Source organism: Paenibacillus sp. PastF-3 (assembly GCF_029893135.1).
GTDB classification, from domain to species: Bacteria; Bacillota; Bacilli; order Paenibacillales; family Paenibacillaceae; genus Paenibacillus_AQ; species Paenibacillus_AQ nitricinens.
Genome location: NZ_JARXWM010000017.1, coordinates 1 through 57,671, shown reverse-complemented (window position 1 = coordinate 57,671; position 57,671 = coordinate 1). Strand labels below are relative to the sequence as shown.

Annotated in this window: 36 protein-coding genes (1 of these 36 running past the window's edge); 22 read left to right on the top strand and 14 right to left on the bottom strand. The window is 43.2% G+C overall.

Annotation, left to right across the window (positions count from 1 at the left end):
- A protein-coding gene (locus tag M2444_RS26080) for an MDR family MFS transporter (protein WP_094870420.1) crosses the window boundary here: on the top strand, positions 1-238 show its final stretch. 1,253 nt of this gene lie to the left of the window's left edge; 238 of the gene's 1,491 nt are visible here — the last part of the coding sequence; its start codon lies off the left edge, out of view; it ends in the stop codon at positions 236-238.
- A gap of 73 nt (positions 239-311) precedes the next feature.
- Here the strand turns inward: M2444_RS26080 and M2444_RS26075 are convergent, their stop codons facing one another.
- The 6 genes from M2444_RS26075 to M2444_RS26050 form a co-directional block, all read right to left on the bottom strand.
- On the bottom strand, positions 312-1,805 hold the full coding sequence (locus M2444_RS26075) for an ABC transporter substrate-binding protein (RefSeq protein ID WP_094870419.1): 1,494 nt from the start codon (positions 1,803-1,805) through the stop codon (positions 312-314).
- A 40-nt stretch (positions 1,806-1,845) separates the two neighbouring features.
- Positions 1,846-2,607, bottom strand: coding sequence for a response regulator transcription factor (locus M2444_RS26070; RefSeq protein WP_280788388.1), 762 nt, complete (start codon positions 2,605-2,607; stop codon positions 1,846-1,848).
- Between the two features lie 2 nt (positions 2,608-2,609).
- Positions 2,610-4,352 carry a sensor histidine kinase gene (locus M2444_RS26065; protein WP_280788387.1) on the bottom strand — a complete coding sequence of 581 codons (1,743 nt, stop codon included), beginning with the start codon at positions 4,350-4,352 and terminating at the stop codon, positions 2,610-2,612.
- A 186-nt stretch (positions 4,353-4,538) separates the two neighbouring features.
- Positions 4,539-6,035 (bottom strand): ABC transporter substrate-binding protein, encoded by a 1,497-nt coding sequence (locus tag M2444_RS26060; protein ID WP_280788386.1) that lies wholly within the window; start codon positions 6,033-6,035, stop codon positions 4,539-4,541.
- Between the two features lie 92 nt (positions 6,036-6,127).
- Entirely contained in the window at positions 6,128-7,057 is a 930-nt protein-coding gene (locus M2444_RS26055; protein WP_094870416.1) for a carbohydrate ABC transporter permease, read from the bottom strand.
- 11 nt (positions 7,058-7,068) lie between these two features.
- Positions 7,069-8,019 carry an ABC transporter permease gene (locus M2444_RS26050; RefSeq protein WP_094870502.1) on the bottom strand — a complete coding sequence of 317 codons (951 nt, stop codon included), beginning with the start codon at positions 8,017-8,019 and terminating at the stop codon, positions 7,069-7,071.
- 497 nt (positions 8,020-8,516) lie between these two features.
- Between M2444_RS26050 and M2444_RS26045 the strand changes: the two genes are divergently transcribed.
- The 3 genes from M2444_RS26045 to M2444_RS26035 are packed head-to-tail and all read left to right on the top strand — an operon-like array spanning position 8,517 to position 12,038.
- Positions 8,517-9,464, top strand: a complete 948-nt coding sequence (locus M2444_RS26045) for an ABC transporter permease (protein WP_280788471.1) — start codon at positions 8,517-8,519, stop codon at positions 9,462-9,464.
- A 16-nt stretch (positions 9,465-9,480) separates the two neighbouring features.
- Positions 9,481-10,389, top strand: a complete 909-nt coding sequence (locus M2444_RS26040) for a carbohydrate ABC transporter permease (protein WP_094874569.1) — start codon at positions 9,481-9,483, stop codon at positions 10,387-10,389.
- A gap of 35 nt (positions 10,390-10,424) precedes the next feature.
- On the top strand, positions 10,425-12,038 hold the full coding sequence (locus tag M2444_RS26035) for an extracellular solute-binding protein (RefSeq protein WP_094878103.1): 1,614 nt from the start codon (positions 10,425-10,427) through the stop codon (positions 12,036-12,038).
- A 93-nt stretch (positions 12,039-12,131) separates the two neighbouring features.
- Here M2444_RS26035 and M2444_RS26030 read toward each other — a convergent pair whose 3' ends face one another.
- The gene (locus M2444_RS26030) at positions 12,132-14,393 is read right to left on the bottom strand and encodes a helix-turn-helix domain-containing protein (protein ID WP_094874571.1); all 2,262 of its coding nucleotides are present in this window, start codon (positions 14,391-14,393) and stop codon (positions 12,132-12,134) included.
- A gap of 214 nt (positions 14,394-14,607) precedes the next feature.
- On the opposite strand from M2444_RS26030, the gene M2444_RS26025 reads away from it, so the two are divergent.
- The 17 genes from M2444_RS26025 to M2444_RS25945 all read left to right on the top strand — a co-directional run bounded on the left by M2444_RS26025 (position 14,608) and on the right by M2444_RS25945 (position 38,631).
- Positions 14,608-15,996, top strand: coding sequence for an alpha-L-fucosidase (locus M2444_RS26025; RefSeq protein WP_280788385.1), 1,389 nt, complete (start codon positions 14,608-14,610; stop codon positions 15,994-15,996).
- Between the two features lie 26 nt (positions 15,997-16,022).
- Entirely contained in the window at positions 16,023-17,309 is a 1,287-nt protein-coding gene (locus tag M2444_RS26020) for an alpha-L-fucosidase (protein WP_280788384.1), read from the top strand.
- A gap of 29 nt (positions 17,310-17,338) precedes the next feature.
- Positions 17,339-18,367, top strand: coding sequence for a carbohydrate-binding family 9-like protein (locus M2444_RS26015; protein WP_280788383.1), 1,029 nt, complete (start codon positions 17,339-17,341; stop codon positions 18,365-18,367).
- A gap of 6 nt (positions 18,368-18,373) precedes the next feature.
- On the top strand, positions 18,374-20,941 hold the full coding sequence (locus M2444_RS26010) for a transglutaminase domain-containing protein (RefSeq protein ID WP_280788382.1): 2,568 nt from the start codon (positions 18,374-18,376) through the stop codon (positions 20,939-20,941).
- Positions 20,942-20,945: 4 nt separating this feature from the next.
- Positions 20,946-21,989, top strand: a complete 1,044-nt coding sequence (locus M2444_RS26005) for a glycoside hydrolase family 18 protein (protein ID WP_280788381.1) — start codon at positions 20,946-20,948, stop codon at positions 21,987-21,989.
- 175 nt (positions 21,990-22,164) lie between these two features.
- The gene (locus M2444_RS26000) at positions 22,165-23,157 is read left to right on the top strand and encodes a glycoside hydrolase family 130 protein (RefSeq protein WP_280788380.1); all 993 of its coding nucleotides are present in this window, start codon (positions 22,165-22,167) and stop codon (positions 23,155-23,157) included.
- A 53-nt stretch (positions 23,158-23,210) separates the two neighbouring features.
- The gene (locus M2444_RS25995) at positions 23,211-25,655 is read left to right on the top strand and encodes a glycoside hydrolase family 38 N-terminal domain-containing protein (protein ID WP_280788379.1); all 2,445 of its coding nucleotides are present in this window, start codon (positions 23,211-23,213) and stop codon (positions 25,653-25,655) included.
- Between the two features lie 28 nt (positions 25,656-25,683).
- A complete protein-coding gene (locus M2444_RS25990; protein WP_280788378.1) occupies positions 25,684-27,990 on the top strand; it encodes a glycoside hydrolase family 3 N-terminal domain-containing protein in 2,307 nt (768 codons plus the stop codon).
- A 24-nt stretch (positions 27,991-28,014) separates the two neighbouring features.
- Entirely contained in the window at positions 28,015-29,337 is a 1,323-nt protein-coding gene (locus tag M2444_RS25985; protein ID WP_280788377.1) for a glycoside hydrolase family 125 protein, read from the top strand.
- A 53-nt stretch (positions 29,338-29,390) separates the two neighbouring features.
- Positions 29,391-31,208 carry a class I mannose-6-phosphate isomerase gene (locus tag M2444_RS25980; RefSeq protein ID WP_094878094.1) on the top strand — a complete coding sequence of 606 codons (1,818 nt, stop codon included), beginning with the start codon at positions 29,391-29,393 and terminating at the stop codon, positions 31,206-31,208.
- Positions 31,205-32,128 (top strand): ROK family protein, encoded by a 924-nt coding sequence (locus tag M2444_RS25975; RefSeq protein ID WP_179283754.1) that lies wholly within the window; start codon positions 31,205-31,207, stop codon positions 32,126-32,128. Before M2444_RS25980 ends, M2444_RS25975 begins: the two co-directional genes overlap by 4 nt.
- A gap of 197 nt (positions 32,129-32,325) precedes the next feature.
- A complete protein-coding gene (locus M2444_RS25970) occupies positions 32,326-33,159 on the top strand; it encodes a DUF4362 domain-containing protein (protein ID WP_280788376.1) in 834 nt (277 codons plus the stop codon).
- 280 nt (positions 33,160-33,439) lie between these two features.
- The gene (locus tag M2444_RS25965; protein WP_094873897.1) at positions 33,440-34,153 is read left to right on the top strand and encodes a response regulator transcription factor; all 714 of its coding nucleotides are present in this window, start codon (positions 33,440-33,442) and stop codon (positions 34,151-34,153) included.
- A complete protein-coding gene (locus M2444_RS25960; protein WP_280788375.1) occupies positions 34,153-35,088 on the top strand; it encodes a sensor histidine kinase in 936 nt (311 codons plus the stop codon). The genes M2444_RS25965 and M2444_RS25960 overlap by 1 nt, the downstream gene beginning before the upstream one ends.
- 117 nt (positions 35,089-35,205) lie before the next feature.
- Positions 35,206-36,126: an ABC transporter ATP-binding protein gene (locus M2444_RS25955; RefSeq protein WP_094873900.1), complete on the top strand. Its 921-nt coding sequence runs from the start codon at positions 35,206-35,208 to the stop codon at positions 36,124-36,126.
- Positions 36,119-36,811, top strand: a complete 693-nt coding sequence (locus tag M2444_RS25950; RefSeq protein ID WP_094878399.1) for an ABC transporter permease — start codon at positions 36,119-36,121, stop codon at positions 36,809-36,811. The genes M2444_RS25955 and M2444_RS25950 overlap by 8 nt, the downstream gene beginning before the upstream one ends.
- Positions 36,812-37,017: 206 nt before the next feature.
- Positions 37,018-38,631 (top strand): PAS domain-containing sensor histidine kinase, encoded by a 1,614-nt coding sequence (locus M2444_RS25945; RefSeq protein WP_094878400.1) that lies wholly within the window; start codon positions 37,018-37,020, stop codon positions 38,629-38,631.
- Between the two features lie 87 nt (positions 38,632-38,718).
- Here M2444_RS25945 and M2444_RS25940 read toward each other — a convergent pair whose 3' ends face one another.
- The 6 genes from M2444_RS25940 to M2444_RS25915 form a co-directional block, all read right to left on the bottom strand.
- A complete protein-coding gene (locus M2444_RS25940) occupies positions 38,719-39,570 on the bottom strand; it encodes a DegV family protein (protein WP_094878401.1) in 852 nt (283 codons plus the stop codon).
- A gap of 155 nt (positions 39,571-39,725) precedes the next feature.
- A complete protein-coding gene (locus M2444_RS25935; protein ID WP_256990648.1) occupies positions 39,726-40,613 on the bottom strand; it encodes an AraC family transcriptional regulator in 888 nt (295 codons plus the stop codon).
- Between the two features lie 119 nt (positions 40,614-40,732).
- On the bottom strand, positions 40,733-42,415 hold the full coding sequence (locus tag M2444_RS25930) for a glycoside hydrolase family 13 protein (protein WP_094878402.1): 1,683 nt from the start codon (positions 42,413-42,415) through the stop codon (positions 40,733-40,735).
- Positions 42,416-42,508: 93 nt separating this feature from the next.
- Positions 42,509-44,827 (bottom strand): glycoside hydrolase family 65 protein, encoded by a 2,319-nt coding sequence (locus M2444_RS25925; RefSeq protein WP_094878403.1) that lies wholly within the window; start codon positions 44,825-44,827, stop codon positions 42,509-42,511.
- Between the two features lie 322 nt (positions 44,828-45,149).
- Positions 45,150-45,806, bottom strand: coding sequence for a beta-phosphoglucomutase (gene pgmB / locus M2444_RS25920; RefSeq protein WP_094878404.1), 657 nt, complete (start codon positions 45,804-45,806; stop codon positions 45,150-45,152).
- Between the two features lie 215 nt (positions 45,807-46,021).
- Positions 46,022-47,068: a LacI family DNA-binding transcriptional regulator gene (locus tag M2444_RS25915; protein WP_094873917.1), complete on the bottom strand. Its 1,047-nt coding sequence runs from the start codon at positions 47,066-47,068 to the stop codon at positions 46,022-46,024.
- Between the two features lie 741 nt (positions 47,069-47,809).
- On the opposite strand from M2444_RS25915, the gene M2444_RS25910 reads away from it, so the two are divergent.
- Entirely contained in the window at positions 47,810-55,585 is a 7,776-nt protein-coding gene (locus tag M2444_RS25910) for a pullulanase (RefSeq protein WP_280788374.1), read from the top strand.
- Between the two features lie 168 nt (positions 55,586-55,753).
- On the opposite strand, the gene M2444_RS25905 is transcribed toward M2444_RS25910, so the two are convergent.
- On the bottom strand, positions 55,754-57,499 hold the full coding sequence (locus M2444_RS25905) for an alpha-glycosidase (protein ID WP_280788373.1): 1,746 nt from the start codon (positions 57,497-57,499) through the stop codon (positions 55,754-55,756).
- Positions 57,500-57,671: the final 172 nt, after the last annotated feature.

Sequence of the window (57,671 nt, the reverse complement as noted above, 5' to 3'; positions counted from 1 at the left end):
TGCAGTAACAGGTCTTACAGCTTATCTGACATCTCATATTAATACTCACATGGCGACAATCGGAAAAACAGGCGATCCACAAACGGCCTTAGTAGCTGGATTTGGAGATACATTTTTCCTGACCGCTTGTATCGTAAGTGTTGGTATCGTTATGTCGCTAATTCTTCGCAAGCCGAAGATGCAGCAAATTGAAAAAATCAGTGAAGAGGTAGATCCAGCGATGATGATGGGTCACTAATCTTATAAAGACCCTCAAGAAGGTCACTTTGTCTAAAGTGTCTTTCTTGGGGGTCTTTCTTTACAGTGACTTTCTATTTCCTCCAAATATCTAATTGCTTTTGGATTTCCTTACGTACTTTATCAATACCTGCTTCATACAGCTCATGGTTGAATTTCGGGAGAATGGTATCGACATCGACACTGCCTGTCATAAGACTTGGATAATATTTGCGCCAGACAATCTCAATGTTGTCAATTTGTTCATCGACCTCTGACAGATCGGGAGTAAAGCCCAGTACTTCGGACTCCACAACCTGGGAGTTGTAGATGCGGAATTGTTCCCACTTGTTTAATGGGTCAGGGTAGCTTCCACCTAATGTATTTAAGATAAACCAGTTTCCCTGAGTGTATTGTATGCCAGTGTAGCCGCCGTTCGCCTTAGGAAGCGGATTTCCTTGACTGTCTTTTGTCGAAATTAGGATAACCTGATCATTCTGATCCAGCGTATAATGAACGCCTTCAATGCCGTATTGAAATAAGTTACGCAGTTCAGGATCGGTATTCAATAGGTTTAGAAATTTGATGCTCTCCACAGGATGCTTCGTATTTGCATTCACAACCATCATCCCTCCGCGCACGGCTTCCGTAGTTGCCACCTCGGGTGTTACTGGATTGGTTACAATTTTATACCCCAGATCGTCACTCCAGACGCTCTCAGAGAGTGGACCGCCACTACCAGATTCCCAAAATACCTTAAGACCACGTTTCAAACTTCCTGGTTCTCTTAAGGCGGCATCTTGATTAATGAACCCTAATTGGTAATAACGTCTTAGCGTATCTAATATATGCTTGGCTTCACGGGTTTCGAAGATATTGACAACGGGAGCTGTAGGATCCAGAGATTGGATCATTAATGGGAGTCTGTTGTCCCCTATATATTCGTAGCCGTACATAGCAAAAAAATTGTGTGAGTCTCGATCAAGCTCCATGGGTAAATAATCGGGTTCATTTTTTTGTATCATGCGAAGCAAAGGTTCCAGCGATTCCAGTGTGTTATATTGGTTAACTTCGACGTGATATTTTTTGACCAAAGAATCAGGATACATCCAATGCTCACGCACAGCCAATTCTTTGTTAGTGGGGACACCATAGATAAACCCGTCATCCATCTTGGCCCCTTTCCAAAAGATGGGGTCAATCGCAAGGTACATTTCTTTGGCTAGATTCGTGAAATAGTCATCTAATTTAAGCCATACTCCACGATTTGCGTATTTGGCATAATCAGGAGCAAACGCAATATCAAAAGGGCTGTCAGAGGAGATCATTGTATTCATGCGATCATCATATTCCTGCCAACCAATTTTATTGTAAGTTATGGTAATTCCAATTTTCTTCATTAATATCTCGTTAATTTTGTTGTTGACAAGGGCAAGATCCTTATCAGGATCACCGATTGTATAATAAATCAGATTTACAGTGGGTTCTGCATTAAAGTTCGCAGCGTTCAAATTCTGCTTGGTGCAGCCAGTTAACAATGTAATGAACAGCAGAATAATGCCACAGATGAAGCAGCTATATCTATTCATGACACGGCCCCCTAAATCACTTTGCAATATAGATCCAGCCTTAACTTTTCATCCGTAAACTTGAGGGAGAGGTACCAAAATGATTTTGAAATTGTGTATAAAAATAGTTCAGGTTGTTATAACCAACAGAAAGGGCAATCCAGTGTATTTTCTCATTAGTCGTTTGGATGAGCTCCTGTGCACGATGCATGCGATAGCTCATTAAATACTCTGAGAACTTCATACTTGTTTCTTTAATGAAGATTTGTCCCAGATAGGTGCTGTTCATTTGAAACCGGTCTGCGACGGATTTTAATGAAATATTATGAGCAAATTCTGTTTTAATCATAATTAATATACGATTGACCAGCTTTGAGAAGGCATCGTAATGCATTCCCAGTACTGGATCAATACTCATAGAGTCAGCATTCACATCTTTAATCGTGCCATGTAAATCTTCGATTATTATTTTTTCAATGACCTCCTGCAGCTTGATTCGATCCACAGGCTTTAATAGGTAATCCTTTACTCCGCAACGAATGGCCTGTTGGGCATATTGAAAGTCACTATAGCCGCTTATAATAATATATTTGGTTGGAAGGTTCACTTCATTTAGCTTGTGGATAGCATCATATCCTAGATTTTTGCCAATACACACATCGATAATAGCGATATCAGGCACTAAATCTACAGCTTTAAATACGGCATCTTCAGTGGAATCACTGGTTTCTATTTGTTTAAATCCGTAATGCTCCCAATCCAGAATACGTTTCATACCTTCCAAAATCTGAGGTTCATCATCCACAATCAAAAGTTTGTACAAATCTAATCACCTCTCTTAGAAATCTGTACAGAGATTTTGACACCAGCTTCATCGTTGTTTTCAATACTAATCGAGAAATCGTCTTGATAGAAAAAATTAAGCCGGGCATAGACATTATATAATCCAATGCTTTTGGTGGCATGGTCATGATTACTCGAGAGGATTTGTCTGATGGCAGTTAACCGTTCTTCATCAATTCGTACGCCATTGTCAATGAAATCCAGTCTATAGAAGTCTTCATCTTCCCAACCAGACACGATAAATAAATTAAATTCCTTATTTATATCAAACCCATGGACAAAGAAGTTTTCTGCCAAGGGCTGCATCCAGAACTTCACAGTAGAAAGAGCAAGAATAGTATCTTCAACATCAATTTGGTAAAAAAAGTGCTCAGGATATTTAAACTCCATAATTTGCAGGTATTTTCGTAACAGCTCTAGTTCACTGCCTATTGAAATAATATTTTCTTTCTTAACAATTTCTCGATACAACGCTCCCAAGGTTGCAATCGCATCTGCGGTAGGCTCATTCTGATGAACCAATGCAGTAGATCGAATAACCTCCAAGGTATTATAAAGAAAATGTGGGTTGATTTGATGTTGAAGCGCTTTCATTTCTGCTTCCTGCTGTTTTAACTTAAGTAAGTATTCATTTCGAATATATTTGTCTAATTGGTGTATCATATCGTCGACTTCTCGGGCAATCATACCATATTCATTCATACGATAACGTGCAGGCTTATTTGGGGTGAAGTCAGCAGTTTTCGCACGTTTGATTGACTGTATAATACGGTGCAGAAATCGCGAATCATCACGAAGGTTGTAGACTACGAGCAGGAGTACACAGATCATAGCGGTAAAGACGATCATAAATATATTGAGCAACACCGTGCTATGCTGACTTATTAGTGCAGCCAAGTCTACTGTACTAATAAATCGATAATTGTATTTGGTAGATGTAAAGGTAACATAGAAAATGGGAATATATCCTTTATATACGATAAAGCCATGATTATTATTATTCGCAACCGCTTGTTGGGTGATTTCTTCCGTCATGGATTTATTATTACCAATATTGAATATCTCCCCGGTAGAGGGGTTGATTATAGCCGCATTACCGAGTTGATAATTATTTACGATACTGAATATTCGCTTGCTACTGATCTGGAAGTGGATTTCCCCTGGTTCTGTAGCACTTTGATTTAGTTTTTTGCGAGAGACGAAGCCCTTTTGTATACTTTCATCAAAGATTTCGTCAGAATTTGGAACGCCAAACTGGAAGCTAGGAATACCAAAACTATTAAAATAGATAACATTTCCGTAGTCCTTGGTATGAACGCTGATTTGAGTAATATCTCCCTGGGCCCAGCTGTAAAGATATGTTTTAGTATCCTCAGGAAAAGAGAGCAGTGATTGTGATGAATAAGGACTATTCTTCAATCTTTTAGTCAGATACCCTTCTACGGAAGGGCTCATAAAATAACGGACGTCTTTCATCAGATCCTGATTGGAATACAATCTTTGCATGTAAGCTTCAATCCGGTCGGCATCATTCTGAAAGTTGTTCTCAATACGGGAAAAGGCATTCGCAGCTTCAATCCGTGCGTTTCCGATCCATTGATTAATAAGAATAGCGCTGGTCATAGTGCCCAGTGTTAACCCGATGGTTACAATGAAGATCAGGTATGCCCAAAATTTATTACGATATATTTTAATGTGAAAAAAAGAACTCCTCCAAAACCTCATTTGTAATGCCCCCTAAGGTCAGACACATAATATAGAGGAATAAAGTCTCTCGTTGCTGTGGTTGAGAGAGCATATAATTCACTGTAAATATATATGAAGCGTAACTTTAGTTCAAATAAATTTTAAAGTATGAAAGGAAAATACATGGTATATCAGCGCTGATATACCATGTGAGTTCGATAAGCTTTACTTAAAGTAATTGTTGATTTGTTCTTGAGCAACCTGCATGATTTTGTCCATTCCTGCATTTTTCAGCTCAGACAGCAATTTAGGAATTACCTTCTCAGGATCAGAAGCGCCTGTAAGCAGTTCATATCTATATTTATCATATACAGCTTGGCAGTTAGCAACCTCAGTCTGCAACTCACCAATATCAAGTGCGAAGCCCAATACGCTAGAGGATGCCGCTTGTTCGTTCAGTTTTTTTACTTGTTCCCACTGATCTAGAGGAGCTCCCTTCGTAACCGCAAGATTGAAGAAGGTACCTTGGGAGTACGCTGCCAAAGGCCATGTATCACTGATCCGCTCAATGGATTTCTCTCCGTCAATGTTCATATAATCGACGCCTAATTCACCAAATGCAAGCATGTTTCTTAATTTAGGATCTGTATTCACTAATTGCAAATATTTCATAGCTTCCACTTTGTATTTGGAATTTGCCGAGATTACATTCATGGAGCCTTGAATTGTACTAGTTGTATACAAAGGCCCAAAAATTTGAGTCATGACGTATTTGTCTATCCCTGCGGTGATTTGCCAGCCAGCTTCTGCGCCAGGGAAGGCTTGTGCGGAGAAGAATGCTCTGTATTTGTCGCCTTCAGTTTTAGTTGGTGCATCCGGGTTAACAATACCATCTTTATACCACTGATGTAGCAGCTTTAAGTTAGTCATAACTTCCGGTTGTTCAAACACGGACACGACTTTCCTGGAAGCATCCTCAACGTTTACTCCAATAGGATTGAAACCTAAAGTCATATCATCATAATTGTTTAAAATGCCCGGGAAGCCTTCGCCTTGGATCAACTGCAACGGGTAGAAGCTTTTGCCTTCACCAGCTTTCATATCATGGAATGGTTTGTCTAAATCTTGCATCGTTTTAATGTTTTGGTAATCGATATTATATTTTTGTACAAGCTTGTCATCGAATACCCAATATTGAGTTAATGAAGAATCCTTATACGTCGGTACAGCGAAATATTTTCCGCCAATTTTCACACCATCCCATACTTTGGTAGGGATAGACTTGTAAAGTTCAGGGGCCTCACTTTGTACCAGATCCGTAATGTCCGCGAACGCTCCCATAGCGACCTGCTTACTGTACTTTGTGTTGTTGGTAAACATCATATCAAAGGGTTCACCCGTATTCACAATGGTGTTGATTTTTGTATCCCATTCTCCCCAGCTGGCCACTTTGATGTCCACTTTGACACCGATTTTCTCAGCGGTGTATTCGTTCATTTGCTCAACGGCTTTACTAAAATTCTCAGGAACCTGTCCGCCGATCAGCCACCATACCAATGTAGGAATTTCCTTGGTGGTTGGTGCATCAGTAGCAGTTGTGCCACTCTCGTTTTCATTGGTTGCTGTGGACGCCGCTGGCTTTGAGCTGCCACATGCAGCAAGCAGGGACAGCATTAATGCGAGAATACACAATGTTGAGGCGAACTTTAGGGTGTTCTTCACTTTAACTCCTCCTAGTGTTGAATGATGAATAGTACCGCAGTAAAAGTACGGTTATATATCATAAACCAAGCTTGGCTTGGCTTATTTCGGGACTAGCCTTTGACTGCGCCAATGGTAAGGCCGGTAATGAAGTATCTCTGGAAGAAGGGATACGCGCAGGCAACAGGCAACACGATGAGAATAGCAACAGCCATACGGGCAGATTCTTTAGGCATTGTTGCGACCAGCTCAGCAAAGCTGATACCCATGCTTATTGAGTTTCGGGCGAGCGCATCGGCATTGGACATTAAGCTGTTAAGTAACGCTTGTAGCGAATAGAGATTCTGATTATCGATATACAGCATCGATTGAAACCAGTCGTTCCAGTAACCGAAGCAGAGGAACAGTCCAATCGTAGCTAGTACAGGCAAGGAGATCGGGAGAATGATTGAGAAGAAGGTGCGAAACTGACTAGCCCCGTCAATTTCAGCAGATTCGATTAAGCCATCAGGGATCGTGCTCCTGAAAAAGGTTTTACAAATAATAACGTTAAAGGAGGATACTGCGAGCGGCAGGATGAGTGCCCAAACGCTGTTTTTGAGTCCCAAGAAATTTGTGTTGATAAAGTAACTGGAGACAAGCCCCCCGTTAAATACCATCGGGATGAATACAACCCAGGTGAGAAAGTTCTTGAGCTTGTAAGCCGGGCGTGAAATGACATATCCCATTGTTGTGGTGAGCAGCACGCCAAGTGCAGTACCTACGACAGTTACAAGTAGGGATACACCTAGCGCCCGCAGAATCATCGTTCCTTGCTTGGCGATATAAGAGTAAGCATCTCCGGATAGAGCGGTTGGAAAAATGCTGTATCCTGTTTCACGAATATAGGATTCATCGGTAAGCGAAATGGATAACACGACGATCACAGGCACGACACAGGCAATGGCCAGCAGAATAAAAATTAGGGTGAACAAAGCATTGATGCCGTTACTTGTGCGGTTGAATTTCTCCAAACCAGATTGATAGGTGGGTGTCTTTGCCATAATCTCTCCTCCTAGATCATTGCACTGTCGGAATCGATTTTTTTAACGATCCAGTTAGCACTTAGAATGGTAATACAGCCCAGCATCGATTGGACGAAAGCGGCAGCGGATGCCATTCCTACGGTGGCGGTCTTTAGCTGTTTATAAACTAGGACATCAACTGTTGTGGCCACATTGAAGAGGGAATTGGAGTCTCGTGTGACCTGATAGAATAGTCCGAAATCCGTGTAAAAAATACGACCTACTGACAGGATGAACATCATGACAATGACCAGCTTTAGCATGGGTAAGGTAATGAAGCGTGTCTGCTGCCAGATTGAAGCTCCATCAATAACTGCAGCCTCATAATAGGTGCTGTCGATTCCCGTGATGGTTGCCAGATAAATAATCATGCCATAACCAATGCTCTTCCAGATGTTTAAAAAGATAAGAATGTAGGGCCAATATTGCGGTTCCATATACCAATTCACTGCATCATGCCCAATACCCACAAGAAATTGATTGAGGATGCCTTTATCAAAGCTGAAGAAGGCCCAGCCTACAGCAGAGACAACTACCCATGACAGAAAGTAGGGCAGAAACATCATGGTCTGATAAACCTTGCTTGCTTTGCGGCTATGCAGCAGGCTGATCATAATGGCGAACATTACCGGTAACACGATGCCAAGAATAATGAAAATGATGTTATACCCTATCGTGTTACGAAGAATGATCCAGGCATCATTTGATTTGAATAAGAATTCAAAGTTTTTGAAGCCGACCCATGAACTATTTATTACGTTGCTAATAAAGTTGCCGCTGATTTTGAAATTTTTAAAAGCAATAATCATACCGAACATCGGTAAGAAAGAAAATAAGATATACCAGATGAATGTCGGCAAGGCGAGCAGGGTTAACTCGGAATCTTGCTTTCGCCAGTGTATGCGCTTTCTAATTTTGCTGCGTTCAAGTTTAGTGCTCATATCATCCGCTCCTTCATGTGTTTCATACATGCTGCCATTTGTAACCGCTTTCCCTGAATTAATTTTATAAAGTACAGTGAGATGCTTCCAGTTAAGAAACATGATACTTCAGTCAACAAACGTTAGATTTAGGATGAATTCCCTTTAAATGCGCAAAAAAAACATGTTCTATGGAGATTTATACACATTGCCTCTGTGAGCAGCTTTGGCATTGTAATACAACGGAATGATGAGCGAAAAGCGCAAGAATGACACATTTCTAGAACATCAACATAGCGGTGAAACGTATATCATCCCGCAGTACAACACGAAATTCTTGATAAGCGAGAATGACATATTTACGATTCGCTCGATTCTATATAGTGTAAATGTAAGCGCTAGCATTAATGCGATTGATAACAATTCGATAGATAATGATGCTCACTCGATGATCAGAATGTTCTCATCATTACCTATAAGGAGGGGATGTCGCGATGCATGAAACAGGAAGCGTACATATGCGAACTGTGAATTCAGCACCGAAAGAAAAGCGTAAGGGCAGAAACGAGACATGGAAGAAGATTTGTCAGAATTGGGAGCTTTACATTTTTATCGCACCCGCATTCTTTTACTTCCTCATTTTCAGCTATGGACCGATGTATGGGATTCAGATTGCTTTTAAGAACTACATTCCGTCAAAGGGCTATTTTGGCAGTGAATGGGTAGGCTTTGATCATTTCATTCGATTTTTTAACTCGTACTATTTCTGGGATTTGCTGTGGAACACGCTCAGTATTAGCTTGTATGAATTAGCCATTGGATTCCCAATCCCAATTATTCTGGCGCTTGCGTTTAACGAAGTGAAGGATGGCTTCTTCAAGCGACTTGTTCAGACCGTTACGTATGCACCTCATTTCATTTCTGTCGTTGTTATGGCGGGGATGATTATTACCTTCTTGTCTCCATCGAACGGTATGATTATTCATGCCATTGAAGGTTTAGGCTTTAGTGCACCGCAGTTTCTGACAAGCCCTGGTTGGTTTAAGACGATGTATGTATTCTCAGGCGTGTGGCAGAGTGCGGGTTGGGGGACGATTATTTATTTGGCGGCACTCTCGGGTGTAGACCCAGGCTTACATGAAGCGGCAATCATTGACGGGGCCTCTCGCTTCCAACGTGTTCGCTACATCAATATACCAGCGCTTATACCGACCATGACCATTCTATTAATTCTGAATATGGGTGGCTTGTTAAGTGTAGGTTTTGAGAAAATATTACTTCTGCAAAATTCGTTAAATATGTCAAGCTCTGATGTGATTTCAACCTTTGTCTATCGATCTGGTCTTGTCGATGCGCAATATAGCTTCTCAACAGCTGTTGGTTTATTTAACTCCATTGTCAATTGCATCCTGCTCATTACGGTGAATCAGATTGTCCGCCGTACGAGCGAGAACAGTCTATGGTAGAAGGAGGTTGGAATTTATGGTATCAGGTATAAAGCTATCTAAGCGAGACCGAATATTCCTAATTTGCATCTATACGTATGTGGCAATAGCATTGCTGTTAGTCGCATATCCCATCTTATATATTATTAGCGCATCCATCAGTGATCCGAAGATGGTTGCTTCCGGTGAAATGTGGCTCTTTCCAAAAGGAATTACCTTTAAGGGGTATGAGATTGTATTTCAGAACTCGAAGATTTGGACGGGGTATGGAAATACGATTTTGTATACATTGCTAGGCACAACGATTAACTTGGTCGTTACGATGCCAGCGGCATATGCACTCAGTCGTAAGGACTTTGTAGGCCGTGGGTTTTTCATGGGGATGTTCATGGTAACGATGTTCATTGGAGGCGGTCTCGTCCCTACATACATGTTGGTAAAAGGGCTAGGCATGGTCAACACGATGTGGGCACTGGTAATTCCTGGCGCAGCGTCAATCTGGAATATTATCGTCTCTCGTACCTTCTTCGCGAACTCCATTCCAGCTGAGCTTCAAGATGCGGCTCAAATCGATGGCGCGACGAATATTCGATTATTCCTGCGGATTGTTCTCCCGTTATCGATGCCAATTATCGCAGTTATGGCCTTATTCTACGGGGTAGGGCATTGGAACAGCTATTTCGGCGCCATGATCTACCTGAATGATGATGCGAAATATCCATTACAGCTTGTGCTTCGTCAGATTCTCGTTCTTCAGGAAATGCAATCTCAAGTAGGTGGCATTATCGATGCGACAGCTGCAGCAGCCCAGAACAACAAGGCAGAAATTGCTTCACTTGTGAAGTATGGGGTCATTATCGTATCTACGCTTCCGATTATTGCTGTCTATCCATTCTTGCAACGTTATTTCGTGCAAGGTGTCATGATTGGCTCTGTTAAGGGTTGATCTTAAGATACAAGTAAAAAAGGGGAGGTTTTTGTATGATGAATTATCGTAAAACTGGACTCATGTTGTTATGTCTTTCCATGTCAATTTCTATTTTTACTGCATGTGGATCGAGTGGCGATAAGGGGACGGCAAGCACAGAAAGCTCAGACACAGCCGCAGAGGTTCATAAGACGGGCTTTCCTATCGTGGATGATCCGATTGAGCTTTCTATTATGGCACCGGATGTAGGGCGTCAGGATTGGAACAAGATGCCTGTTATTCAGGAATACGAGAAGATGACGAATATTAAGTTAAAGATTCAAAACGCCCCACAAGACAGCTTTGAGACGAAAAAGAATTTGGTATTTGCAAGCGGTACGCTTCCCGATATTTTTTATGCGGCGGATCTAAAAGGATCGGATCAAGTTACCTACGGAAGTCAAGGATTGTTGCTGCCTTTAGAAAAATACATTGATGAGGGCTACGCACCTAATTTAAAAAAAATTCTCGATGCAAATCCGGATATTCGCAAATCAATGACAACACCAGATGGACATATCTATGCACTACGCAATATTCAGCCATCTGCGGTATGGTATCGTGGACCGATGTGGTATAACGGGAAGTTCTTGAAGAAGTTCGGCATGGAGAACAAATTACCGCAGACAACAGAAGAGCTATACAACTATTTGAAGAAGGTTAAAGAGGAAGATGCGAACGGAAACGGTAAAGACGATGAGGTTCCTCTATCCTCTGTGAAATTAGATGATTTACGGATGTTCTTCCTCGGATTCTGGGGGATGTATAACGAGGATATCTACGTAGATAAGGAGAACAAAGTACACTTTCCACAAGCTGAACCAGCCTACAAAGAATATTTAACCTTCTTGAATCGCTTATGGAACGAGAATTTGCTGGATCATGAAACATTCTCTCAAACCGATGAGCAGAAGAAAGCAAAAGGGAAAAACAATCAAGTGGCCTTATTCTCCGATTATTTTCCATACTTCACGCTTGGTGGTGAACCGAGTGAAGATAACCCGATGATGCAGCCTGTATCTAGTGATATTGCTGGAACACCTGTATACGGCAAGCATCCTGGTATTAACACCATTGGCGGTTTCGCGATTTCTAACACGAACCCGAACCCGGAAGCAAGTATGCGCTGGATTGATTACCAATTTAGCGAAGAAGGGTATTCCTTCTGGGCATATGGACCTGAAGGTACGTTATTTAAATACAAAGATAAAGCAACAGGCGAGAAAGAATGGCTGCCAGTTCCAGATGGTACGGATCGTGAAGAATACCGCGGTACAATCACGCCAAACTACGGGATTAATACACCAGGTTCCTATGAGAACAGCTATGTTTTAGGTCTTCGTACTAGCTTTGATGACTGGATTGACAAAGAAACAGCTACAAAGCTTACACCTATTGCAAAGGCTCCCTTCCCATCGGTATTCCTGACGGTAGACCAACAGACGGAAATCAAAACACTCCGTTCCGATTTGGATAAATACGTGAAGGAAATGGAAGCAAAATTCGTTACAGGCGCAGAGCCATTAACCAATTGGGATAAATATATCGCTCAAATGAAAAAAATGGGGTATGAGAAGCTCGAATCAACGTATCAACAAGCATACGATACATGGGCTGCTAGCAAATAATTTGTGAAGCTTATACATTCTCATATTTTGAAAAACTTTCCGGTCATGCTAGGCATGACCGGAAAGTTATGATGAACCCTAACCGAGAAAGGATTATACGGTATCGTTAGGCTCAGTATTGGGATGATTACTATTCATCTGTCGATACTGGCCCGGGGTATAACCGGTTTCCTTTTTGAATTTTCGAATAAAGTTTGGTGTGTCGAGGTAGCCGACGCGCTGGATAATATCTTTTAACGGATCACTTGTTATTACGAGCTGTTCCTTGACCTTATCTAATCGTTTTTGCCAAATATATTGGACGAAGTTGATGCCGACCTTATCCTTGAATGAACGACTGAGATGGGAAGGTGAAATCGTAAACGCAGCAGAAACAGATTCAAGGCTAAGTGAATGATCAACATAGTGCTGGTCGATAAAAGCAACGATATGATCCATAAGTGAATGTTCTTCTTTTTTATGCGTCTGCTCTACCTGTGTACAAATCTGAGTGGCTAAACGGTAGAAATTCTGCTCTATAAGATGGACGGGACCATTCATGAAATGGGGAGAAGCAGACTGCATCATGTTATCCATCTTTAGCTCAACTGCAGTTTTGAGCATGGTATTCAGCAGGTCGAACAATACGCATCGCATCAGCAGGGTAGATCGTTGTTTATTATCAAGCCCATGGATGGCTGTGTGAATAATTTGATTGGCGACTTCGTAGTTGCCCTGCTTCAAGCTTTGTGCAAGCTTTAATAGCTCGTTACTAGGGAGTAACACCGTTTGATCATGGGCACTGGATAGCTTTTCAAAATACACGGTGGTTCCATGCTCGGTCGATTTACGTAATTCGAAGGCGGAGCAAGCCTCAACAAAGGATTGATTAAGCTGCTGAGGGCTCTCATAACATTTGCCTACACCGATCATCGGGTGGATATCCATTATGCCTAATGTATATTCACGGATCGCATCCACGATATGAACGATTTGTGCAGCGAGTGCCTCATCATCTTCGAGCTGTAAGCTCACAATGAGTGCGAGCTGATCCAATTGCGGGAGCTCTACACCGTATACTTGTGCAGCAAGCGCTGGAAATTCAATATACGCAAGCTTGCGATGTACTTCTTGTCGCGCCTGAAGATGCTGCTGTTCTAAGTCATCCCAGCCCATCATCATGACAAAATGATGACTTTGCTCGAAGTGCAGATGAAAGGTATCGAATATTCCATGCGTCATCATTTGTGCATGTCCATGCTTTAATAGCATGGAGAGAACATGGTTGCGTGCATAGGGCTCTTGGAGATCAACCTTGGAGCTATACTGCTGTAATGTTGATCGTATATACTCGAGCTCATTTCCGGAGGCCGGTGTATCTGTTTTTTTGTTCGTGAAGCGAACGAGCTCAGCAATCGGAAGATATTGCATCCGAGCGAATAATAGAGCGATGGCCGTTCCTACAATGGCGATCACAATGAATAAAATAATGATGAAGCTCCGAACATTAAGCACGCTACTGAAAAATTGATTACTCGCCATTAAAGTCACATATGACCAGCCATTGACATCCGATGTGACGGAAATAACCGAATGATCTTCGTTGTTTATCGATAGATTATGTATGCCGGGTGGAAGCTCTGATAACCGTTGGATATCCTGTTGGCTAACTGTATCTCCATGGCCACTATAGGATAAAACACGTCCATGATTATCAAAAATATACGTTAATCCTCGATAGTTACCGAGAACGGAATCGATCAGATATGCCAACTCTTTCTCTTTAATGAGGTACATGACAGAAGCATATGGATCTGAGGTGTTGGGAATGATCGGCAGGATATAGGTTAATACAGATTGCTCGAGTGGTGAATTTTGATTCAGCATGTTCGTAAGTCGAATGGATGGAAATTTGGACGAGTTTAAAGCAGTCACAAGTTCATCATTCTTCCAGCTTCCAAACTGATAGGAGCTACGAAATACATCCAGGCTATACATGCCATGATTGGAATAAATATTAGGGTCATGATGATAGTACAGAAATATATCCTCCACAATGGAATTGGAAGATTTGTAGCTATCTAGTGCCGCTATCGCGTCACGACTTTCATAAGGATCCAGTATGCGATAATGAGCGAGACGAGCGTCGTATGACATCCGTGACGCCATATCTCTTAAATCATTCATGCGTCCATCCACTACCGTTTTAATTTGGGTGAGCTGATTAAAGTGAGCATTTTCAATCTCCTTTTGTAAATTATCGGTAGCATTTCGGTAAATGAAAACGATTACAAATATAAGCGGAATAAGAAGGATAAGTAGATACGAACCGGTGAATTTCAGAAACAATTTCGATTTGAAATAGTTATAGTTCAAAGTGGTTTCCCCCTTTTTATGGAGTATACATGGAGATGTTTCTATCAAGCTTTGAATACAGCAAGATATAGATCGGCGCTTGAATACTTATTTATATTCCATAATAGGATGTTTATAGCGGATATTTATTTTTATGTCAAATGTTTTTTTGAAAATATATCATACTAAATCAATAGAATCGCAGCCTCAGAAGAGCTGCATGGAGGTCGTGCAAATGAGTGACGCTAATGTTGTCGAGGAGCAAATTGTTGTTGAAGGAGTTCACAATTACAGCACAGAGGAGGAGTACGTTAAGCCGGAGGATTCGCAGCTATTAGATCAGCTGGAATGGTTCAAGGATCAGAAGCTGGGCTTGATGATGCACTGGGGACCTTATTCGCAGCTTGGACTTGTTGAATCGTGGGCGCTTAGTGATAAAGATGGAGATTGGTCACGGGACGATATTGATTGGGGGGTTGATTCGACGGAGCTGAAGCGGCAATACTTCGGGCTGAATAAAACCTTTAATCCGCTCCGTTTTGAGCCTGAGAAGTGGGCAGAGGTTGCTGCAGAAGGTGGCTTCAAATATTTAAATTTCACAACGAAGCATCACGATGGCTTCTGTATGTGGGATACGCAAACAACAGATTATCGCATCACGGGTAAGGATTGTCCTTTCCATGCACATAAGTACGCGGATATTTGTAAGAACGTATTTGATGCTTTTCGGGCCAAGGGACTTGGGATCTCTGCCTACTTCTCCAAAGCGGATTGGCACACACCAACATACTGGGCCCCAGGTATGGAGACGGGGACGTTCATGAATCGAGGTCCTTCGTATCCAACACAAGATTATCCATGGCTATGGGAGCAATTCGTACAGTACACACATGATCAGATCATGGAATTGATGACGAAATATGGTCGGATTGAAATGCTCTGGTTGGATGCGGGATGGGTGTGTCCACAGAATAAGAATAATCCACAGGATATTCGGTTGGGTGAAGTGGTGGAGAAGGCACGTCAGCATCAGCCATGGCTACTAAGTGCAGACCGTACCGTTGGCGGACCTTATGAGAATGTCGTTACACCAGAGCAAACGTTGCCCGCGCGTCCCCTGCATATCCCATGGGAAAGCTGTATTACGATGGGGACTGCGTTCTCTTATCGGTATGAGGATCATTACAAGACGACACGTCAATTAATTCATTTGCTCGTTGAAGTTGTAGCCAAAGGTGGTAACCTGGCACTTAATGTCGCACCACAACCAGATGGCCGCTTGTCAAGAGTAGCGATGGATCGGATGAAAGGAATGGGCAGTTGGCTCAAAGTCCATGGTGAGGCGATTTATGGAACACGCATATGTGCGCCATACTCCGTTGGAAATACACATTTCACGAAAAAAGGCGATGTCATCTATGCTATCCATCTGTACTCAAAGGAGCAGGAACTCGTGATCAGTGAGATTTGTATTTCACTCGAGCAGGCTGTGACGCAAATAGATCTTGTTGGCGGACAAGAGAATCTAACATTTGAACGAACAACAACTGGATTGATCGTTCATTTACCAGAGAGCGAGCTTACGGGAATTGCCCCAATTGCACATGTATTTCGCATAAAATAACGAGTTAACTATGGGAGGAAGAGCAGATGCAGAAGTGGTTCACCGATGCAAAGCTAGGAATTTTCATTCACTATGGGATTTATGCGGTACAAGGAGTTGCAGAATCATGGTCTTTCTATAACGGGAGAATGTCTTATGAGGACTATATGAAGCAATTGAATGGCTTTACGGCCTCTAAATTTGATGCGAAGTATTGGGCAGAGCTGATTGCGAAGTCAGGAGCCAAGTATTCTGTTCTAACGACGAAGCATCATGACGGAGTAGCCTTATTTGATACGAAGTTCAGTGATTTGAGCGTTATGAAGGCGACACCTGCCAAGAGAGATATTATTAAGGAGTGGTCTGAGGCGATTCGAGATCAGGGTCTTCGCGTAGGGATGTATTACTCCCTCATTGACTGGTCTCATCCTGATTATCCATCAGTGTATGAGAAAGGCGTCGTACCAGATGACTTGAGTCAGGTAAATCGTTATTCAAGTCCGATGGATGGTGTCCAAGATCCAGAGCGATGGGAGAGATTTCTGGCATTTAACTGTAACCAACTGGGAGAAGTGTTAACGGAATATGGTCAGGTTGATCTGTTATGGTTCGATGGGGATTGGGAACGAAGCGCAGAGCAGTGGGGATTGCCAGCATTCAAAGATTATCTGAAATCATTTAATCCTGATCTTATTATAAACTCACGCTTGCAAGGGTATGGGGATTATAAGACGCCCGAGCAAGGTCTTCCCATTACGCGTCCGGAAGGTCCGTGGGAATTCTGCACGACGATAAATACGTCATGGGGTTATGTGCATACAGACCACAATTATAAATCATTGAATCAAATGATCCGAATGTTCTGTGATTGTATCAGCATGGGCGGGAATATGCTGTTAGATATTGGGCCCATGGAGGATGGAACGATTGATCCTAGGCAGGAAGCGATCTTGCTCGGACTAGGTGATTGGATACGTACACATGAAGAAGCCATCTATGGAACACAAGAGGGTATTATGACACGCTATTATTTAGGTGGCAGTACATTGTCTCCGGATAAGAAGAACTTGTACCTCTTCGTTTACGATACACCTAGGGAGAACATTTGCCTCAAAGGGCTGTGTAATCCCATTACAAAGATTACGGTGCTTCACTCAGGCAAGGAGCTCACCCATGAAATTCACGGTGGTGTGCCGTGGTTTCACATACCAGGTACAACTTGGATTCATATAACACCTGAAGAAATGCATGATCAAGTGACAGTGCTTAAATTGGAATTCGATGAAGAAATTGAGATGTACGGCGGCTCAGGCGCAGTTGTAACGCACAACTAAAGTACATTAACGGATAGAGGAGCATTCACATGGTAAATCGAAGTGGAGTACCAGCGCCTCACATGGTTTCATACGCCCCCAAGCATTATCTGTGCAGACGAGCGACGGAGTCGCTTGTCTTGGATGGGAAGCTAGATAAGCCCTTTTGGCAGCATGCAGCATGGACAGAAAAGTTTGTGGATATTGAAGGAGATCTGCGTCCGATGCCAGGAAAGGATACGAGAGTAAAGATGCTGTGGGATGATGAGTATTTTTACTTTGGTGCAGAGCTGATGGAAGATCAGATCTGGGGAACGCTGACAGAACGTGATTCCGTTATTTTTTACGACAATGATTTTGAGATTTTTATAGATCCGACAGGAGATTCCCATCAGTATTACGAGTTTGAGATTAACGCCTTGAACACGGTATGGGACTTACTCCTTGTGAAACCTTATCGTGACGGAGGTCCTCCAATCAACGGTTGGGATATCCAAGGCTTGAAGACGGCTGTTCATATCGAAGGTGAGTTAAATAACCCGCACGCTGACAATCGGAAATGGACGGTTGAAGTTGCAATACCATGGAATAGTTTAAAAGAATGTGCCACGGATCGACGATTACCATACGCTGGGGAGTTTTGGCGTGTTAATTTTTCACGTGTTGAATGGCAGACCGAGGTTGTCGATGATAAGTATCTTAAGCTTCACAACCCCGACACAGGAAAGCCTTATCCTGAGGATAATTGGGTGTGGTCACCACAAGGAATCATTAATATGCATTATCCAGAACTGTGGGGCTATGTTGTATTCGTGAATGAAGCGGGTCCATATCACTTCGACATCCCTCGGGATGAACATATCAAATGGGAATTACGGAAGCTCTATTATCGTGAGCGGAACTATTACGAAACACACGGCATGTTCACAACCGATTTTATTACATTATGTGAAGAGGATACATGGACCATTGAACCAAGCATTGAAACGACGACTAAAACTTTTATAATATCTGCATCAACATCAGATAAGACGTCCCGTCTTTACATTCGCGAGGACGGGTTTCTGTGGAAGGAGTGATTGGATATGGAAATGATTGAACGTAAGTTTCAGGAGAAGAAGATTTTGGCCAAGAGACGTGCAACGCAGTTATTTCAAATCTTTGAACAGGACTTGACGGAAGAAGAAATAATTGCACTTAAGTATCTCTATGCGTATATGCCAGTGAATGATTTGGCGGATTACAGTGGAGAGCTTTTCTTGAATCATGTGAGAACGACACTTAAGATTCGCCGAGATATGCCATGGCAAGTACCGGATCATATATTTTTACATTTCGTGCTGCCCTATCGTGTTAATACCGAAAACATTGAAGATCACCGCCATATTCTTCATAAGCAATTAGAGAAGCGAACTAGTAAGTTGACTATGACGGAAGCTATTCTTGAGACGAATTACTGGTGTCATGAAATGGCAACGTACATTGGGAGTGATTTGCGGACGATTTCGCCATTAACGATGATTCGAAATGCACGTGGGCGTTGCGGTGAAGAATCCACACTAGCTGTGGCAGCCCTTCGCAGTATAGGTATACCTGCACGTCAAGTGTATACGCCACGTTGGGCTCATTGTGATGATAACCACGCATGGGTGGAGGCATGGGCAGACGGTGAATGGTATTTTATTGGGGCTTGCGAACCGGAAGCCCGTCCTAATCAAGGGTGGTTTGGACCTCCAGCGCGTAGAGCGATGTTAATTAACACACGTATTCTCGCTAACTATCAAGGTCCAGAAGAGATTACGCTTGCAGATGAGTGGTTCACTGAAATTAATGTATTGGAAAATTACGCATCCACACGGATAATTACGGTTCATGTGAAGGATGAATTCGAGCAGCCTGTGCAGGATGCAGAAGTACAGTTCCAAGTGTATAACATGGCCGAATTTTACCCGATAGCCGTCCTATCTACCAATGCTCAAGGGGAAGCCACCTTCAAAACAGGTCTCGGTGACCTCATGATTCGTGCGGCAAAGAGTGGGAAGTGGGGGGAAGTGAAAATTTCAGTCGCGGCCTGTGATTGTGTTGAGCTTGTGTTGGATCAAGAAAATCAGCCCGATGCAGGCACGGTGGTCGATTATGATATGGTACCGCCTCCAGCGTGTGAAGGTGAGGTCATAGAGGAACTGTCTGAAACTCGTATCCAGCGACATCATGAACGTTTGGAGGAAGGGATCTCGATTCGAGCGAAATATGAAGTGACTTTTGTGACAGAAGAAGCAGCGAGGAGGCTCGGGATAACACTGGGTCTCCCGGAAGATCGTGTATGGACAGTGCTTCAGAAGGCACGTGGTAACAGTGTAGAGATAGCCGCCTTTTTGGAAGCAGCCACATCCGTGTATGGAGAATGGGTATTACGGTTATTAGAGTGTTGTAATGACAAGGATTTAATCGACACATTCATTCCAACCCTTACAGATCATGTGGCTGGTGCACTTGCTGTACGTGGTGAACTCACGGATGAAGTGTTCGTTCCCTACATTCTGCGTCCTCGTGTACATTCCGAGATGATTACACCGTATCGTACATTTTTCCAACAAGCTTTCACTTCAGATGAGGTGGCATTGTTCCTTCAGGACCCAACGAAGCTAGTCCAATTCATAGATGAAACGTGGGATATATGGACAGACCTTCCGAATCTGAAAGGGAAGGGAACGGCAGTGGGTACCTTTGAATTGCGCGTAGGTGATCGCAGTTCCCTGGATATCATGTTCGTATCCATTTGTCGTAGTTTAGGAATCCCAGCGCGATTGCATCCCATTGAATCCAAGCCGCAATTTATGGTGGATAATATTTTCGTGGATGCTCAATTTACTAAAGGCGTTGTTGGAGGCGGGATAGAATTAGCGAACGGCACTCTCATCCTTCATCGTGATCAAGGTGCAGGGACAGTCCAACCAACGGCTTCCTACTATGAGAATTTCACCTTAGCTCGGCTGGAGAACGGTTTTTATAAAACCTTATGTTACCCGCATGGCGCAAATGACCTATATGATACACCCCTTGAGGTTGAGCAGGGAGCATACCGTCTGACGACAGGCGTACGATTAAAGGATGGCACCGTGCTTATAAAGTTCACTTATTTCCATATTGCAGAAGGGGAAGAGACGAAGCTGGTCATGAAATATCGTCAATCTACATTAGAAATTCCAGTGTACGGCAAGGTGGAACGACTTAAGCAGCTGACCTCATGGGCAGGAGTAGAACAGTCTTTCGCAGATCTTATTGGTGGAAAGGGCGCCTATGTCGCTTGGCTGGAGCCGGAACGAGAGCCTTCAAAGCATTTGCTTCGTGAACTCTCTGAGTTGAAGCAAGAGTTTAATGCGCTAGGTGCTCCCATCATTCTTATTGTTGGTGACAAGCAATGGGCAGCTTCGTTTCGTCCCGAGGACTATCCCGATCTTCCGACAAATACAGTGTTTGTTCGTGATTCAACATATAATCTATTACCTGAATTCTTTGCATCTTCCCAAGCGAGTGAAGCGGGCTTTCCCCATCTTATCATTGTGGACCGTGAAGATCAGATTCGGTACATGTCATCAGGATATAAGATTGCAGCGAGCAAGGAAGCGATTCAAATCTTAACTAGGGTGTGAAGGGATGGATCAACAAATGATTGTAGCAGGCTACGTGAGTGACTCCAAACTATCTGAGTTAACGCATGACCATTTGATGAAGTTAACGCATCTCAACGTTGCATTTGGTTATGTGAAGGATGAGCAGATTACAACAGCGCATTTGCAATGCACGAACCAGCTACAAGAGATGAAAGCGATATATCCGAATCTGACGCTGCTGCTCTCCGTTGGCGGATGGGGGAATGGGGGCTTCTCTGAGGCTGCCTATACCGAAGAAGGACGTCAGAAATTCGCAGCGTCGGCTGTGCAAGTGATAACAGATTTCCCGTTCGATGGAATCGATTTGGATTGGGAATACCCTTGTTACAGTGAAGCAGATATTGAATCTTCGCCGGATGATAAATGCAATTTCACACTGCTATTAAAGGCGATTCGAGATGCACTAGATGTGAAAGGTACAGCGGATGGCAGGCATTACTTGCTTACAATTGCGGCAGGTGCTGATCAGTATTACATTGATGGCACCGAGATGGATCAAGTACAGCGATATTTGGATTTTATACAGTTGATGACCTACGATATGCGTGGCGGATTCCAGATTCTAACGGGACATCATACGAATTTATTTCATACGACAGGAGATTTGTATCGTATCAGTACAGAGGCATCGGTGAATATGTTCATTCAGGCAGGCGTCCCCCGAGAGAAAATCGTCATTGGCGTGGCGTTCTATTCCCGAATGTGGAAGCAGGTGCCGAATAAGAATCATGGATTTCTACAAATGGCCGGCACAACAGGTGGCTATGGCCCAGAATATACAGAACTGTTTGCTAATTACATCAATCAGAATGGCTACACACGGCATTGGGACGATGAGGCGAAAGCACCGTTTTTATTTAATGGAGACACGTTTATTTCCTATGATGACGTGGATTCGATCACACATAAATGTGAGTATGTCAAACGTGAAAGACTTGCGGGCGCCATGTTCTGGGAATATAGCTGTGATAAGACACACACGCTGCTTGATGCACTGTATAGAGGCTTAAATGAGAGCGTGAAGTGATGCTACCTGTTCAATTAGTTAAGAAACATGATACTTCAGTCAACAAACGTTAGATTCAGGATGAATTCCCTTTTAATGCGCTTTATTATGATTTAAAGTAGGGGTGCAAGCAGGGTTAGACATCCTGATAACGTTGTTGCAGATCACAATTGTACACATGAAAGGAGTTTATGAAATGAGCAAAATTATTGGTGAAGCACTATCAAATATTCCTTGGCAGGATAAGCCGAGTGGCTATAACGCTCCAGTGTGGCGATATACCCATAATCCGATTATTCAGCGAGATGCACAATTAAACTCGAACAGTATTTTTAATTCCGCAGTTATTCCTTTTGAAGAGGGATATGCAGGGGTATTCCGTTGTGACTCCAGATCTGTAAGTATGGACATATTCGCTGGCTTCAGTCAGGACGGGCTTCAATGGGAGATTAATGAGAATCCGATTCAATTCGAAGGCGACGAATATGTAACAAAGCGGGAGTATCGTTACGATCCACGCGTCTGCAAAATCGAGGATAAATATTATCTTTCTTGGTGTAATGGATACCATGGTCCTACCATTGGTCTCGCATATACGTATGATTTCAAAACCTTTCACCAATTAGAAAACGCTTTCCTGCCATACAACCGGAATGGTGTATTATTTCCGCGCAAAATAAATGGAAAATATGCGATGTTAAGCCGTCCAAGTGATACAGGGCATACACCATTTGGAGATATCTTTTTTAGTGAGAGCCCTGACCTGACGTACTGGGGAAAGCATCGTTACGTGATGGGTACGATCAACTCGGACGCTTCTGCATGGCAATCGAAGAAAATTGGTCCAGGGCCGGTTCCAATCGAAACAGATCGCGGATGGTTGTTAATCTATCATGGTGTAATAAATACATGTAACGGGTTCGTTTATCGGATGGGTGTTGCTTTATTAGATTTGCATGAGCCATGGAAGGTGTTAGGACGCTCACGGAACTATATTCTTGGACCAGAGACATTGTATGAATGTGTAGGAGATGTGCCGAATGTCACCTTCCCTTGCGCAGCACTTTCCGATGGTGATACAGGCCGAATTGCAATTTACTATGGCTGTGCTGATACGGTAACAGGGGTTGCGTTCACAACTGTAGATGAGTTGTTCGACTATATGGATAAGTACCCGCTAGAGAATTAGTAGAGAAAGCGCAGCATCATGGCTAGTTAGAATAACTATAGGGAGAGATCGAGATGTCCGTTAAACGACCTTGGAAAATATACGCAATCCATCATTCTCATACAGATATCGGGTATACAGAGCGTCAGGAGAAAATTCAGCAGTATCATGTTAATTTCATTCGCCAGGTCCTGCATATTTTACGTGAAAGCAAATCGGGACGCCGTCCGGAATGGCAAGGATTTAAGTGGGTTTGTGAGACATTTTGGCCGATTGAAACCTTTCTGATGCAGGCGACAGAGCAAGAGAAGATAGAGTTCGCTGAAGGCGTGAGTCAGGGAGCTATCGGGTTGTCGGGGACTTATCTAAATATGACAGAATTAATTGGTAAAGAGCTGTTCCAATCGATGATTGCGCGGGTGTGTGATTACGGACAGTCCATAAAAATTCCTGTAACCTCGGCAATGACAGCAGATATCAACGGTTTCAGCTGGGGGTATGGTCAGGTCCTGCTGGATGCTGGGATCCAGAATCTGTCCACCTGTATTCATACGCATCACGGAATGTTCCCTTGCTGGAAGAAGCAGCAGCCGTTCTGGTGGGAGATGCCTTCAGGGGATCGCCTGTTGACGTGGAGCGGAGAGCATTATGTGTTCGGAAATGATCTGGGGCTTGTACCTGGCATGGGCGGTAAATATACGATTAAAGATGAGTTTGATATGAGCAAGGGCGCGGATTTTGAAATAGCTGAACAACGGATCGGGCGTTATATCGATCGTCTGACAGAGGATGGCTATGCATTTGATTTCTTTCCGGCAATGTTCTCAGGCTTGCCTACGGATAATAACCCGCCAAATGCGGCGGCCATAGAGTTTATCCAGCAATGGAACGAGAAGCATGGGGAGCGTATTGTAATTCAAATGGCTACGCTAGATGACTTCTTTGCAGAGGTCCGTGCCCATGCAGTACAGCACCCGGAAGATATTCCTGTCTATCGCGGAGATTGGCCCGATTGGTGGACGGATGGGGTTGGCTCGACACCAAAGCATGTACAAGTATTCCGTGAGGCACAGCGGGTGTATCAAAAGGTAAGAAGACTGGATCCTAATTATGACATCATATCCCCGGAAGCTATTAAAGAAATGGAATATCAATTAACGATGTTCGCTGAGCACACATGGGGCTATCATTCTTCGATTTCAGAGCCTTGGAACCCGTTTGTTCAAGAGTTAGGGCTGCGCAAGGAAGCGTTCGCTGCAAATGCGAGCACCGCTGCACATCGTGCGTTGTATGAAATCCTTGAAGCCAAGGGAGATGCCCTGCTTGCACCGGGTCGGCCGATGAAGTTCAAAATTTGCAATCCCTACAGCTATGTTCAGGAGGATCATGCTCATCTTATTCTTGAGGGTTGGTATTACGAGCAGATTAAAGAAGGGTTTGAGGTGCGTGATTTCAATACAGGTGAGGTGCTCCCATCTCAACTGCGTCTTGCGCATCGCGGGGTGATTGTAACCATTCCGGTCATGCTGGAGCCCCGGGAAGAAAAAGTGCTTCATATCGTAGCGGTTAAGCCAACAATCAAAACCGCATATATGAACGATTATGTGGCGTCGGATCGTGTATTGGATTTGGATGTTTCCCATGAAGTAAAGGACTTCCATGTGACATCCACCTATGCTGAAACACCATTTGTACGCATTGAATGGAAGAAGGGTGAAGGAATCACCTCTTGGAAGGATAAGCAGACTGGGCAGGAGCTGCTGCGTGCTGACCGGAATCATCATGCATTCACGCCGGTATATGATGTTACGCCAGCCACAAAGGTGGTCGAGATGACGGAGGTTCGCCGTCTTATGGGCCGTAATCGGAAAGGTCCGGATGCGATTGTATCTACAGGTATGTTGACAAGTGCAGTGATTGTTGGACAGGGAGAGCTTTATAGCATGATTCAATTAACCTATGAAGTTTCTGGTTGCGAGCATTATTCCTTGTTCTTAACCGTGTATGCGGATCGTCCGCGTGTGGACGTGGCGGTACGTATGCATAAGGAGAGTGTGTGGAAGCCTGAGAATTTGTATATTTCACTTCCGTTTGGCGGCGCATTGACAACTCCAGCGCAGGATCTGTGGGTGGATAAGATGGATGCATTAACTCGACTGCGTAAGGATCAATTGCCAGGTAGCTTGGCTGATTATACGGCTGTTGGTGAAGGTGCTGCGTATATTTCGAAGGAGCAAGGTATTGTGATTGCGATGCCAGACACTCCATTGATTCAACTAGGCTCCTTGGAGCATAAATATCGTCTCCTGAATGGCGATGCCAGACTGGAACAGGACCCTGCACACTTGTACGCCTGGGTGATGAATAACTATTGGGAAACCAACTTTGCAGCTACGCTTGGCGGCTTCTATGAATTCCGCTATTACATTACATGGGGTGAGAAGTTTAACAACCCTGAAGTATCGTTCGACATGTGTCGGGGGATGAATGCAGGAATCCTGGCGTGGAGACAATTCTAGTTCATGTGAACGGGAGGAATTGTAAGCTATGAGATATAAAGATTCATCCTTGCCGATTCATGAGCGTGCTATAGATTTATTGGTTCAAATGACGCTGGAGGAGAAGATCGGGCAGCTCCTCCAGCCCTTTGGCTGGAAGGCGTATGAGAAATCAGAAGGCAAGATTCAATTGACAGAAGTATTTAAGGAAGCAATTGCAAACGGTGGCGTGGGTTCTTTGTATGGTGTGCTGCGTGCAGATCCTTGGACAGAGGTAACATTGGAAACGGGGTTGTCACCTTTGGAAGGCGCAGAAGTAACGAATCTGATCCAGCAATATGCGATTGAGCATACACGTCTGGGTATTCCGATTCTGCTGGGCGAGGAATGCTCTCATGGTCATATGGCGATTGGCAACACCGTCTTTCCCGTACCGCTTGCCATGGGAAGTACATGGAATAGGGAATTATTCCGGCAGATCTGCCAAGCAGTGGCTGCAGAGACTCGGGCTGGGGGAGGGGCAGCCACCTACTCCCCAGTACTAGATATTGTACGTGATCCGCGCTGGGGGCGAACAGAAGAATGCTTTGGGGAAGATCCATATTTGAATAGTGAAATGGCAGTTGCTGCAGTGAGGGGCTTACAAGGCGATTCATTAAATACAGACCATTCGATCCTGGCAACACTAAAGCATTTCGTCGCGTATGGCAGCTCGGATGGTGGTCGTAATGCTGACACCGTGCGGATGGGAAAACGCGAGTTAATGGAGAAGGATTTGCTGCCTTTCCAGAGGGCAATTGAAGCTGGGGCCAAATCTGTTATGACAGCTTACAATGAGATCGATGGTGTTCCTTGTACCTCGAACAAGGCATTGTTAACAGATGTACTTCGTGAGCAATGGGGCTTTGACGGCTTCGTCATTACGGATTGTGGTGCGATCAGCCAGCTTAAACACGGTCACCAGATTTGTGAGACCGAAGAAGAGGCAGCATCACTTGCACTTAAAGCTGGTGTGGATATGGAGATGTCTGGTGAAACATTTGGCAGATGTCTAATGAATGCATTGCGGTTAAAGCTGATTGACATTTCCGATGTTGATCTCGCAGTCGAACGAATTCTGCATGTGAAGTTTGAATTGGGATTGTTTGAACGTCCCTTTGTTGATCCGGCTACAGCACAGCGTGTCGTTGGACAACAGTTGCATTTAGAGATGGCGCGACAAGCTGCACGTGAAAGCATTATTCTTTTGAAGAATCATGATAAGGCTCTGCCGCTTTCTCCGTCCCTTGGTAAGATTGCTGTTATTGGGCCGAATGCCAACAATATTTATAATCAATTGGGTGACTATACTTCACCACAGGAGCGTCATCACATTATTACCGTTTTGGACGGGGTTCGTGCTAAATGTGCAGGACTCAGCGAAGTGCTGTATGCTCCGGGCTGCCGCGTGAAAGATCCATCGAAAGCAGGCTTTGAGCTGGCAATGGAGGCGGCGTCAGCAGCGGATACCATTATTGCGGTTGTCGGGGGATCAAGTGCCCGTGATTTCGGTGAAGGTACGATTAATTTGAAGACAGGGGCTGCCGTCATTACGGATCAATTTAGTCTTAGTGATATGGATTGTGGGGAAGGTTTCGATCGTGCAGAGCTGAACTTATGCGGTGTGCAACTTGATCTGCTGCAGGAGCTGCACAGCTTGAACAAAAAACTGATTGTTGTCTATATCAATGGTCGTCCCATTGTCGAGCCATGGGTAGATGAGCATGCGGATGCCATTCTGGAGGCTTGGTACCCGGGACAGCAGGGCGGGCATGCGATTGCTGATATTTTGTACGGGGACTATAATCCATCCGGCCGGCTTACACTATCCATTCCAAAGCATCCAGGGCAATTACCGATTTACTACAATAAGAAACGCTCCAGAGGTCATCGCTATCTCGAGGTGGACTTTCATCCGCAATATGTGTTTGGTTATGGACTAAGCTATACAAGCTATCAATACGAGCATATTCGCTTGGATCAGACACAAATAGAGTTGGATGATTCTTGTACTGTATCCGTGGAGGTTACGAATATTGGCGAAGTAGCTGGACATGAGGTTGTTCAACTATATATAAAAGATTGCACTAGCACAATCACACGCCCGGAACGAGAATTAAAAGGATTTCAGAAGATTTATATTGAGCCTGGTGAGATGCGTACCGTTCAATTTCATATTACTCCGCGGGAGCTGCAGTTTGTCGGTTCTGATTTGCAGTGGACGGTTGAGCCCGGCAAATTTGAGATCATGATTGGATCGAACGTAGGAAATACCATTTCAACAAGCTTAGAGGTTGTTCCTCGTAACTTGAGATAGTAATCACAGGAGGGTTACCAAATTATGAAAGAGCATCGTTTACCTACTATTGAAATTAATAAGTTCCCTCTGCCTCAGGCGGTTCAGCAAGTCATGAAGGACGCTAGTGAACGTCTGGCTCATCGTCCGAAGCTGCGTCAATTATTTCAGAATTGTTTTCCAAATACACTAGAAACAACTACTAAGCTGTTGGATGACGGAACAACATTTGTGTTAACTGGCGATATTCCGGCGATGTGGCTGCGTGACTCTGTTGAGCAGGTTATTCATTATGTTCCTTTTGCCAAGGAAGATGCTGAGCTTGGGCGGATTCTAGAAGGCTTAATACGCCGTCATATGTTTTATATTCAAATTGATCCTTATGCGAATGCCTTTAACGAGTCAGCAAATGATTGGCACTGGAATGCAACGGATGAGACAGACAGCTCACCTTGGGTATGGGAGCGTAAATTTGAGCTGGATTCCATGTGCTTCTCATTCCGCTTGGCATATCTATATTGGAAAGAAACTGGACGCACCGGGATCTTTGATGAAGTTTTCCGAACCTCACTACTGAAGATGTTGAACGTATGGCAGATTGAGCAGGAGCACAAGGAGCAGTCAACCTACCGCTTTCAACGTCACAACGGCATCATGATAGATACATTACGTAAGAACGGTTTGGGGATGCCGGTAAATAATGTTGGACTGATCTGGTCAGGCTTCCGCCCCAGTGACGATGCGTGTGACTTTCACTTCAATATTCCATCGAATATGTTCGCCGCTGTAACGCTTCGACAATTGCAGGAAATTGCTCAATATGTATATAGAGATTCAAAGCTTGTAGCCCGAATGTCGGCAATGGAAGAAGAAATCCGGCATGCCATTGAGCTTTATGGAATCATTGACCATTCCAAATACGGCAAGATGTATGCGTTCGAAACGGATGGTTTCGGTAACCATTTATTGATGGACGATGCAGGTACTCCGAGCTTAATGTCAGCGCCCTATCTAGGTTACTGTGCGCCAGACGATCCGATATATTTGAATACCCGCAAATTTGCTCTGAGTGAGGATAATCCCTATTTCTTCAAAGGCGAGAAGCTCAGCGGCATTGGCAGTCCGCATACTAGCACGGGATTCGTATGGCATCTTGCTTATACGATGCAGGGCTTAACCGCAGTTGATCCGCAAGAGATGCTCGAGATGATTGAAATCTGTGAGTCGACAGATGCTGGTACTGGATTTATGCATGAGGGATTTGATGTCAATGATTCAACCCAATTTACACGTGAGTGGTTCGCTTGGTCGAACAGCCAGTTCGCACAGCTTGTGTGGAAGGCATTGGAATCAGGCATATTGCCCTAAAATAAATCACTATGAGCGGGATAGAGCTCACTAACTGTATAGGAGTGACAACTATGTTCGAGAAAAGACCTATTAACCCTATTCGGTATACTCAACAAATCAAGCCAGATACAGTTACGCCATATGCAAAAGCCGGAGTCCAGCGAGGTTTTGAGGCAATACTATCCCCGCTCCTACAACAAGCTGCGATGAATTCCACTAGTATTATTAATGTAGCTATTGACGGAACGCATGGTGCCCGATATCAGCACGTCCTGGCAAGGATCATAGATGTATTGGAACAAGAGGGGTATAAGACAGTTCTCATCGGAACCAATAGCTTTATGAAGACTAGTGAAGAGCTGCGCAAGTTCTTTGAAGCGAATATTACAGATAATCGTGCATTTGGTTATTTTTCGGATGCTAAGATTACAGATTATTTCATTCCAGAAGCACAAGATAAGATAGACAACTTCAAAAAACAGATTCAATTACCTGTCGACCAAACAACCTTCATCATCACGTTCGGACCAGGGGCTTATTGGCTCGGGAACGGCAACTACGATATTACCTACTTCTTGGATGTATCTCGTGAGTATCAGCAATTGGAACATAAAGCACATTTATTGAATTTCGGCTTTAGTTGGAACCGAGATGTGGTGGAGAAGTATAAAATCTGTCTATTTGTGGAATGGCCAGTGCTGGAAACTTACCGAAAAGAAGTATTGGATTCGATCCACTATTACGTGGATATGAATGAGCCAGAGTGTCCCAAGCTAACGACGGTCTTCACCCTACGCCAGATAATTGCAGATATCGCCAAGTCCCCTATGCGTGTGAAACCATTCTTCGCGCCAGGGATATGGGGCGGTCAATATTTGAAGAAATTCGCGGAGCTTCCGAAGGAGTGGGCCAACTGCGCATGGAGCTTTGAGCCGATTGCACCGGAGAACTCTATTTTGCTGAAATACAACGACGAAATAATCGAGGTACCCTTCCTCATAGTCATGCATTATGAGCATCCGGCCATTCTCGGGAATCGTATTGTCGGGCTGTTTGGTGATTATTTTCCGATTCGCTTCGACTACCTTGATACCATCGACGGAGATAGCTTGTCATGCCAGGTACATCCGAAGCAGGAGTATATTCGTGAGACATTTAATGAATTTATGGCACAACAAGAATCGTATTATATCATGGAGAATTTAGAGAATACATCAGTGTTCTTGGGACTGACCGAACAATGTACGAAGGAGGAATTCTTTAACGCGGTACACGATGCACAAGAAACTGGTGAACCGATTCAGATCACTGACTTCGTTAATCAATATGAAGCGAATAAGGGGGATTTATTCTTAATTCCTACAGGGACCGTTCATGCCTCTGGAAAGAATAACTTAGTGCTCGAAATATCCTCTACGACATGGTGGTTTACGTTCAAAATCTACGATTTTCTTCGTAAAGGAATGGATGGCAAGCCACGTCCTATTAATATTGAACATGCTTTTGACAATATTGATTTCGATAAAAAAACGGCATGGGTTGAGGACAATTTGATTCCTAAGCCAAGCTTGCTGAAAAAGCAGGGCATGAACGAAGAGTATGTTCTTGGACAGCGTGAAGATCTACTGTTTTATGTTCATCGTGTGCACTTACATGATACATGGGAGGACCATACAAATAACGAAATGGTAATGTATAACTTGGTTGAGGGAGAAAAGGTCCGTATAGTATCCTGTGCAGATGAATCTATATATATCGAGTTACAATATGCTGAATCATATATCCTCCCAGCCGTGTTTGGTGCCTACAAAATAATAAATATCGGAAACAAACCATGTAAGCTTGTGAAGGCTGGCGTATCCAAGGCATGGGATGTGAGTCTCCTTTGAAGCCTAAAGTCGTGATCGCTTTAGACGTGGGAGGAACCTTCATTAAGTCTGGTGTGGTCGTGGATGGAGAATTGCTACAGGCTAGCTGCAAGCAACATCCTTCCTTCGCTGACCAAGATGCCGATGTGATTATAGACCAATTTATTTCTATATTCGAAGATCAATATCAGTTCTATAGCGTTACACTAGGAAAATCCGTAGATTGTATTTGGAATATCGGTCTTGCCTTTCCCGGGCCCTTTGATTATCAGCATGGTATCTGTTATATTCAGGGGCTTAGTAAATATGAGGCGTTGTATGGTAAGAATGTACGAGAAGTATTATATACCCGGTTCAATACCTTACAACATAAGGAATGGGCGAAGCACCTGCTGCAGGCAGATATTCGATTTGAGAATGATGCGAAGCTGTTTGCTTTAGGCGTAAGCAGGTTATTTCCAAATGAACGATATATTTCGTTAACTTTAGGGACAGGGTTAGGCTCTGCATTTATTGATCATGCATCGCTCCTGAACGAAGGACCAGGTGTTCCCAAGGACGGTTGGCTCTATGATAAGCCTTTCCTAGAGAGCTCCATAGACGATGCCTTCTCACGTCGCGGAATTCTTCGCTTGGCTGAGCAGATGGGAGCTCTAGAAAAAGGAATGGACGTGAAGGAACTCGCAGAGCAAGCAAAAGATGGTAATAGCTTGTGCTGTAAGGTGTTTGAAGAATTCGGTACACGATTGGCTGAGATGCTAAAGTCCTATGTTATAGACTATCAGCCAACTCGCATCGTTATCGGCGGACAGATTGCCAAGAGCATCGATTTATTTGGTCCCGCCCTCCAGAAGGGATTGGCTGATTCATCTATGGGTATATTTACTTCAGTAAATGTGTTCGAACACACGCTTATCGGAATATCAAGATTATTTGACTGATCTCTTGGATTCAATTGCAACTTAACAATAATTAGGGCTGATTGGATATCCAATCGGCTTTTTTTGCTATCTGGTTTAAATTTCTATCAATCTCTCTATCATCAGATATCCCTCTGGAGGGATACCCAGCCCCCGTTATTATTGGTATACTTTAACAAATGATTCTACTTATGGAGTGTTTAAGGAGGTTATGATCGATGAGATCGAGCGGTATTCTTCTGATTTTTATAGCGCTTATAGTAACCGGTTGCTTTAACCAGCCATCCAATGGAGAAGACAAATTCACAACTACCATTAATGAACAAGAAGATGTGATAAACAGCCATGGAATGATTGTTAAGAATCTTAAGAAGCTGGATGCTTTTATCCAAAATAAAGCGGGTACGCAGCGTGTGGTTCATTACACAATTGAAGGTGATCCGATCTTTAATGACTTGAAATATACTGACCAAGGGATTGAAATGCGGCATGATAATTCCGAAGATACGTTTGGTAGTCCCCAAGTAATCACATACACTTGTCAGAACCTTGTTAGAAACGAAACGGATAAACTTCTGTCGTATACCTTAACGGGCTGCGAGGGCGAACAAGCAAAGATCGAGCTGCTACAGATTCCTTTTGACGTAACGAAACAAGATAAGTTTGAGTTTGTTTTAAAGTATGGTGTGAACCAAAAGAACGAAATTAATACGATAGAGAAGAAGTTGGTCAAAGATCTCCAGAATGGGGAAGTAGTCGAGGTTAGCGATTTTGAGCTTTCTGAACAGGAACGAGGACAAATCTATAAAGAAATGGTACTAGCGAATTACCTAGATGAAAAAGAATTATCTACCGAGTGTAATCGAAAACCTGCTGTAAGTTACGATTTATCGGTTCAGATTAATAGTGGAGAGCGTCATTATCAGTGGACGGAATGCCAGAATACTGAGGATGACGGTCAGATGACTGAACTAGCCCAAACGATCATTAAAATCGTGCAGGCTGGGAGCATTTATAAGCAACTTCCTGAGGTTAAGGGGCATTACGAATAATTTAAATAAATTGAACTAAAACATTCTAAAAAGGAAGAGTGGCGGAGGGGAAGTTTGGAACTGTAGGAGCGATAGCGTTCGCCTGAAAGCTTTCCGTAGGAAAGCTCGCTTCGGAAGCATAGGCTCACCGGACTTCAACCGTGAAACACGGTATATAATCAAGAAATCTGGGGACAACAACGGCCGGAAGTCCAAACATTCCCCGCAGTCACGTGTACCTTAAAGAAATACCTTAAGTTTTTAACTAATTTTCATTCTCAAATCATTGGAGGCAGTATTCATGCACCGTATATTATTAATTGAAGATGACGAAGCAATTAGTGAAATGGTTAGGTCCTATTTAGTAAAAGAGGGCTATGAAGTGGAAACGGCGTTTGATGGTGAAGTAGCGGAAAGAACATTCCGTACTAGTAATCCTTTTGATCTTGTATTATTAGACCTCATGCTGCCCAAGCGCAGTGGGACGGATATTCTCCAGACGATCCGTGCGAAAAGTCTAGTTCCTGTGTTGATCATGTCGGCCAAGGACAGTGATGTGGATAAAGCACTTGGACTTGGCTTTGGGGCAGACGATTATATTACCAAGCCATTTTCAATGATCGAATTAGCTGCAAGAGTGAAGGCTGCGATTCGAAGAGCGGGTTATGTTACTCCCACCATCCAACCGGAAGCTCCAATTCCTGCGAAGCAAAAGATTTCCATTGGTGGCCTGACTGTGGATTTGGATAATTTCTCTGCGCTAAAAAACGGGGAAGAAGTGAAGTTAACGTCTAAGGAATTTCATATTCTTAAGCTGTTCGTTACGCATCCGGGCAGAGTCTTCACCAAAGCGCAGATTTATGCTAGCGTATGGGCAGATGATTATTTCGGAGATGAGAACGTTATTAATGTACATATGAGAAGATTACGTGAAAAAATAGAAGATGATCCCTCCCATCCAGAGTTCATCAAGACATTATGGGGGATCGGGTATAAGCTGGGAGAACAGCTATAATGAGTATGGCGCTTAGTGTGATCATTGTACTCCTGCTCGTCGTCATTGGATGGCAATATCAGCATTCGCGTAAAGCTTCAAAAGACCTGAAATATATTCATGACAAACTAAGTAGCATCATGGCCGAAGGTTCACACGAGAGACTGCTGTTATTTAGTAGTAATTTAGAGCTGCAAAGTGTGCTAATTGATCTAAACCGGCTGCTCGACGTTAACCATAAAGGAAGCATTGAGCGCGTGATGCTGGAGAAATCCATGCGTAATATGCTGTCGAATATTTCCCACGATCTAAAGACTCCGCTAACGGTAGTACTCGGTTATATTGAAACAATTCTGCAGGATGAGCATATGCCAGCCGAGGAACGGGAACGTATGATGAACACAATTCACCAAAAAGCGAATGAAGTGATCCATCTGATGAACAAGTTTTTTGATTTGGCCAAGCTGGAATCGGGGGATCGGGAAATCAATCTTTCACGTGTGGAGGCAGGCGAGGTGTGCAGACGTAATATTCTCTCTTTCTATGATATCCTTAGCGCCAAGGGCAGTGAGGTAGAAATAGAGATCCCTGATGACTCGCTTTATTTCATGGGAAACGAAGAGGCGCTTGACCGGATACTGACCAATTTGTTATCGAATGCGATTACTTACGGGGATGCCGGAGGCGTATTAGGTTTGAAACTCTATAGTGATAAGAACAAAGTATACATAGATGTTTGGGACAAGGGAAAAGGCATTAGTGAAGTTCACCAGGATAAAGTATTCGAACGGCTCTATACACTGGAGGACTCGAGAAATCGATCATATCAAGGGAGTGGTCTGGGTCTGACGATTACCAAAAGATTAACAGAGCAGATGAATGGAACCATTACACTGGTTAGTCAACCGTTTGTGAGAACGGTATTTACCCTTTCTTTTCGCAGACTAAGCTTCTAAGGAGTGAAATTGTGTACAGCTTAAGATTTTCGTAAGAATCGAGTAATAAAAAAGAAAATTCTGCTGTGTACAATAAGAACTAAGGAAGACGAGACGAAAACAAAGGGGAGCACGGAAATGACTACGATACTTCGAACAAGAAATTTAACAAAAACCTACCAAGGCAAAGAAGCTGTCAGCAATGTAAATATGAATATTAAACAAGGTGAAATTTATGGTTTTCTTGGACCGAACGGTGCCGGCAAAACAACGGTCATGAAAATGATCACGAATCTCGTTAAACCGACGAGTGGCGAGATTGAGTTTTTTAATGAAAAAATGACAAATCATTCGTATGAAATGCTCAAACGGATGGGCTGCATCATTGAATATCCAGTGTTCTATGATAAGCTGACAGCCAAAGAAAACTTGATCCTGCATGGAGAATACATGGGCTATTATGATCCGCAAGCGATTGGCGAAGCACTGGAGCTGGTAAAGCTTACAGGTATCGATAAAAAGCCGGTGAAGCAATTTTCGCTTGGGATGAAGCAGCGCCTTGGTATTGCCAGAGCCTTTATGACGAAACCGGAGCTACTCATTCTGGATGAGCCGATTAATGGACTAGACCCTGTGGGAATCAAAGAGATGCGTGAAGTGTTCAGGATGCTCAGCCGTGAATATGGAATGACGTTACTTGTATCTAGTCATATTCTGGGGGAAATCGAGCAGATTGCTGATACGATCGGTGTGATCCGGCAGGGTGCTCTGGTAGAAGAGGTGGCGATGGATTCCATTCGCGGTCAAAATACAGAGTATATCGAAGTGGTTACGAATGAGATTAATAAAGCAGTGTACGTGCTCAAGCAAAAGCTTGGCCTCAATAATTTCAAAGTGCTGGACCATATTACAATAAGAATATATGACGGCGGAATCTCACAACGTGATCTGAATAAGGCGTTAGTGCTAGCAGACGTGGAGATTGAAAGCATCAGCAAGAAACAACATACACTGGAAGATTATTTTTTACAATTGATTGGGGGTGAGGGCGTTGCTTAAATTAATATCTTTGGAGATTCGGAAGAATAAGCTAAAGACGCTTCTTACAGGAGCAGCAATTGTCAATCTCGCTATCCTTGCATTTATGATTATGGTTTTATTCGTGGATCGAAATGAGAATGAACCGTCATTCGCTTCTTATGCAGATATGTTTGAGGGTGTGTTCGTTTTTGTTAAGGCTGCTTACATTATTTTCGCTTCCGTTATTATTAGCAGGCTGGTGATTGATGAGTATAAGAACAACACGATTACTCTTCTCTTCATGTATCCTATCTCACGTAAAAAGCTAATGACGGCGAAAATATTGATAGTGTTCGCCTTCACATTTGTTGCTATCATTGTGTCAGACATTGTAGTTGGCGCTATGCTAATAGGATTTAATTCGTTTGTAGGACTTATTCCTGGTGAGTTAAACCTTCCTATGATTACTTCAGAACTGTTTAAGTTGGGTGCAAACGCATTTTATGCAGCGGGTATCGCTCTGATCCCATTGTACTTTGGAATGAAGAAAAAATCAGTTCCAGCCACCATCGTCTCGGCTGTGTTAGTTACGTCCCTAATTTCTGGTGGATTTGATCAAGCGCGCTTAGGTAATTTAGCGGCGGTGTCGATCTCGCTTGGATTGCTAGGAGCAGGTATTGCCTATATGGCCATTCGCAATATTGACCATAAAGATATAGCCTAAAATATTTACAGAAATCCCTCTTAAGAATCTCAGTACGATGTGTAAGTCATCGTGGTTGGGTTCTAAAGGGGGATTTAGTGTTTATTTGCGACCGATTAAAGTATATTTGCTATAATGATCAAAATAGAAGAATTTAAAATTTAAGATGATTTCCGTTCATTTTAGGGTAATGATAATGGATGAGAGAGCCTGAGGTGAAATGAATTGTGGATAAAGACTGGACGTCCATTCTAACACGATTGCTTTCGGAAGAGAGCGCTTATAAATCGTTATATGACCATCATCCTAATTTGATATTTGTGTTGGATCGGCAAGGTCGCTGCGTAGGAACGAATCGTACGTTCTATCTAGAATCCAGTGCAGAAGCATCGTTCCGAGATATAGGTCTGACAGCACATAAAAGATTATACCTTGTTGATGTAGCTAGCTTTGAGGCTGCCCTGCAAGGAAATCCCTCTAGCTTTGAATTGCAAGATTTGAACAATCCCAAAGCAGACGCCGTGAGGGGGGATTTTATTCCTATAACGATAGATGAGGGAATTGTCGGGGTATTCGCGATCATACAAGTGGATAATAGCAACTATCATCATTATTCGGAAGGGCTGCATGACTGGCTAAATGCATTGGCAGATTCTTTTCATGCTAAATTATCGGATAAGGTAGAACTTGAGTCTAACTTCAAACCTACTTTTGCTGCTGAAGTCGAGAATAAGAGAGCGAATCTTATTCTGAACTCCGTCTCAGCTGGAATATTTGTACTAGATCATTTGGGACGAACGCTCTTTATTAACCGTGAGGGAGCGGATATGTTAGGTTACCAGCCTACAGAATTGGTTGGCCTGAAGCTGATGGAATATATTCATCAAATCCAAGGCGATGGCTCACGTTATTCAACCCCTGATTGTCAGATCAGTCTTACGATTGCAGATGGAATTATCCGCAGGAAAGACGATGAGATCTTCTGGCGTAAGGATGGAACGAGCCTCTTCGTTAATTATCGGGTGGCGCCGCTTATGGATGGAGGGATGATCTCAGGAGCAGTTATTGCTTTTAGTGATATCACGAATGCAAAAGAAATCATTCGCGCTAAAGAATCTGCAGAGCAGGCGGCGCAAGCCAAATCGGATTTCTTAGCAATGATGAGTCATGAAATTCGGACACCGATGAATGGAATGATAGGGATGTCAGACCTTTTACTTGAAACCGATCTTGGAGAAGAACAGCGGGGGTATGTCGAGATTTTACGAAGCAGTAGTTACACGCTTTTACAGATCTTGAATGACATTCTTGATTTCAGCAAGATGGAAGCGGGTAAAATGCCGCTGCAAACCGAATCGTTTGAACTTCGAGAGATGATATCGGACATCATTGATTTATTTACGCCTAAAGCCGAAGAGAAGAAGCTGGCCTTGCGGTGGTGGGCGGATACGAGTGTTCCAACAACGTTACTGGCTGATCCGATCCGTTTGCGGCAGATTATTGTTAATCTGGTAGGGAATGCTCTGAAATTCACAGAGCATGGGAGCGTTACACTATCGGTTAAGAACATTCCACTTTCGGATTCAAAAGAATATTTGCTAGAATTCTCTGTACGTGATACAGGTGTTGGGATTGCCGATAATAAACTCAATTTATTATTTCAATCCTTCTCACAGCTGCACCCGACCATCAACCGTAAATATGGCGGTACAGGGCTGGGACTCGCGATTTGTAAGCAGCTGGTTGAGCTGATGGGTGGGACAATTTTTGTAGAAAGCGAAGAGAATAAAGGTTCAACGTTCCGGTTTATGTTACCCTTCATAAAAAAAGAGGTTGAGTAAAATTCAGCTTCAAATCAGAAGGGGTAAACGCACAAATCCCCGGTCCATTGACTTACGAAGCAATGGCCGGAGATTTGCATGAGATGATTAATCTTGAAGCATATACATGAGACCTACAGTATGTGGACCACAATGGCTACCAATAACACAACCTGCGTTGAGGATAGCGATTTCATTCACTTGAGTTTTCTCTCGTATCGCTGTCTCTAGATAGCGAGCATCTTCTTCCGCTAAGGTATGAACAACGATGAGCAGCTCTCTATCCATCCGATCGACGTTAACCAAGGCGTTCTGGAGCATTTGTTCCACGGCTTTTTCTTTTTTGCCACGAATTTTACTAGTAGGTACGATGCTGCCGTCTACAAGTCTAAGAACAGGACGAATTTTTAGCAGACTACCGATGAAATTCTGCATACCTGAACAGCGTCCACCCATATATAAGTAATCTAGCGTATCTACCACGAATTCTGTTTCTACAAGATTGCGACTCTGCTTCAGCATAGCTGCAATCTCAATGACACTGTGACCTTTTTCAGCGGCTCTGACAGCTTTCATAACGAGAAGAGCAATGCCTCCACATAAGGTCTGTGAATCAATAACCTGTACACGACCCTCAGGGAATTCCCCAGCAGCCAAAAGTGCATTCTGATATGTAGAGGATAGTGACGAGGAGAGACTGATATATACAATATCATCTCCACGGTTAATTACCGGATGAAAAGCGGCGATAAAGTCAGCTGGCGAAGGCGCGGCAGTCTTTGGCAATACTCCGCTTGCGGCTACACGGCGATACACTTCCTCTGGTGTGATATCTTCACCATCTTTGTAGGTTCCTTCTTCAAACACTACGTAAAGGGGAACGATGCCGATATTAAAAGTATCCTTCCAGCCTTGAGGCAAATCGGAAGTGCTGTCTGAAAATATTTTTACAGTAGACATGAATTTCTCCTTCACCGATAATCGGACGACAATAGTCATTATTGAATCACATAATCTATTTATTATACCAAGATTAAGCCGATTCTCAAAATGAAATCGTAGAAATTCTGAAAGAAAGAAAGACTATCCGGAATTCCGAATAGTCTTAGTAAGCTTTAATTTTTTTTCATAACCGGTATCCAGATCTCGCAGCGATAATCCTCTGCATCAGGTCTTCCCGGAAGGTATAACTCAAACTCGGGTCCTCCTGTATGCTCATAGCCTGTTGCAGGGAACCATTCCTGAAAGATCCGTGACCATGCTTGCTGAATAGCATTCGGCATTGGCCCAACTGAGGTGAACACAGCCCAGCTCGCAGCTGGTATCGTCGTAGAAGCAAAGCCCTGAGCATCTGTCTCTGGAGACGCTTCGACAGCAATCCAATAGGAGAAGGTTTCTTTTTCGTGATTGAAATCTTTACAAATCCCAAGGATGTCCTTATCAACACCGATCTCAATTAGCTTATCCGACGTACCATTTTCGTTAGCTTCAATCCACAGCTGGGGGATACGGCGTAAATTCTCCCCATCTTTCGTTGTCATTTCCTCAACTAGTCCGATAACATTAAAAGCTTCTCTTGTCTCAATTCTGTAGTCCATTTCTTTATCTCCCTTCAGTGATAGATGGAAGGAGAGTCTAGGGAAGGCTTTGAGCTGTACCCCTGACTCCCGCGCAGCAGAAGGAGTAATTCCATGTGCTTTGCGGAATGCTTTGGCAAACGACTCGGGAGAGTCATATCCGTATTTTAATGAGACATCTAGCACCTTAACTTTAGAAATAGCGAGTTCCTGTGCCGCCAGAGTTAGTTTCCGTTTACGGATATAGTCTTTGACTGATACTCCGGTAAGCATGTAGAACATACGCTGGAAGTGAAAAGGGGAGGAATAAGCCACCTTTGCTATATCTTCTATATTAAAGGTTTCCTCCATTTTACTCTCCATATAATCTAAAGCTTCTTTCATGCGGATAAGCCATTCCAAGCCTGCCATCTCCCTTGAGTTCATACTATCATGCCACCATTTGCAAATCCTGTTATTCCTTGCTCTCTAATGACAGGTTGCTGATGGAAGAATGATCTTAACAAAATCATCCTATATAGTATAACTCAGGAAGACGGAGAGAGTCAGCTTTGTAATCTGTACACTCTTGCTTCGTAAGGACGCAGAATTTCTCGTGTGGGTGAATCATCCGGATAATTTCCAATGATTAAATCAGTCACGGTGCTCAGCTCTGCGGAGAGATCAACGGTTTGAGGAGCTTCGCTGAAGTTCAGCAGGATCAGCCATTGTTCATCATCTAAAGTTCTGGTATAGGCATAGATGTTCTCATGTTCAGGCAGTAGCAGCTTATATTCTCCATATACCATAATCGGATTTTTTTTGCGCAAAGCAATTAATTCCTGGTAGTAGTAGAAGATTGAATCAGAATCCGCCAATGCTTGCTCTACATTAATTTCCTTATAAATCGGATTTACTTTAAGCCATGGTTCTCCCTCTGAAAATCCAGCATTAGCTGATGCATCCCATTGCATTGGGGTACGGGCGTTGTCTCGGCCTTTGACATGGATAGCGTTCAGAATCGTCTCATGATCTGCGCCACCCTCAGTTACTTTTTCACGGTACATATTCAAAATTTCGATGTCTTTATAATCTTCCAGCGTTGTGAATTTTACATTCGTCATCCCAATTTCTTCACCTTGGTAAATATAGGGGGTACCTTTAAGTGTATGTAGTAAGGTAGCGAGCATTTTGGCAGATATTATGCGATACTTCCCATCATCACCAAATCGTGAAACCATACGCGGCTGGTCATGATTGTTCAAGTACAGACTGTTCCAACCCTTGTCAGCCAGACCGACCTGCCATTTATGAAGTATGTCGCGCAGTTTAGTTAATGTCCATGGGGCTACATCCCATTTGCCTCCTGGACCGGAATCTACGTCCATATGCTCGAATTGGAATACCATCTGAAGCTCTTCACGATCTTCGTCTGTGTAAAGAACGGCATCCTCTACCGAAGCCCCTGGCGTTTCCCCGACGGTCATAATGTCATAGCCCGAAAGAACCTTTTGGTTCATTTCATGTAAAAACTCATGGACCCGGGGGCCATTCATAAAGTAATCGCCACCCCAAGCAAGTTCCTCTGGCACCTCGCCCTCGATTTGAAAGGAAGGCAGTCCTTCCGCTTTAGAAATCAAATTAATGACGTCCATCCGTAATCCATCCACACCCTTGTCAAGCCAGAAGGTAATCATCTTGTACAATTCCTCGCGCAGCTTTGGATTGTCCCAGTTGAGATCCGGTTGCTTGCGTGAGAACAGGTGTAGATAGTATTCGCCAGTAGTCTCATCTAGCTCCCAAGCCGGACCGCTGAATATGGAGCTCCAATTGTTAGGGCGTTCGCCATTCGGTCCACCTGGACGCCATATGTAGTAATCACGGTAGGGATTATCTTTTGACGAACGGGACTCTACGAACCAATGATGTTCATCAGAAGAGTGGTTGATTACAAGATCCATCATTAGTTTTATACCACGATCATGCAGTCCGGTCAGTAGTTCCTCCCAGTCTTTTAGCGTGCCGAACTCATCCATAATATCTTCGTAATCGCTGATGTCATAACCATTATCATCATTTGGCGATTTATATACTGGTGACAACCAAACTACATCGACACCGAGCTTCTGCAAATAATCCAGACGTGAAATGATACCTTGCAGATCTCCAATACCGTCACCATTACTATCTTGAAAGCTGCGTGGATAGATTTGATAAACGACAGCTTCCTTCCAAAAGGTTCTTTTCATTAATAATCACTCCTTATATAAGTTATCCATTTAGGAAAAAATTAAAGAGACCCTAAAAAGCTATTGGCTTCAAGGGTCTCTTGTGGTGTCGGTTTATACAGTGACGGATTTGCTGTCAGCAGTGATGCTGCTTAGGCCGTTCACGGTATATTCTTTGTCATAGATAGTAATAGAAGCTGGGATATCCGTTTCATTCGTAACCGTAACTTGTGCATCCGACACGCTTACTTTTAGTCGGGAGCCACGGAACATGATTTTGAATGAGTATGCACTCCAGTGACCTGGGTTCGATGGGTTCAGAGTCAGTCGGCCATCATGCACACGTAATCCGCCGAAGCCATGTACGATTGACATCCAAGTACCGGCCATACTAGTGCTGTGTAAGCCGTCTTCGGTATCATTGTTATAGTTATCAAGATCCAGTCTTGAAGTACGCAAGTACATTTCATAAGCCTTATCCTTATATCCTAGTTCGCTGGCTAGAATAGAGTGGATACAAGGGGATAGGGAGGACTCATGAACAGTAATCGGCTCGTAAAAGTCGAAATTCCGTTTTTTGGTATCCAGATCGTAACGGTCCCCTAGGAAATACAATCCCTGCAGAACGTCCGCTTGTTTAATGAAGCAAGAACGAAGGATACGATCCCAAGACCATTTTTGGTTTAGTGGCAGGTTCTCAGCTGCCAGATCCTTAACTTGAATAATCTCTTTGTCTAGGAAGCCATCTTGCTGCAAGAAGATACCCAGTTCTTCATCCGCAGGATAATACATCTTAGCGATGATATCATTCCATTTAGCGGTTTCGCTCTCTTGGAGCCCTAATTTATCAACTAGTTCTGCATAGCGCGTGGATTCATTCTTTTTCAGATAATCCAGTGCTTCTAAGGTATATTCCATAGTCCAGGAAGCCATCCGGTTGGTGTACCAGTTATTATTTACGTTATTTTCATATTCATTAGGGCCTGTTACGCCAAGCATCACGTATTTGTCTTTACGATTTGCATAGTGAACTCGTTCTTCCCAGAAGCGGGAGATTTCCACAAGGACTTCAAGACCATATTGACCCAGATAAGCTTTGTCTCCAGTGTAGTTCACATAGTTGTAAATCGCATAAGCAATGGCTCCATTACGGTGAATTTCTTCAAAAGTAATTTCCCACTCGTTGTGGCACTCTTCACCGTTCATTGTAACCATTGGGTACAACGCACCTTTTGCAAAACCAAGCTTACGAGCATTTTCTTTAGCCTTCTCCAAGTGCTTGTAACGGTAGATTAACAGGTTGCGGGCAATAGAGGAGTCCGCTGTACTGAGATAGAAGGGAACGCAATACGCCTCTGTATCCCAGTAAGTGCTGCCGCCGTATTTTTCACCTGTAAAGCCTTTAGGTCCAATGTTCAGACGGTCATCTTCACCATTGTAGGTTTGGTTTAGCTGGAAAATATTGAAACGAATCGCTTGCTGAGCCGAAACGTCACCTTCAATAATGATGTCGCTTTCTTTCCATTTCTCTCTCCAAGCTTCTATTTGTTCGTTCAGAAGGGTTATAAAACCAGCTTCCTTAGCAGCTTGTAAAGCCGTTTGAGCGGCATCGACCAGTTGTCCAAGACCATGATTACGCGAGGTTACGTTAGCAACATATTTATAAATGACGATGTGATCGCCAGTTTGTACGGAGACATTGATTTTGCTAGCTACATATTTCTCTTGTTCAATCGCTTCAGCCTCAGTGTTGACCTTCTCACCATTGACTTGGATATCAAAAGCCATTGCAGAGGTTACATGAAAATCGAGCTTTTTAGTCTTAAGAGTAAGATGCCCGCCTTCAGTGCCTGCTTGTTTCTCAACTTCATTCCAGAATTTCTCGTCATAGTTGGAATCTTTGTTCTTTACATCGCCGTCGAGATAAGGAGTAATTGTAATCTTGCCTGAGAAATTAACAGGAGTGATGGAGTAACGAATAGCCCCAATTTCTTGACGAGTCATGCTGACAAAACGGATACTCTCAACTTTTACTTCCTTACCATCTTCAAGCGTGGCAGTAAAGCAGCGGGAAAGCGTACCTTCCTTCATGTTAAGAACACGACGGAAATCGGAAACCGTACATTTTGCCAAGTCTAAAGGAGTGCCCTCAATGTCGATGTTAATACCGATCCAGTTCGTGCTGTTCAGTACTTTAGCGAAATATTCGGGATAGCCGTTCTTCCACCAGCCGACCCGTGTTTTGTCAGGATAGTATACGCCAGCCATGTAGCTGCCTTGCAGGCTGCTTCCACTATATTGCTCTTCAAAATTAGCTCGACCACCCATAAATCCGTTGCCAAGGCTAAATACACTTTCAGAGATTTCTTGTGTCTGTGGATCAAAGGATTCTTCAATAATGGACCATTCATCAATTGTTAAATATTGTTTCACGATAACCGGCTCCTTTAAATATGTTGTGGGGATATATAATGAACAAATCATTCTTCCATTAAAATTCCGGTGGTATAAGTGCGACTGCGAGGAATCTTTGGACTTTCGATCGCTGTTATAATCAGATTTCTATATTTTAGCCGCGTTTTGCGGATGAAATCTGATTATAAAGGCGAACGCTACGCTTCTACAGTTCCAAAATTCCTCTCCGTCCCCTCATCACCAGAAATCTAATGATTAATACTTAGTTCATTTGATTGTAGGTTAGATGTAGCAGGGCGAATCACATTAACACTTTCAGTTGATTAATGTTCGTTAGACTTTAAGCAAAAGATTTTTTGAGTTGTGACACACTCATATGAGCGAGCGATGGAACGACGATGTTCGCCGCATTGAGCGTTTCCGGTGACCCAATACCAACGCTGAACATTCCAGCACGAGTTGCAGCTTCAATTCCTGCTTCTGCATCTTCGAAGACAACACAGTGTTTAGGATCAGCGCCAAGTGCTTTAGCACCTAAAAGAAAAACTTCCGGATCAGGTTTAGCAGCACTTGTGTGTGTGCCATCGATGATTGCATCAAAGTAAGGGGTCAATCCGGTATTATTTAATATCGTCATTGCATTCTTACTAGCAGAACCGAGGGCAACTTTGATGCCATTCTCACGGCACTCTTTCAGAAAATCAAGCGCACCTGGCAAAATCTCTGAGCTGTCCATCTTCGCAATATATTCGACATATCGATTATTCTTCTGTTCTGCAAGCTTAGCTTTCTCTTCTTCATCGATAGTTAGTCCGCCGATTTCCAGTAAAATGTTTAGCGAGGCCGTTCTGCTGACTCCTTTAAGGCGTTCGTTATCTTGTTCAGTGAAGAGAAACCCTAATCCATCTGCAAGCTCTTTCCATGCGATATAATGGTATTTGGCAGTGTCAACGATAACACCATCCAAATCGAACAAGCAGGCTTTAATTTCCGTCATTGTGGTACCTCCTAAAATTTGTGACAGTATCGTGATCCATTGGGGAATTGTATCTGAATTGCTTTTAATTTGTATAAGCTGTTCTTAAGAGTTATCTTAACCTCAGATTCGAATATTCACCCTGAAAAGAACTGGATCAAGAAGTTTTAGTAATTTAGCGCAAACGTTTGTACAGATTTTCAAAAAATAAATGAAGCGTTGATCGCTTCACTTATTCATTCGGTTTTGTTCTTAGCATGAGCGTACATGGATGACTCTCTCACAATCAGGCGATGTGGAATAACAAATCGGTTTGTATAACCAGCATCGTGGTTCGGACTCTTGATATTCTGGATAAGTACCTGAGATGCCGTGTAGCCAAGATGATAAATTCCAATATCAATACTACTGATCGGAGGGCTGGATAATTCAGATAATGGAATATTGTTAAAGCTTACAATAGCGAGATCGTCAGGCACTTTGTATTTCAGTTCATTCAATCCGCGTAAAATTCCGAACGATACCATATCATCCACTGCAACTAAAGCAGTAGGCCGATTAGGCAAATTCATGAAAAAAGACATCGCTCTATATCCGCTATCCTGTAGAAATTCACCTTCTACAATCCATTCATCACGCATTTCAAGACCGCTATTCAGCAATGCTTTACGGTATCCTGCGAGACGATCGCGAGAAACAATTAGATTCGGTGGTCCGCTTACGAAGCCAATACGTTCATGACCCATTGCAATGAGGTGGTTTGTAGCATCATATGCTGCCATCACATTATCGTTATCGACAGATAAAATATTCTCATACCGATCACTTCGGCCTACCAGTACGAATGGATAATCGTTACTCTCTAGAAAATCAATAACAGCATCATCTGTACGAGAGTAAAGCAGTATAACACCATCAACTCGACGACCCTTTAGAAGTCTTGAAACGGCTTCCAATTCTTCCTTCTCGTTTGCTCCAGAACTAATTAACACGTCGTAGCCGGAACGGCTAGCTTGTGTAACGATCCCCCGGATTAATTCCATAAAAAATAGATTTGAGAACAGCTCTTCAGCTGGTTTAGGAAGACTGAAGCATATACTGTTTGTAGTTTTCGACACTAGACTCTTAGCCATCATGTTAGGTGTATAGCCCATATCTTCCATAATAGCTTTGACCTTGCGGGAAGTTTCCAGGCTGATTCTGGGGTGATTGGACAATACCCGGGATACCGTGGAGGGAGATACTCCCGCTTTCTTGGCCACATCCTTAATGGTAACTGTCATAGAAACCTCCTTATGGAACCGTTTGCTTTACACAGTAATATTAATCTAAGAGTTCTAAATTGTAAATAGATAAAGTCATTTGGAAGGGCAATATTGCTACTTTTGGAAAGAGTATTAGAAATTCATGTGTAAAATTGTTTGTTTTCACCAAGAAAGTATGAATGATTTAGCAAGATTGATCTTAATATGTATAAAAGATATCCAATTTCTTTGAGAGGAGTATTTCGTAAATGCAAACGTGTGGCTTAAATTTTTTGGAACCATTCGATTCGAGGAATGCAATTAGAGAGATATTCAAAAAAACGGATAAATCCTAAATGGGATTATCAGGTTTACTTTTCTTTATTTTTACTTTTATGATAATTCGAGTTCGTTCAACACATAAAAATACTGGTTGACAATACCATAAATACAGCATTAGTATGTAAATCAAAATATAGCAAGCGTTTACATTGGCTGAAATTGGGTTTAGAATTCGTTGTACTAAAGAATGAGTTTTATTTACTTAGTTTTGTGCACGAGCTTTTGCAAACGTTTGCACTAGATTGTTTTCTGTTGATCTTTTACTTTGAAAAGGAGGGTGATGCTGTTAATCCGGTTTGACGATCCGCACACATAGACTTTCTCCAACTACAGAAGGAAGACATATGATTTCATAACCTCAGAATAATTGGCGGGGTTCGAGAAATTATGTATCCGCTTGCACAAAAGCAATTCATAATTATGGGAGGTTTTACAAAAATGAAAATAAATTTATGGGGTAAGAGGACGTTCGCGATCTTCATGATCGTTGCTCTTGTGTTCTCCAGTCTTGGCTTACACCCTGTTAAGGTTTCTGCAGAAACGACAAAGGTAGTTTTGGTCGGTGATTTGCAATCACAGTTTATTTCTACTGGGGCGGAAAATCCCGGCAAGGATTGGGATGAGAGATCAGTAGTCACCCAAATGACTTACTCAGACAATGGTCTGTATTCTTTTACTGGGACTCTACCAGCGGGGGAATATAATTACAAGGTTGCTCTGAATGATAGTTGGGATGAGAACTATGGCTTTGCAAAGTATACAAACCCTCAAGGGAAAAATGATGGAGAGAATATCCACATAAAGTTTGAAGAAGAAACGACTGTAACTTTTTATTACAATGACATCACTCATAAGATAGCTGATTCTACGTACTACACGCCAATTGCTGCGGATAAGCTGCCAAGATTAACAGGAAACCTGCCAGCAGAGGCGTTGTCCACGTTATCAGATCCGGATTTTGATGGTGTCTACAGTACAGTTGTTACTGTGCCGCAGGGAGATTACACATATAAGGTTTCTGTTCCAGGAGCCACAGAAGCAGAGGATATGTCTTATCCAGAAAGCGATCTAGCGTTGAGCCTACCGTTAGATATTAAGGTAACCTTCAAGTACAATACTGCAGATCACAGTGTGACCGCAGAATATAAAATCCCTACTGAACCTGTAGAGGTTACACCTGTTCCAGCAGGGCATATTCGTGTCCACTATCAATCTAGTGATTACACCGATAAGGGATTGTGGTTATGGGGTGATGTTGTAAGCCCTTCTGATGGTTGGGCAATGGGTGCAACTCCCTTTCCTGAAGGACAATTGGATTCCTATGGAGCATATGTAGATGTGCCGATAAAGGACGGGGCCAAGACAATTTCATTCATCGCATTAAAGCGTGCTAGTGGTGACAAAGATGGAGGAGATAAGAACTTCGCGATTAATACTCCACAAACCAATGAAGTGTGGATCAAAGAAGGCTCTGATGTAGTTACGCCTTATGAACCGGTTAAGCTTCCGGCAAATACCGTTCGGATCCACTATATGAGATCAGATTCCAATCAAAGTCAGTATGGATTATGGTTGTGGGATGATGTGGCAGTTTCACTTAAGGATTGGCCTAAAGATGCAGTTCCATTCCAAGCAGATCAAGTAGGACGCTTTGGAGCCTATATTGATATTCCATTGAAAGAAGCTGCAAAAAAAATAGGCTTTCTCGTAGTGAACCCGTTAAATGGTGATAATAAAGACGGCGGTGACAAAGGATTTACTCTACTGGATCGTTACAACCAGCTGTGGATAAAAGAAGGAGACAACAATGTATATGTTTCACCGTTTGGTGAAACGCCTATCGGTTTAGTTTCCGCAGAGGTGTTGTCAACTAGCAAAATCCTTCTTGGATTTACGCTAACTGACGGCTTGGATGCAGCAGCATTGAAGAATGAGATTACCGTTAAAGATAAAGACGGTGTTGCTATTCCTGTATCGGCTGTAACCATTACTAGCAAAACTTCAATTGAAGTTGATACAAAAGCTTTTGATCTGGATAAAGTTCCACTTAGCGTTACTTATTCAGGTAAAACGGTCTCTGCGGCTAGTGGTTGGAGAATGCTTGATGAAATGTACAATTATACAGGAGATGATCTAGGGGCAACGTACAACGCTGACAAAACAGCCACGTTAAAATTGTGGGCACCTAAAGCTAGTTCGGTTGTCGTCAATGTATACGATAAGAACGACTCCAATGTACTAGTGGGTAGTGTGGACTTAACGAGTGGAGAGCAAGGGGTTTGGTCGGTCAAGTTAAAACCAAATGACCTGACAGGCACTACCACAAATGATGTAAGAGGATTCTTTTATCAATACGAAGTAACAAATGACGGTGTAACTAATAAGGTTCTAGATCCTTATGCTAAATCAATGGCGGTATTTACTGTGGATACTACAGGTGCTGCTGGTGTCGGCGGTGATACTGTCGGTAAAGCGGCTATCGTTGATTTAAGCCAAACGAACCCGGATTCCTTTGGTTATGCTGACATTACAGGTTATGAAAAGCGAGAGGACGCTATCATTTATGAAGTCCATGTCAGAGACTTTACATCCGATGTATCCATTCAAGATAGCCTGAGCGGCGAAAGATGGGGCTCTTATAGCGCTTTTGAAAAGAAGCTCGATTATATTAAATCTCTTGGTGTGACTCATATTCAATTACTTCCTGTAATGGCTTGGTATTACGGGGATGAAACAAAGATGGGGACTAGAGAGACAGATTATTCCGCCAAAAACAATGAATATAACTGGGGTTATGATCCTCACAGCTACTTCTCTCCAGACGGTGCTTATTCTCAGAAACCTGCCGATCCTGAAGAGCGAATTAAAGAGTTAAAGGGTTTAATTGACGCCGTACATGAAGCTGGAATGGGTGTCGTTCTGGATGTAGTGTACACACATATGGCTAAAAAAGAATTCTTAAACGACATCGTACCTAATTACTATGCGTTCCAAGATGCAACGGGCAACTTTATCGGAGGTTTCGGAAACAATCTGGCCACCAACCACAAAATGGCTGAGAAACTAATGGTAGATTCCGTGAAATACTGGTTTGAAGAGTACAAGATTGATGGGATGCGCTGGGATATGATGGGCGATGCGACAGCAGAGTCTGTGCAGCATGCTTATGATGCCGCGGCAGCAATTAATCCGAAGGCTCTTTTTATTGGTGAAGGTTGGAGAACATTTGGCGGTGCTGCAGCTGATCCTTCCCTTGCTGGGAAAGGTGCAGATCAGGACTGGATGGATAAAACGGATAGCGTCGGTGTTTTCTCTGATGAGTTCCGTAATGAATTGAAATCTGGTTATGGCTCTGAAGGTCAGCCTAGATTTATTACGGGCGGTGCGCGTCCAATCACGACAATCTTTAACAATATTAAAGCACAACCATCAAATACGCCCGCTGATGATCCAGGGGATATCGTTCCGTACATCGAAGCACATGATAACTTGACGCTGCATGATGTGATTGCACAAACGATCAAGAAGGATCCTACAATTGCAGAGAATGAGCTTGAAATCCAGAAGCGGATTAGACTTGGCAACATGCTTGTTCTAACCTCTCAGGGAACAGCTTTCATTCATGCGGGCCAGGAATATGGACGTACTAAGCAGTGGAAGGATACTACGGTTCCTCAGGATAAATACACTGAAATGTTTGATAGCGAAGGAAAATCCTTCGGTTATTTCATTCATGATTCGTATGATTCTTCGGATGCGGTCAACATGTTTGACTGGACGAAAGCAACGGATGAATCACAATTCCCTGTCCAGAACACGACAAGAAAATATTCTTCGGGTCTAATGGAACTGAGAAAGTCCACGGACGCATTCCGATTGGGAGACAAGGATCTGGTTAATTCCAATGTTAACCTAATTCCTGCTCCAGAAATGAAGACAGATGATCTTGTTATTGGTTATTCAAACAAAGCTACTGATGGCACAGGTATCTATTATGTCTTCATGAATGGCGATAGCACAGCTAGAACACTGACCCTTTCAGACGATTTGACGAGTGGTCAGGTGCTTGTCGACAATGATGAAGCTGGTGTCACTGCAATTCCGGTTGGTCAATGGAGTGGCTTCTCCTTAACCGCAAATTCAATTACACTAGACCCTTTAACTGCTGTAATTATCAAAATGGAAGCTGAAGCCGCTTCGCTTACTTCTTTGGAAACCGATAATGCGAGCTATACGCTGGCAGCAGGCAACACGCATCAAACTTCTGTTTTTGCAAAATATGATGACAACAGTAGAAGAAATGTTACGCCATTGGCTACGTACACTTCCAATAAACCTGAAGTGGCTACAGTAACCAATAAAGGTCAAGTGAAGGCGATTGGCAATGGAACAGCTGTAATTACCATCACTTATGGCGGTATTTCTACATCTGTTACCGTTAAGGTTACGGATAAGAGATATGTTCTGTTCACCTATACTCGTAGTGATAAGGATTATAAGGATTGGAACATCTGGGTTTGGAATACGGGAGTTAAAAATGACCAGATTGATTTTACTACCTTTAAGGATGGTAAAGCGAGTGTCCTAATTGAGGTTGCTGAGAATGCGACAAAAGTAGGGTTCGTCATTCGTAAAGGTACCGATTGGTCGATTAAGGATCCTTACGGGGATGATCGTGAAATTCCATTGACGCCGGGTGAAGGGTTCACTAAAGTGAACGTAACTAGCGGGGTTAAAGAGTTTGATATTAAGCCAAGTATTAACGGTCCAATTCTAAAAGATGGAACGCTTACGTTTAGATACCGCGATGATGCCTTATTCCGTAATGATAATATGGCTGCGATTACAACTGCTAAAGTAAAAGTAAATGGCATTTCGTATCCGATGACTTACGATTCCGCTAATGAGTGGTTCACTTATACGTTGACTGATTTAGTAGAAGGTACGTATAAGTATACGTTCTTGATCACGAAGAATGGGGTCACTACTGAATTGACGGATCCTAAGAATACGGTGAATGATGAATCTGTTGTTGTGTATCACATGCCTGACGTTACGATTACGACATCAGTAAGTCCAGAAGCAGTTACATCAAATCAGAATGCGGTTGTAACGATCAATGCATCTTCTTCAGACGATGTAACGTATTCGGAAGGATATATGGATTTAACTAACCTTGGAGGACCAAGCAAGGTCAAGTTAGATACAGAATTGATGAAACAGACGGTTGCTGTAAAGGACACGGTGTCTGCGGGAATCAAGAATATTCCGATCACGCTCGTGGACCAGTATGGCAATGCGCATAAGCAAAATGCAACAATCGAGGTTAAAGCTAGAACCTATACAGGTGATAAGCTTGATTTTGATTGGGATGAGGCTCGTATTTACTTCGCGCTTACTGACCGATTTAAGGATGGAGATCCAACGAATAACGAGAATGTAGATAAAGATCATCTAGAAGCTTATCATGGTGGGGATTTCCGAGGCATGATCGAGAATTTAGATTACTTACAAGAACTCGGTATTAACACACTTTGGATCACACCAATCGTAGATAATATTGATTTTAACAAAGGCGTTGGCTTCGGAGGTAAACAGTACGGATACCATGGCTACTGGGCAAAAGACTTTACGAAGCTCGATGAGCATCTTGGCGACATGGCGACCTTCAAGGAATTGATCGAGAAGGCACATGACAAAGGCATCAAGATCATGGTCGACGTTGTACTCAATCATACGGGCTACGGTCTAAAGGCTGAGGATGATTATCCGACGATTACAGCGGAGGATAAAGCGCGTTTTGAAGGAATGCTTCGTACGGATGGTGTATCCGCAGATACAGATCCAATCAAAGGCGAGCTTGCAGGCCTGCCGGATTTCAAAACGGAAGATCCAGCCGTACGCAAACAAATTATCGATTGGCAAACAGGCTGGTTAGATAACGCTCGTACGGAACGTGGGGATACGATTGACTACTTCCGCGTGGATACTGTCAAACATGTGGAAGATACGACTTGGAAAGCATTTAAAAATGCATTGACTGCCATCGATCCAAATTTCAAAATGACGGGTGAATATTTCGGCGGAACCATTGATAGTAATGGTGGAATGCTCGAAACAGGTCAAATGGACGGTCTGCTTGATTTTGGATTTAAGACAGCAGCGAAGGATTTTACCGATGGCAAAATAAACAGTGTGGATTCCTATCTACAGGTACGTGAGACGAAGCTAGACAATACAAAGGTGATGGCTCAATTCCTAAGTAGTCATGATGAGGATGGCTTCTTGTCCAATTATGTAGATGGAGACAAAGGCAAGCTGAAAATCGCAGCCGCTCTGCAAATCACAGCTAAGGGGCAGCCGGTCATTTACTACGGAGAAGAACTAGGGAAATCGGGAAAAAATGCAGGAGACATGTCTAAAGGTGAGTTCAGTGAGAACCGTAAAGATATGCCGTGGGATCAGTTGACTGCAGAAAAGCCACTCCATGATCATTATCAGAAGCTGTTGAATATCCGTGCAAAATACTCCAAAGTGTATTCTAAGGGGACTCGCACGAAGCTGGCAGGTTCAGATGATTTAGGTTATCTAGCTTTCAATAAATCTTATGAAGATGAGAACGTTGTAACGGTTATCAACACTAAGACTACCGAGGAATCCGCAAAGATTCCAGTACCGTTTGCCGCCAATTCAACTGTGAAAGACGAGTACAGCGGTAAGACCTACACGGTTACCGAAGATCAAAAAGTAACCATTGATCTACCAGGCAGAGATGATGGGGGAACGGTTATTCTAGCTGCGGTATCTAATGTAACACCGACACCAACTCCAGAAGTAACGCCGACACCAACGGTGACGCCAGAAGTAACGCCTACACCAACGGTGACACCAGAAGCAACGCCGACACCAACGGTGACACCAGAAGCAACGCCGACACCAACGGTGAAGCCAGAAGCAACGCCGACACCAACGGTGAAGCCAGAAGCAACGCCGACACCAACGGTGAAGCCAGAAGCAACGCCGACACCAACGGTGACACCAGAAGCAACGCCGACTCCGTCGCCAGAACCAACTTATGGACCCGTTGTTGTTAGCCCAACAACTCCTGCTGACACTCAAGTGGTCAGTGAGGACAGTTTGAAGAATGGTAAAGATGGAAAGGCGCAAATCGATGTTGCTGCTGGTAAGACAGCAGTGTTGTTACCGTTGCAAGTTGCACAAACATTGGGATCTAATGATCTAGTATTTAAAGTGGGCGATCTGTTAATTACGATCCCTAATAAACTGTTAAGTTCAATTCCAAGTTTAGCTTCAGGAACTGATGCGGAAGGTTCGCGAATCTTGCTGGATTTGAGTCCTCTGGTTGAGAATGCTGCGAAAGCTTTAGTCGATGGTTTGAACAAAGAGGGGGCAACCGTGACATCGCTTTCCGATGTGTTTGAATTGAGACTTAGCATTCTGAAGAAAGATGGTACCCGAATTGTTGTTAAGAAGTTCGAAGAGCCGATTACGATTTCGTTTAAAATTAAAGGTCAATTCAATAATGATTTATTGGGCATCTACTATTTAGGCGATAATGGCGAGTTTGAGTATGTAGGAGGACAGTTGAATGGAGACGTGATATCTGCACAAGTCACGCACTTTAGCAAATATGGTGTACTAGAGATTGTGAAGTCGTTTAAGGATGTTCCAAATACCTATTGGGCATTTAATGTAATTCAGTCTCTTGCGGCCAAACAAATTGTTTCAGGGGTTACAACAACCGAGTTTAATCCGAAAAGCAATGTTAGCCGTGCGGAATTTACCGCATTACTAGTCCGTGCACTAGGATTAAATGCTGAAGGCCAGGTTCAATTTACTGATATCAGGTCAGATGCATGGTATTCATCATACGTAGCAACAGCTTCTAAGCTGGGTATTGTGAGTGGTCGCAGCAAGGATACCTTTGCTCCGAATGCTTCCATTACCCGTGAGGAAATGGCTGTCATGGTGATTCGTGCGCTTGAAGTGAAGTCTGGTAAGAAGATCGAACCTGTAGCGGGTTCTAAGGTGTTTGCAGATGCTTCTAGCATTGGCAAGTGGGCAGACAGCTATGTAAAGGCTGCAGCAGAGCTGGGATTGCTTCAGGGCAGAGAGAACAATCAATTTGCTCCAAAAGGGTGGATGACCCGCGCCGAAAGCGCACAGATTATTTATACGCTACTGAGCAAGTGAACTGGACTTCGGTGTGCTGATTGTTAGTGCACCGAAGTATTAGTAGTTGGCTATTAATGTGTAAGTCATGCCTAGTAATCTCTAATAGAAAACAGGGTATCCCACAGCTATCTTAGCTAGTGAGATACCCTGTTTTGTTATGTTTTATACGGTCAAAGATATTTAAATCTAGTTGATTGCTTTAAGTATAGCGAAGCCATAAGCAGGCATCTTCACGTTCAGCTTGCCACGCTCAGCACGGATTGTATCGGCCGTGAATAAGTTCTCCCAATTTTGCTCGTCTACGTCAACACGGAACGTTTGAGCGGTCTCTTCGCTATTGATCAGTACAACTATAGTCTCAAGATCCAATCGGCGCTCATAGGCTATCTTACTGCCTTGTCGACCTGCCTCCAAGAAAGTAAATGTCCCCGTACGAAGTGCAGGTTGCTCATTGCGTATTTGAATGAGCTGACGGTAGAATTCGAACAGATCACGATCCTGCTTCTCAGGGTTCCACTCCATGCATTTACGACAACCTGGGTCACCCTCACCATCCATTCCGAACTCGTCGCCATAATAGATACAAGGAGTACCCATAAAGGTGAACTGGAATAGTGCAGCTAATCGCATTTTATTTTTGTCGCCCGCAGCCAGCGTAAGTAAGCGTGGCGTGTCATGACTATCTAACAGATTGAAGGCAACTTCACTTGCCTGCAGTGGGTAACGCGATAACTGTCTGCCGATAGAGTTGGCAAATCCCTCTGCATCAAGGTTACCGTGAACAAAAAAGTCTAAGACGGCATCAGTGAAGGGATAGTTCATGACAGCATCGAATTTATCACCCTCCAGCCACGGAGCAGATTCATGCCAGATTTCTCCAAGGATGTAGGCCTCAGGATTAGCGCGCTTTACCACCTTGCGGAATTCACGCCAGAAATCATGGTCTACTTCATTGGCTACATCAAGGCGCCAACCATCGATTCCAACTTCTGTAATCCAGAATTCAGCGACCTTCAGTAAGTACTCTTTAACTTCAGGATGTTCAGTATTAAGCTTTGGCATATGTGGTTCAAAGGCAAAAGTATCATAAGTAGGAATGCCGTTTACAACCTTAAGCGGAAACTCACGAATATGGAACCAGTCTTTGTAAATGGAGTCTTCTCCCTTTTCCTGAACATCTAAAAATGGAGCGAAGGTTCCACCGGAGTGGTTGAATACAGCGTCTAGCAGCACACGAATTCCACGTTTATGGCAGAGGTCGACGAGTTTTTTTAACGTTGCAATATCCCCGAAATGCGGATCAACTTTCATGTAATCTTCTGTATCGTATTTATGATTAGTAGTTGCAGTGAAGAGTGGTGTGAAATAAATAGCATTGATGCCAAGCTCGTTAAGATGATCCAGATGATCAATAACCCCTTGCAGGTCGCCGCCAAAAAAATTGGTTGGTGTTGGCTCTGCTCCCCATGGCTGAACATCTTTTGGATCAAGGCTAGGGTCACCATTTGCAAATCGTTCAGGGAAGATCTGATAGAAAACAGCGTCCTTTACCCAGGCAGGTGGAGTGAACACATCAACGGGGTTAATAAATGGGAACTCGAAAAGCTTGTTTGGATTTTCTGGGCGATTCGTTTGAAAATCATTTTCGGTCATCCAAACTTTCTCGTTATCCTTTTGCAGTAAGAATCCGTATTTCAATCGGCGATAGATGGGAACTGAAGCACATTCCCAATAATCGAACATAGCATCAGAAGTGAAGAGGGTCATGGGAATTAGCTCTTTCGTGGTATCCCAAGTGTACTTATCCCCTGCAAAAGCAAATACTTCTGTTAAATCCCCTTTTTTAGCGCGGAGACGCAAGTGAATCGTACTCTCATTATAGGCATAAGACCAATTTAACCGCGGGCGATGGTACACAGCTTCCAGTAACATGAATAAGTCCTCCTAAAGTTTTGTAAGCGATACTTCCCTGACCAGCTTCGGCAAAACTACTTCGAAAGCATACGCTTAGTTTTGTAAGCGATACTTCCCTGACCAGCTTCGGCAAAACTACTTCGAAAGCATACGCTTAGTTTTGTAAGCGATACTTCCCTGACCAGCTTCG

Excerpts from the sequence above, each read along its gene's own strand:
- M2444_RS26035 (WP_094878103.1), top strand. The coding sequence starts at position 10,425 with ATGATGAATTATCGTAAAACTGGACTCATGTTGTTATGTCTTTCCATG.
- M2444_RS25990 (WP_280788378.1), top strand. The coding sequence starts at position 25,684 with ATGAGATATAAAGATTCATCCTTGCCGATTCATGAGCGTGCTATAGAT.
- M2444_RS26050 (WP_094870502.1), bottom strand. The coding sequence starts at position 8,019 with ATGAGCACTAAACTTGAACGCAGCAAAATTAGAAAGCGCATACACTGG.
- M2444_RS25935 (WP_256990648.1), bottom strand. The coding sequence starts at position 40,613 with ATGAACTCAAGGGAGATGGCAGGCTTGGAATGGCTTATCCGCATGAAA.
- M2444_RS25930 (WP_094878402.1), bottom strand. The coding sequence starts at position 42,415 with ATGAAAAGAACCTTTTGGAAGGAAGCTGTCGTTTATCAAATCTATCCA.
- M2444_RS26065 (WP_280788387.1), bottom strand. The coding sequence starts at position 4,352 with ATGAGGTTTTGGAGGAGTTCTTTTTTTCACATTAAAATATATCGTAAT.
- M2444_RS25915 (WP_094873917.1), bottom strand. The coding sequence starts at position 47,068 with ATGACAGTTACCATTAAGGATGTGGCCAAGAAAGCGGGAGTATCTCCC.
- M2444_RS25955 (WP_094873900.1), top strand. The coding sequence starts at position 35,206 with ATGACTACGATACTTCGAACAAGAAATTTAACAAAAACCTACCAAGGC.
- M2444_RS25905 (WP_280788373.1), bottom strand. The coding sequence starts at position 57,499 with ATGTTACTGGAAGCTGTGTACCATCGCCCGCGGTTAAATTGGTCTTAT.
- M2444_RS25985 (WP_280788377.1), top strand. The coding sequence starts at position 28,015 with ATGAAAGAGCATCGTTTACCTACTATTGAAATTAATAAGTTCCCTCTG.
- M2444_RS25940 (WP_094878401.1), bottom strand. The coding sequence starts at position 39,570 with ATGTCTACTGTAAAAATATTTTCAGACAGCACTTCCGATTTGCCTCAA.
- M2444_RS26010 (WP_280788382.1), top strand. The coding sequence starts at position 18,374 with ATGGAAATGATTGAACGTAAGTTTCAGGAGAAGAAGATTTTGGCCAAG.
- M2444_RS25970 (WP_280788376.1), top strand. The coding sequence starts at position 32,326 with ATGAGATCGAGCGGTATTCTTCTGATTTTTATAGCGCTTATAGTAACC.
- M2444_RS25980 (WP_094878094.1), top strand. The coding sequence starts at position 29,391 with ATGTTCGAGAAAAGACCTATTAACCCTATTCGGTATACTCAACAAATC.
- M2444_RS26005 (WP_280788381.1), top strand. The coding sequence starts at position 20,946 with ATGGATCAACAAATGATTGTAGCAGGCTACGTGAGTGACTCCAAACTA.
- M2444_RS25965 (WP_094873897.1), top strand. The coding sequence starts at position 33,440 with ATGCACCGTATATTATTAATTGAAGATGACGAAGCAATTAGTGAAATG.
- M2444_RS26015 (WP_280788383.1), top strand. The coding sequence starts at position 17,339 with ATGGTAAATCGAAGTGGAGTACCAGCGCCTCACATGGTTTCATACGCC.
- M2444_RS26000 (WP_280788380.1), top strand. The coding sequence starts at position 22,165 with ATGAGCAAAATTATTGGTGAAGCACTATCAAATATTCCTTGGCAGGAT.
- M2444_RS26040 (WP_094874569.1), top strand. The coding sequence starts at position 9,481 with ATGGTATCAGGTATAAAGCTATCTAAGCGAGACCGAATATTCCTAATT.
- pgmB (WP_094878404.1), bottom strand. The coding sequence starts at position 45,806 with ATGACGGAAATTAAAGCCTGCTTGTTCGATTTGGATGGTGTTATCGTT.
- M2444_RS25995 (WP_280788379.1), top strand. The coding sequence starts at position 23,211 with ATGTCCGTTAAACGACCTTGGAAAATATACGCAATCCATCATTCTCAT.
- M2444_RS26045 (WP_280788471.1), top strand. The coding sequence starts at position 8,517 with ATGCGAACTGTGAATTCAGCACCGAAAGAAAAGCGTAAGGGCAGAAAC.
- M2444_RS26075 (WP_094870419.1), bottom strand. The coding sequence starts at position 1,805 with ATGAATAGATATAGCTGCTTCATCTGTGGCATTATTCTGCTGTTCATT.
- M2444_RS26025 (WP_280788385.1), top strand. The coding sequence starts at position 14,608 with ATGAGTGACGCTAATGTTGTCGAGGAGCAAATTGTTGTTGAAGGAGTT.
- M2444_RS25910 (WP_280788374.1), top strand. The coding sequence starts at position 47,810 with ATGAAAATAAATTTATGGGGTAAGAGGACGTTCGCGATCTTCATGATC.
- M2444_RS26020 (WP_280788384.1), top strand. The coding sequence starts at position 16,023 with ATGCAGAAGTGGTTCACCGATGCAAAGCTAGGAATTTTCATTCACTAT.
- M2444_RS25960 (WP_280788375.1), top strand. The coding sequence starts at position 34,153 with ATGAGTATGGCGCTTAGTGTGATCATTGTACTCCTGCTCGTCGTCATT.
- M2444_RS26055 (WP_094870416.1), bottom strand. The coding sequence starts at position 7,057 with ATGGCAAAGACACCCACCTATCAATCTGGTTTGGAGAAATTCAACCGC.